Origin of the sequence: Actinomycetospora rhizophila (assembly GCF_042657905.1) — a bacterium.
GTDB lineage: Bacteria > Actinomycetota > Actinomycetes > Mycobacteriales > Pseudonocardiaceae > Actinomycetospora > Actinomycetospora rhizophila.
The window spans coordinates 113,935-168,288 of sequence record NZ_JBHSKG010000015.1 but is presented as its reverse complement, the minus strand read 5'-3'; the positions used below and the strand labels follow the sequence as shown (position 1 = coordinate 168,288).

The following is a 54,354-nucleotide window of genomic DNA, read 5'->3' as shown; positions in this document are numbered from 1 at the left end:
CTGGGCCTCTGAGTTCTCCGGAACGGCCACCACCGCGGTGCGCCGGCTGCCACGCTCGCCGCGTGGGCCCATCGGAAGCCGCGGAGACGGTGCGGCGCAACCGCGAGCTGCAGCGCCGGTTCTACGGCGAGCCCCTGGGCGACCGGCTGCGGCGCCTCCTGGGCGCCCTCGACATCTCGCAGGCGGCGCTGGCGGCGGCGCTGGGCATCAGCTCGCCGATGCTCTCGCAGCTCATGAGCGGGCGGCGGGTGAAGATCGGGACCCCGGCGGTGCTCGGCCGGCTCGTGCTGCTCGAGCAGGCGGTGACCGGGCCCGCCGCCGATCCCACCGCCGATCCCACCGCCGACCCCGCCGCCGTCGAGCGTCTCCTCGCCGACGTCCGGGCGGCCGAGCCGCGTGCCCCGACGAGCGCGACCGGCTCCTACGACCTGCTGCGCACGGTCGCCGGTCCCGACGAGCTGGCGCGTGCGGCCGACACCCTCGACCGCGGCTTCCCCTCCCTCGCGGGCCTGCTCCGGCAGGCGGCACGCAGCGAGGCACCCGAGCCGGGCCGCTGACGGGCCCGTCGCTACACTGGGAGTTGTTTCGCCTGGCTGCGGTCCGTGGTGGCCGGGCGGCGGGTGGACCGGCCCCGATCTCGACACCAGGTCCGGACCCCCGCGAGTGCGTCGTCCGCGATCAGCTCCTCGTCACGGCGGGGTGTGGTGGGCGCCGCCCATGCTCACGGCACCGACGACAGCAGACTGGAGCACCACCCCGTGGCACTGACCACCGAGCAGAAGAAGGCGACCCTCACCGAGTACGGCGTCCACGAGACGGACACCGGGTCGCCCGAGGCGCAGGTCGCGCTGCTCACGCAGCGCATCGTGCGGCTCACCGAGCACCTCAAGATGCACAAGCACGACCACCACTCCCGCCGCGGACTGCTGCTGCTGGTGGGGCGTCGTCGTCGCCTGCTGAAGTACGTCGCCTCCGTCGACGTGGCCCGCTACCGCTCGCTCATCGAGCGGCTGGGGCTGCGCCGCTGACGAGGCGACCCTGAACCCCGCGCACGCCCCGCGCCGGCCGGCCGAGTCGCCGGTCGGCGCGGTGGCGTGCGCAGAACCCGTATCCGGCCCCGCCGCCACCCGCCACGTCACCGGGATGCCCGCGCGTCGTCCGGTCCTCGGTAGTGGCCCTGGGACGCACCGGCGTCCCCGGGCTTCGATCGAAGACCGGCCGCGTGGCGTGACCGCCGTGGTCGGGGCGCGGTAGGGGCCCCGCAGAGGAGAACCCTTCATGACCGAGACAGACTCGGGTGTCCACGAGACCACCGCGGTCCTGGACAACGGTGCCTACGGCACCCGCACCGTCCGCTTCGAGACGGGCCGCCTGGCCCGCCAGGCGGCCGGCGCCGTCGTCGCCTACCTGGACGACGACACGATGCTGCTGTCCGCGACGACCGCGTCGAAGCGGCCGAAGGACAACTTCGACTTCTTCCCGCTGACGGTGGACGTCGAGGAGCGCATGTACGCCGCGGGCCGGATCCCCGGCTCGTTCTTCCGGCGTGAGGGCCGCCCGTCGACCGACGCGATCCTCACCTGCCGGCTCATCGACCGCCCGCTGCGCCCGACCTTCACCGGCGGCCTGCGCAACGAGGTCCAGGTCGTCATCACGGTCCAGAGCCTGGACCCGAAGGACCCCTACGACGTCCTCGCGATCAACGCGGCGTCGGCGTCCACCCAGATCTCGGGCCTGCCCTTCGACGGCCCGATCGGCGCGACGCGCGTCGCGCTGATCAACGGCCAGTGGGTGGCCTTCCCGACGTGGGAGCAGCTCGAGGGCGCCGTCTTCGACATGGTCATCGCCGGCTCGGTCACCTCGGACGGCTCCGACGTCGCCATCGCCATGGTCGAGGCCGAGGCCACCGACCACGCGTGGAAGCTCATCGGCGAGGGCGCCCAGGCGCCCACCGAGGACATCGTCGCGGCGGGCATGGAGGCGGCCAAGCCGTTCATCCGCACCCTCTGCGAGGCGCAGAAGGAGCTCTACACCGCGACCGGTGTGACGACGAAGGACTACCCGACCTTCCCGCCGTACCAGGACGACGTCTACTCGGCGGTCGAGAGCGCGGTCGGCTCCGACCTCGACGAGACCTTCTCGATCACCGGCAAGCAGGACCGCGACGAGGCCCAGGACGCCATCAAGGACCGCTTGGTCTCCGAGCTCTCCGGCAAGTTCGAGGGCCGCGAGAAGGAGATCGGCGAGGCGTTCCGCTCGCTGACCAAGAAGACGGTCCGCCAGCGGATCCTCTCCGACGGCTTCCGCATCGACGGCCGCGGCACCACGGACATCCGTCCGCTGGCCGCCGAGGTCGAGGTCATCCCGCGGGCGCACGGCTCGGCGCTGTTCGAGCGCGGCGAGACCCAGATCCTGGGCGTCACCACGCTGAACATGCTCCGGCTCGAGCAGACGATCGACTCGCTCGGCCCGGAGACGACCAAGCGGTACATGCACCACTACAACTTCCCGCCGTTCTCCACCGGCGAGACCGGCCGCGTGGGCTCGCCGAAGCGCCGCGAGATCGGCCACGGCGCGCTGGCCGAGCGGGCGCTCGTGCCCGTGCTGCCGACGCGCGAGGAGTTCCCCTACGCGATCCGCCAGGTCTCCGAGGCGCTGGGCTCCAACGGCTCGACGTCCATGGGCTCGGTCTGCGCCTCGACGATGTCGCTGCTCAACGCCGGTGTGCCGCTCAAGGCGCCGGTGGCCGGCATCGCCATGGGCCTCGTCTCGGGCGAGGTCGACGGCAAGGAGACCTTCGTCGCCCTCACCGACATCCTCGGCGCCGAGGACGCGTTCGGTGACATGGACTTCAAGGTCGCCGGCACCAAGGACTTCGTGACGGCGCTGCAGCTCGACACGAAGCTCGACGGCATCCCGTCCGAGGTGCTCGGCCGGGCGCTGACCCAGGCCCGCGGGGCCCGCCTCGCGATCCTCGACGTCATGGCCGAGGCCATCGACGCCCCCGACGAGATGAGCGAGTTCGCGCCGCGCATCACCACGGTGAAGGTGCCGGTCGACAAGATCGGCGAGGTCATCGGCCCGAAGGGCAAGATGATCAACTCGATCACCGAGGAGACCGGCGCCGACATCTCCATCGAGGACGACGGCACGATCTACGTCGGTGCCGCCGACGGGCCGAGCGCCCAGGCCGCGATCGACAGGATCAACGCCATCGCCAACCCGCAGCTGCCGAAGATCGGCGAGCGGTTCCTGGGCACGGTCGTCAAGACCGCCGCCTTCGGTGCCTTCGTCTCGCTGCTGCCGGGCCGCGACGGCCTCGTCCACATCTCGAAGCTGGGCGGCGGCAAGCGCATCGGCAAGGTCGAGGACGTCGTCAACGTCGGCGACAAGCTGCGCGTCGAGATCACCGACATCGACAACCGCGGCAAGATCAGCCTCATCCCGGTCAAGGAGGAGGACGCGGCCGAGGCCCCCGCCGACGCCCCGGCGGAGGCCGCCGGGTCGAACGGGTCGGCCGAGGCCGCTCCCGCCACCTCCGGCGCGGTCACCGGCGCCATCGGGGGCTCGTCGCAGGAGTGACGGCTCTCCCCAGCACCGACCTGACCGCGCCGACACAGCACCCGGCCCCCGGCGTGGCACGCACCGTGCTGCCCGGGGGCCTGCGGGTGGTGACCGAGCACGTCGCCGGGGCGCGCTCGGCGTCGGTGGGGCTGTGGGTCGAGGTCGGCTCGCGCGACGAGCCCGCCCTCGGCGCCGGCACGCACGGCGCCGCGCACTACCTCGAGCACCTGCTGTTCAAGGGCACGCGGCGCCGCTCGGCACGGGCGATCGCGGAGGAGATCGACGCCGTCGGCGGCGACCTCAACGCGTTCACCGGCAAGGAGCACACCTGCTTCTACGCCCACGTGCTCGACCGCGACATGCCGCTCGCGGTCGACGTGCTGGGCGACGTCGTGCTCGACGCCGTGATGGCGGCGGCCGACGTCGAGCTCGAGCGCGACGTCGTGCTCTCCGAGATCGCCGGGCGCGACGAGGATCCCGAGGACCTGCTCGCCGACGACTTCGACGCGCTGCTGTTCGGTGCGCACCCGCTCGGCCTGCCGGTCATCGGCACCGAGGAGTCGGTGACGGGCATGACCCGCGACCGGCTCGCCGACTTCCACGCGCGTCACTACGTCCCCGCCCGCTCGGTGCTCGCCGTCGCGGGCAACGTCGCGCACGCCGAGGTGCTGGCGGCGGTGGAGGCGGCCTACGGGTCGCGCCTCGACGGGTCGTCCGAGCCCTGGCACCGCCGGGCCGACGGGGACGCGCCCGGCGTGCCCGGCGAGCGCCTCTCGGTGCGCGACGAGGACACCGAGCAGGCCCACCTCATGCTCGGCGTGCCGTCGCTGCGCCGCGCCGACGAGCGCTGGCCCGCGCTGCAGGTGCTGTCCACCGTGCTCGGCGGCGGCATGAGCTCGCGGCTGTTCCAGCAGGTCCGCGAGCAGCGCGGGCTCGCCTACTCCGTCTACTCGTCGACCACGGGCTACACCGACGCGGGCGCGCTCGCGGTCTACGTGGGCTGCGCGCCCGAGCGTCTCGGGGCCGCGGCGGCGGTGGTGCGCGACGAGCTCGGCGACCTCGCCACCCACGGCATCAGCGAGGCCGAGCTGGTCCGCGCGCGCGGCCAGCTGCGCGGCGAGCTGGTGCTCGGCCTCGAGGACACGTCGTCGCGCATGACGCGCCTCGGGCGCCGCGAGCTCGACCACGGCGGCCTCGACCGGGCCACCGACCTCGCGACCACGCTCGAGCGCATCGACGCGGTCGGGGCGGGCGACGTGGCCGCGCTGGCGTCCTCGCTGCTCACCGGGCCCCGCACGGCCGCGGTCGTCGGCCCCTACGGTGACGTCGACGAACTGCCGGACGAGGTGCGGGAGATGGTGGAGAGTTGATCCGCGTCGGCGTGCTGGGCGCCCAGGGGCGCATGGGTTCCGAGGCGTGCGCCGCGGTCGAGGGGGCCGACGACCTCGAGCTGGTCGCCCGGGTGGACGTGGACGACGCGCGCGACCCGCTCCGGGAGGCCGACGTCGTCGTCGACTTCACCCACCCGTCGGCGGTGGCCGACAACTTGCGCTGGTGCGTCGACGCCGGCCTGCACGTCGTCGTCGGCACGAGCGGGGTCGGCCAGGACCTGCTCGACGACGTCCGCGGGCGCCTGCAGCCCGGGCAGGCCGTGCTCGTCGTCCCGAACTTCGGGATCGGCGCGGTGCTGATGATGCGCTTCGCGGCGCAGGCGGCGCGGTTCTTCGACTCGGTCGAGGTGATCGAGCTGCACCATCCGAAGAAGGCCGACGCCCCGTCGGGCACCGCCACGCGCACGGCGCAGATGATCGCCGCCGCCCGCGCCGAGGCGGGTCTCGGGCCCGGCCCGGACGCGACCACCCACGACCCCGACGGCGCGCGCGGCGCCCGGGTCGACGGCATCCCCGTGCACGCGGTGCGCATGGCGGGCCTGGTGGCGCACCAGGAGGTCCTGCTGGGCACCGAGGGTGAGACCTTCACCATCCGGCACGACTCCCTGCACCGCAGCTCGTTCATGCCGGGCGTGCTGCTCGCGTGCCGCGGGGTCGCCGGGCACCCCGGCGTGACCGTCGGCCTCGAGGCACTCCTGGATCTCGACTGAGCCCGATCCCCTAGGGCTGCTCGACCCACGGCCGCAGGTACTCGCGGTCGACCTCGACGCCGTCCGGGATCAGCGCGATCATCCGCCGCACGCGCTCCGCGGCGTCCCTGGTGAGGCGGAAGTCCTCGTCGCGCGACATCCGCTCCTCCGGGCTGAACGTGCGGGCCGCGGCCACGATCTGCGGGACGGCCGCGCGGATCTCGTCGACGTCGTCGGCGGCGAGGGCCCGGTCGCGTCCGGCGCCCTCGAGCAGGGCCCCGACGTCGTCGAGCTGCGCCGCGAGCCAGCCCCACGGGTCGGCGGTGAGCTCGGTCGACCAGACACGGTCGGAGGGCTCGTCGCCGTCGAAGTACGGGTGGAAGTGGGCGGCGGACCACGAGTCGGCGGGCCGGTCGAGCCGGGTGAACAGGTCGGCGCGCCAGAACGCCTCGTCGACGACCGTGGGCTGGGCGGCCGACTCGCTGCCCCGGTGCTCCTGCGGGGTGAGCAGGCGCAGCTCCACGCGGGCGCCGTGCTCCATCACCGCCTCGGGGGAGATCTCGAACCAGCGGCGCACCACCACGGCGACGCGGGTGAAGCCGTAGACGATCAGCACGGGCGCTCCTTCGCGGGCGGACGGTCAGGTCAGCAGGGGGAGATCGAGATCGTCGAGCGAGGGCTCGGGGCGGAACTCGAGGTCCAGCGGGCCGGCCACCCGGATCTCGCGCAGCGGGCGCCCGCCGGCGTCGAGGGTGCGCACGGTGCCGTCGGGGTCCCAGCCCGCGCGCTCGTAGAAGCGCCGCGAGGCGGTGTCGCGCTCGGGCACCCAGGCGATGGCGCGCGTCGCCCCCGCCGCCCGCAGGCCCGTCGCCGCCTCGACCAGTAGGCGACCGCCGTGCCCGCGCCGTCCCCACCGTGGCTCGACGAGCAGGGCCGCGACCGCCGCCACCGAGGACACGTCGTCGGGGACGGCGCCCGCGGCGTCGGCGAGGTCGTCGGGCGCGGCAGGGCCCGCCGCGCAGAAGCCGACCAGCGCGTCGCCCTCGGTCGCGACCCACACCGCCCCCGCCGCGATCGGGCCCGCCCACCCCGCCGCGACCGCGGCGTCGTCGAAGCCCGCCACCGCGCCAGCCGGCAGCAGCTCGGCGTAGGCCGAGGTCCACACCGTGCGCTGGACGTGCGCGACGGCCGCGGCGTCCTCGGCGGTGGCGAGGCGTACGGAGGCGAGCGCCATGCCCCCAGCCTAGGGATCCGGATCACCCCGCGATGCGCGGCGGGAGGGGTCTCGCCAGGATCGGGGGCATGACGGCGACCGACGAGATGCTGGCGGCCAACGAGAGCTTCGCGGCGGGCTTCGACAAGCCCGGCCTGCCCGGACCGCCCTCGCGCGGCGTGGCCGTCGTGGCCTGCATGGACGCGCGCCTCGACGTCTACCGCGTGCTGGGGCTCGGGGACGGCGAGGCGCACGTCATCCGCAACGCGGGCGGCGTGGTGACCGACGACGTGCTGCGCTCGCTCGCGGTGAGCCAGCGCAAGCTTGCGACCCGCGAGGTGGTGCTGCTGCACCACACGAAGTGCGGCATGGCCACGTTCACCGACGAGGACTTCGTCGCCGAGCTCGAGTCGGAGACCGGCCGGCGGCCCACCTGGGCGCCGGGCACGTTCCGCGACACCGAGCAGGACGTCCGCGACTCGCTCGCCGCGGTGCGCTCCAGCCCGTTCCTCGTGCACACCGACGCCGTGCGCGGGTTCGTCTACGACGTCGACAGCGGAGCCCTGACCGAGGTCTCGTGACCGCCCTGGACATCACCGCCGAGCTCGACGTCCCGCATCGCCCGGACCTCGGGCCCGTCCACCGCCAGCTCGACGCGCTCGCGCCGGTCGCCGCGCGGTTCCTCGTGCCCGACAACGCGACCGCGCGGGCCGCGGTGGCCGGGCTCGTCGTCGCGGGCGAGGTGCGCCGGCGCGGCCACGAGGCGGTCGCGGTGCTCAACGCCCGCGACCGGAACACCCTGGGCCTGCGCCGCGACCTGCTCGGCCTGCTCGCCCTCGGTGTGCACGAGGTCCTGCTGCTGCGCGGCGACCGCCCGGACGAGGACGCCGAGGACGGGCCCCTGACCGTCGGCGCCATGCTCCGCGAGGCCCGCGCCCTGGCCGACGAGCACGGGGTCACCCTGCGGGTCGGCGTGGTCGCGGCGCCGGGCCGGGACCTGCCGGCGTGGAAGCGCGACGCGGACGTGGTCTGGCTCGCGCCGACGTTCTCGGTGCCCGCGGTGGCCGACTGGCGCGAGCGGCACACCGACCTGGGCCGCCCGGTCCGCGCGGGCGTGCTCGTGCCGACCGGGCCGCGCATGGCCCGGGGCGTCGCCGAGGGCATGGACCTCGCGCTGCCCGACCACCTCGTCGACGCGCTGGAGGCCGACGAGACCGCCGGCGTCGACCCCGCGGTCGAGCACGCCCTCGCCCTGCGCGACGCCGGGGTCGACGGCATCCACCTGGTGGCCGTGAGCCGCTACCGGGAGGTCGCCGCCCGGCTGGCCGGGCTGGTCTGAGCGGCCGTCACGAGCAGCTCGGCCTCGGCGCGCAGGCCGTCGGCGAGGACGTCGACGCCGGGCACGAGACCCGGGTCGACGGTGATCCCGAACGACAGCACGTCGACCATCGACGCCGCGGTGACCCGCAGCGCGTGGTGGAACCCGATCTCGGCGAGCGGCCAGGTCGCGCGCACCCGGCGGCCGAGCACCGCGACCGGCGTCCGCGGCCCGGGCACGTTCGAGACGCTGACGGTGAACGCGCGGGCGGTGGCCCGCAGCCGGTCGCAGACGCGGCGCAGCGGCGGGGAGACCTCGGCCAGGCGGTGCAGCAGGTCGTCGAGCCGGGCGGCGTCGCGGGCGTCCTTGCGGGCGGTGGTCAGCTCGTGGACGGCGCGCAGGCGCTCGAGCGGGTCGACGACGTGCACCGGCAGCGGCAGGTCGAACGCCGAGTCGCGGTTGGCCTGCGACGGGTCCTCGCGGGGCAGGCTGACGGGGACCCGGACCCGCAGGTCGGTCACCGTGCCCGCGTGGTGGTCGACCCAGCGGCGCAGCCCGCCCGCCAGCACCGCGAGGAAGGCGTCGTTGACCGTCGCCCCGGCCGAGCGGGCGGCGGCGTGCAGGGCGGCGAGGTCGGTGTCGACGAACGCGACGTCGCGGCGGGTCGAGAGCTCGCCGTCGAACGGCGAGTGCGCGGGGCCGACCGTGAACTCGCGCTCGATGACGCCCATGAGGTGGGCCCGGCGGCGCTCGTGGTCGGCCCGGACGGTCGCGGGCGGGGAGACCGCCGTCCCCGTGGCGGGGTCGGTCGGCGCCTCGTCGTAGAGCACCGTGTGCGACAGCCGCGTCATCGTCGCCCCGTCGGCGAGGGCGTGGTGGACGCGCCAGAGCAGCGCCGTGCCCCCGCCCGCCAGCGGAGCCACGTCGAGCGACCACAGGGGGCGGGACCGGTCGAGGTGCTGGGCGAACCGGCGGGCCACCAGCGCGCGCAGGGCGCCCTCGTCGTACGGCCCGTCGGGGGCGTCGACGACGTGGCGGGCGAGGTCGAGCTCGGCGTCGGGCACCCAGACGGGCGCGCCGTCGCGCTCGTCGAGGCGGTAGCGCAGCTCGGGCGCCGCGGGCAGGCGGGTGGCGATGTGCGCGCGCAGCGCGGCGGCCGTCACCCACGGACCCTCGAGCATCGCCATGTGCAGGACGTGGCCGACGACGGTGGCGCACTCGAGGTCGAGGATCGCGCGGTCCTCGGCGGAGAGCGGCACGCAGGCCGGTTCGGAGGTCCCGGGGCCGCTCACAGGTACCCCAGCGTCCGGGCCTGCGCGGTGAGCTCGTCGCGGAAGTGCGGGTGCGCGATCGCGATGAGGCGCGTGGTGCGCTCCGCGATCGAGGCGCCGCGCAGCTCGGCGACCCCGTACTCGGTGACGACGTGGTCGACGATGTTCTTGAACGTCGTGACCGCGGCGCCGGGCTGCAGCTGGGGGACGATGCGGGACACGGTGTCGTCGTGGGTCGCCGAGTGCAGGACGATGAACGCGGCGCCGTGCTCGGACATGATCGCGCCGCGGGCGAAGTCGGGCTGACCGCCCGAGGACGAGAAGTACTGGCTGCCCAGCGACTCCGAGGCGCACTGCCCGAGGAAGTCCACCTCGAGGGTGGCGTTCACCGAGCGGATCAGCGGTTCGCGGGCGATGTTCCACGGGTCGTTGGTGTGGTCGACGGGGTGGTACTCGACGCCGGCGTTGTCGGCGACGAAGTCGTAGAGCCGCCGGGTGCCCAGTGACGCCGTCGTGACGATCTTGCTGCGGTGGGTGGCCTTGCGGGTCCCGGTGACGGCGCCGGCCTCGACGAGGTCCACGAAGCCGGTGCCGAAGATCTCGGAGTGCACGCCCAGCTCGCGGTGGTCGCGCAGGCTGGCCAGCACCATGTCCGGCACCGCGCCGATGCCGATCTGCAGCGTCGCCCCGTCCGGGATGCGCTCGGCGACGAGGGCGGCGATCGCCCGGTCCCGGTCCGTCACGGCCGGCGGCGGGAGCTCCACCATCGGCCGGTCCGCCTCGCACCAGCCGACGACGTCGGTGATGTGGAGCTGGTTGCCGCCGAAGGTGCGCGGCATCTGCGCGTTGACCTCGACGAAGAACGGCACCTCGCCGATGAACGCCGCCGTGTACCCGGCGTCGGTGCCCAGCGAGAACCAGCCGTGCCGGTCCGGCGGTGACACCGAGGCGATGACGAGGTCGGGCCGGACGGTGCGGCGCATCAGGCGTGGCACGTCGCTGAAGTTGTTGGGCACCAGGTCGCAGTGCCCGGCGCGGAACGCCTCGCGCGTCGCGGGCGACAGGAACCACGACACGTGCCGCAGGCCCGGGACCTTGCCCTCGATCGACGCCCGCGGCCGGGCCGCGAGCATCTGGTGCAGCCGCACCCCGTCCAGGCGGTCGCCGCCGGCCTCGAGGGCGTCGAGCACGGTCGCCGGCTCGCCGTTGGACGAGTTCACGACGATCTGGCTGCCCGACCCGACGTGGTCGAGGACGGCGTCGGGGGGCCGCCGCGCGGCAGCGATCATGTCCGTGATCGAGGGGGCCACGGGTCCGGATCCTGCGGCAGGGATCTCGCGCTGACCAGCACGATCGCCGCCCGTGCCCGCCCGGTCACGGGGTGTCCCGCGGGACCGGGCTCAGGCCGGTCGCGGCAGCGGCAGCGCCGGCGGCTCGTCGTCGGCGAGCCGGGCCTGCCCGGCCGGGTGCTCGACGAGCGCGAGCACCCGCGAGGACATGAACCTCGCGGTGCGCACCGGCGTCCCGCCGCGCGTCACCTCGCTGACCTCCACCACGCCGCGGCCGTGCGCGATGTCCACGCGCCGCCCGGCCTTCGTGGCCTCGACCTCCCACGTCCGCGTCGCGCCACCGGCGTCGACGACGATCTCCACACGGTCCCCGACCATGGGTCCTCCTCATCTCCTTTTTCCTGGTCAACGCCGGTGTGGGGCGGTTTCTTCCGCGTGCTCGGGGGCGTGGCCGGCGCCGGCAGCGCGGAGATCAGGAGCGCCCGGTGCACCCCGGCGGCCACCACGACGTGGACGGCGTGCCCCTGATCTCCACGAGCGAGCGCGTCCCGGCTCGCTGTCGGACCCCTCGGGCAGGATCGGGTGCGTGGAGACGATGTCGGCGGCGCAGGCCCGGCGTGCGGCGGTGGCCGCGCAGGGGTTCGGCGGGACGGCGCGGCGCGGGCGGCCGTCGCGGCGCACGATCGCGGCGGAGGTCGAGCGGCTCGGGCTGCTCCAGCTCGACTCGGTCAACGTCGCCGTGCGGGCGCACTACGCGCCGCTGTTCGCCCGCCTGGGCCCCTACGACCGCGACGCCCTCGACGCGCTCGCCTGGCCGCAGACGCCCGCCCAGGCGCGGCGCCGCACCATGGTCGAGTTCTGGGTGCACGAGGCGAGCCTGCTGCCGATGGCGGACTGGCCGCTGTTCCGCTGGCGGATGCGCGACAACGAGGCGAAGCACGCCCGCTGGCTCGCCGGCGCGCTCGAGCACCATCCCGACGTCCTCGACGTGGTGCTCGGGGTGATCGCCGAGCACGGTCCGCTCGAGGCCGGCGAGGTCGAGAAGGTGCTGGGCAGCGGGGGAGACCGGCGGGCCCGGGCCTACGGCGGCTGGTGGCAGCGCTCCGACGTCAAGGTGGCCTGCGAGCACCTCTTCGCGATCGGCGAGCTGACCACCGGCACGCGGCGGGGCTTCCGGCGCGTCTACGAGCTCAGCGAGCGCGTGCTCCCGCCCGAGGTCCACGCCCGCCGTCCCGCGCGCGACGAGTCGATGCGCGAGCTGATCCGCCGCGCCGCCGCGGTGCTGGGCGTCGCCACCGAGCCCGACCTGCGCGACCACCACCGCCTCCCGCCGGCCGAGAGCCGGGCGGCGGTCGCCGAGCTCGTCGACGCCGGCGAGCTGGTGCCCGTCGCGGTGGAGGGCTGGTCCGCGCCGGCCTACCGCACGCCCGATCTCCGGGTCCCGCGCCGGATCAGCGGGCGCGCGCTGCTGGCCCCGTTCGACCCGCTCATCTGGTTCCGGGCGCGCACGCTGCGCCTGTTCGGCTTCCACTACCGCATCGGCATCTACACGCCGGCCGAGAAGCGCACGCACGGGTACTACGTCTTCCCGTTCCTGCTCGACGGCCGGCTGGTGGCCCGCGTCGACCTCAAGGCGGACCGGGCCATGGGGCTCCTCCGGGTGCCCGGCGCGTTCCTCGAGGACGGCGCGGACCTCCCCGACGAGGGCCGGGTGGCCGCCGAGCTCGCCGCCGAGCTGGCCACCATGGCCGCGTGGCTCGACCTCGAGGGCGTGCTCGTCGACGGCGGCGGCGACCTCGCGGCCGCCCTGGGCCAGGCCGTCAAGGCTCAGGCCGACAACGTCGGGGGATGGACGTAGCGCACGCCCGGGGGCAGGTGCCCGGTGCGCGAGGTGCGGGCGAGCACGGCGAGGAGGTCCTCGCGGAAGGCCTGGGCGGCGCGGGTCGGGGCGACGTCGGTGCGGTGCGCCAGCGAGATGGTCCGGTGGCTCCAGGCCCCGCCGTCGAGGCGGGTGGCGCGCAGCGACGGGTGCCCGGCCAGCACGAGGCTCGGCACGATGGCCACGCCCAGCCCGCGCTCCACCATGCGCAGCACGGCGTCCATCTCGCCGCCCTCGACGGCGATCCGCGGGGTGACGCCGGCGGCCGCGCAGGCCGCGAGGGTGACCTCGCGCAGCTCGTAGCCGGGCCGGGGGACGACGAGCGGGTGCGCGGCGAGGTCGGCGATGCCGATGTGCTCGCCGAGGTCCGGCCCGCTACGCGCGGTGACCACGACGAGCTCCTCGCGCAGCACGGGGGTCAGCGCCAGGTCGCCGCCCGGGTCGGTGCGGTCGATGACGAGGGCGACGTCGAGCTGGCCGCGCTGGAGGTCGGCGACGAGGTCCTGCGAGCCGCCCTCGGAGATCTGGATGGCGATGCCGGGGTAGCGGCCGTGGAACACCTCGAGCACGTCGGCGACCACGCTGACGCACAGGCTCGGCGTCGCCCCGAGGCGCAGCCGCCCCCGGCGCAGCCCGGCCAGCTCGGCGATCTCCATCCGGGCCGTCTCGGAGTCCGCGACGATGCGCCGGGCGAGCGGCAGCAGCGCCTCGCCCGCCGCCGTCGGTGTGACGTTGTCGTGACCGCGCGTGAGCAACGTCTCGCCGAGGTCCTCCTCCAGGCTGCGGATCTGCTTGCTGAGCGTCGGCTGCGCGACACGGCACAGCGCCGCTGCCTGCGTGAATCGGCCGGTGTCCACCACAGCGAGGAAGTAGCTGAGCTGTTTGATGGTCATCGCCATAGCTCCAAGCTATGGCATGACCGTCTTGCATGCATTAGCGCTTCGTGATGTGGCGACTTACCGTCTTCACGTGGTCATCACCCCGCAGCGCAACATCGTCTCGAGGACGTGGGGCACCTCGGTCGGCAAGAAGACGGTCATCGCCACCACCGGCGCCGTCTTCCTGCTGTACGTCATCGCCCACATGCTCGGGAACCTCAAGGTCTTCTTCGGCATCGAGTCGTTCGACGCCTACGCGCAGCACCTGCGCGAGATCGGCGAGGCGATCTTCGGGTACGAGGGCGTCCTCTGGATCCTGCGCGTCGTCCTGCTCGCGAGCCTGGTGCTGCACATGTGGGCCGCGTTCTCGCTCTGGTACAAGGCGAAGAAGGCCCGCCCGATCGGGTACCAGCACCGGCAGCGCTGGGAGGGCAGCTACGCCGCCCGCACGATGCGGTGGGGCGGGGTGATCATCTTCCTGTTCCTCGTCTGGCACATCCTCGACCTGACCACCGGCACGGTGAACCCGCTCGGTGGTGACGAGAGCGCCTACATGAAGCTCGTCGCGAGCTTCGACCGCTGGTACGTGTCCCTGTTCTACGTCCTCGCGGTGGTGGCCCTGGGCTTCCACATCCGGCACGGCCTCTGGTCGGCCATCCAGACCTTCGGCGCGAACAGCGCGCTGAAGCAGAACGCGCTCAAGACCTTTGCCTTCGTCGTGGCAGCGGTGATCACGATCGGCTTCGCGATCGTCCCGCTGTCCGTGATGTTCGGTCTGGTGAGGTGACCATGTCTGAACTGCATCAGGAACCGACGGCCGTCCAGGGCGAGGGCCGCTACGTGCTCGGCGACCCCATCGCCGACACCCGCGCCCCCGACAGCCCCATCGCCGACCGGTGGAGCGACCGCAAGTTCTCCGCGCGCCTGGTCAACCCGGCCAACCGCCGCAAGATGAGCGTCATCGTCGTGGGCACCGGCCTCGCCGGCGCCGCGGCCGCCGCGACGCTCGGCGAGGCCGGCTACCACGTGAAGTCGTTCTGCTACCAGGACAGCCCGCGGCGCGCGCACTCGATCGCCGCCCAGGGCGGGATCAACGCCGCCAAGAACTACCGCTACGACGGCGACTCGATCCACCGGCTGTTCTACGACACGGTCAAGGGCGGCGACTTCCGCTCGCGCGAGTCGAACGTGCACCGCCTGGCCGAGGTCAGCCTCAACATCATCGACCAGTGCGTCGCCCAGGGCGTCCCGTTCGCCCGCGAGTACTCGGGTCTGCTCGACACGCGCTCGTTCGGCGGCACGCAGGTGTCCCGCACCTTCTACGCGCGCGGCCAGACGGGCCAGCAGCTGCTGCTCGGCGCGTACCAGGCCCTCGAGCGCCAGGTGCACGCCGGCACCGTCGAGGTGCACCCGCGCACCGAGATGCTCGACCTGATCGTCGTCGACGGGAAGGCGCGCGGCATCGTCACGCGCAACCTGTTCACCGGCGAGCTCGACACGCACCTCGCCGACGTCGTCATCCTGTGCTCGGGCGGCTACGGCAACGTCTACTACCTGTCGACGAACGCCAAGGGCTCGAACGTCACCGCGGCGTGGCGGGCGCACAAGCGGGGCGCGCTGTTCGCGAACCCCTGCTACACGCAGATCCACCCGACCTGCATCCCGGTCTCCGGCGAGTACCAGTCGAAGCTGACCCTGATGTCGGAGTCGCTGCGCAACGACGGCCGCGTGTGGGTGCCCAAGGAGCGCGGCGACGACCGTGACCCCAACGACATCCCCGAGGACGAGCGCGACTACTACCTCGAGCGCCAGTACCCGGCGTTCGGCAACCTCGTCCCGCGCGACATCGCGTCGCGCGCCGCGAAGAACATGTGCGACGCGGAGCACGGGGTCGGCCCCAGCGGGCTCGGCGTGTACCTGGACTTCAAGGACGCCATCGAGCGTCTCGGGCGGCCGGCCGTCGAGGCCAAGTACGGCAACCTCTTCGAGATGTACGAGCGCATCACCGGGGACGACCCCTACGAGACGCCGATGCGCATCTACCCGGCGATCCACTACACGATGGGAGGGCTCTGGGTCGACTACGACCTGCGCTCCACCATCCCGGGCCTGTTCGTGGGCGGCGAGGCCAACTTCTCCGACCACGGCGCCAACCGCCTCGGCGCCTCGGCGCTGATGCAGGGCCTGTCCGACGGGTACTTCGTGCTCCCGACGACGGTGGCCGACTACCTCGCCGACGCCCCGTTCGACGAGGTCCCGCAGGACCACCCGGCCGTGCAGGAGGCCGTCGACGCCGCCCGTGGGCGCATCGACAAGCTGCTCTCGGCCAACGGTCACCGCACCGTCGACTCGTTCCACCGCGAGCTGGGTCAGCTCGTGTGGGACCAGTGCGGCATGGCCCGCAGCAAGGAGGGCCTGGAGAAGGCGCTCGACCGCCTGCCCTCGCTGCGCGAGGAGTTCTGGCGCGACGTCAAGATCGTCGGCACCGGCGACGGGTTCAACCAGTCCCTGGAGAAGGCCAACCGCGTCGCCGACTTCATGGAGCTCGCCGAGCTCATGTGCATCGACGCGCTGCACCGCGAGGAGTCCTGCGGCGGCCACTTCCGCGTCGAGTCCCAGACCGAGGACGGCGAGGCCCAGCGCGACGACGAGAACTTCTCGTACGTCGCGGCGTGGGAGTACGCCGGCGACAACCAGCGGCCGGTGCTGCACAAGGAGGACCTCGAGTTCTCCTACGTGCACCCGACCCAGCGCAGCTACAAGTAGCTGCTTCGACTACGGAGTACCGACTGTGAAGCTCACCCTGCGCATCTGGCGGCAGGCCTCGCCCGAGGCCAAGGGCAAGATGCAGAAGTACGTGCTCGACGACGTCGAGCCGGACATGTCGTTCCTCGAGATGCTCGACGTGCTCAACGAGAAGCTCGTGATCGACGGCAAGGACCCGGTGTCGTTCGACCACGACTGCCGCGAGGGCATCTGCGGCTCGTGCGGCATGGTCATCAACGGCAACGCGCACGGCCCGCAGCAGTACACGACGACGTGCCAGCTCCACATGCGGCACTTCGCCGACGGCGACACCATCGACATCGAGCCGTGGCGGGCCCGGGCGTTCCCCGTGGTCAAGGACCTCGTGGTGGACCGCAGCGCCTTCGACGAGATCATCAAGTCGGGCGGCTACATCTCGGTCAACACCGGCTCGGCGCCCGAGGCGCACGCGATCCCGGTGGACAAGGTGTCGGCGGACGACGCGTTCGACGCGGCCACCTGCATCGGCTGCGGCGCGTGCGTCGCGGCCTGCCCGAACGGCAGCTCGATGCTGTTCACCGCCGCCAAGGTCACCCACCTCGGGCTGCTGCCGCAGGGCCAGCCCGAGCGCCAGACCCGCGCGATCAACATGCTCGCCCGCCAGGACGAGCTGGACTTCGGCGGCTGCACGAACGTGGGCGCCTGCCACGAGGTGTGCCCCAAGGGCATCCCGCTGGCCTCGATCGCGCAGCTCAACCACGACGTCCTCGGCGCCACCCTGGCCGGGGCACGCTCGGACTAGGTGTCGTGACAACGAGGCGGCGCGGCACCACGACGTGAGCGAAGGGCCCCTCCGGTCGAACTGGTCGACCGAAGGGGCCCTTCGCTCAGTTCCGGCTCAGTACCGGCTCAGTACCGGCCCGGCACCGCGTGCGGCTCAGGACGACGCCAGCGCCGGGCGCGGTTCCGCGGTGGCGACGGTGACGTCGCCGGCCCCGGTGCGGGCGCGGACGGACAGCGTGCCCGCCGTCCCGCCCGACGCCGACCCGTCCGGCCGGTCGGCGCGCACCGGCAGCTCGCTGCGCACGCGCCCGACGGCGGCGTGCAGCGTCACCTTCGCGTCGACCCCGGCGTGCACGCCCACCCACAGCGAGCCCACCCCGGTGCCGAGCTCGAGCTCGCCGGCCACCGCGTCGGCGACCCGGACGTCGCCGGCCGCGGCGCGGACCGCCACGTCGGCGTGCACCTCGCCGAGGCGGATCCGCCCCGCCCCGGTGCGGATCTCCGCGGGCGCCAGGACGTGGTCGACGCGCACGCCGCCCGCCCCGCCGTGCATGCGCAGCGGGCCCTCGAGCCGGCCGATGCGCACCTCGCCCGCCCCGCAGCGCAGCTCGGTGCGCCCCGCGACATCGTCGAGGTGGATCTCGCCGGTGCCGTGCACGGACACCTCGTCGGCACGACCCTCGACGCGGAGGCGGGCGGCGCCGGCCCGCAGGCGCAGCGTGGTGCCGCGTGGCGCCCGCACCGTCACGGCGAGCGGGACCCCGCGCAGCGCCAGGTCGCCGGGACCGCGCACCGTGAGGCGGCGGGGCTCGGCGTCCCACTCGAGCGTGGTGGCGTCGACGGCCGCGGCCGCGCGCTCCTCGGGCGAGGTGGGCGCGCGGTCGGCGCCGAGGAGGCCCAGCAGCCCCGAGAGCCCCCGCAGCCACCCGGGAGGGGCGTCGGGATCGGGCTCCACGCGCACCCCGACCGTGGTCGCCGTGGCGTCCGGGTCCAGGTGCACGCGCACGGTGCCCGCGTCGATCGCGAGGTCCAGGGTCACCGGCTCGGCCCCGGTGCCGGTGACCTCGCGGGCCGGGGCGCTCATCCCCGCACCCAGCCCGACACGTCACCGCCGCCGTCGTCGTCGCGGCGGTCGTCGCCCTTCGCGGAGGGGTCGCCGTCGGTCGGCGTGTCCTTCGGCGGCGCCTCGTCGGCCGGCCCGCCCGGCGAGCCGCCCGGCTCCGGGCGGCCCTGGTCCCAGCCCTTGCGCCAGTTCTCGTCCCACGACCGGTCGCCGCTCGGGCCCCACGGCCCCCCGCGCTGGCCGCCGTACTGGCCCTTGAGGGCGCCCTGGACGGCCTGGCCGATCCAGGAGTTCAGCGACATCCCCTGCGAGGCGGCGGCCTTCTCGGCCTGGCCCTTGATCTGGTCGACCAGGCGCAGGGTCATCCGCGAGATGTCGCCGACATCCGGGCCGCCCTGCCCCCCGAAGCCCTGCCCGCCGAAGCCCTGGCCGCCGCCGAAGCCGGGGAAGCCGGGCGGGGGCGGCGGGGTGTGGCGGTGCGACCCGGCGCCGCCGCCCGCCGCGCCGGCGAACGGCGACGAGGACGGGCCGGCGAAGAAGCCGTCGGCGGGGGAGTCGCCGGGGTCGCCGGCGGGGTCGCGGTCGACGACGACGTCGACCTCGCGCCCGGAGAGGCGCAGCGAGACCGTGCGGTCGCCGAGCTTCTCGGAGACCTCGCCGGCGAGGTCGGACAGGGCGTTCATGAGCGCCAGCCGGACGGCCGGCTCGAGGGCGGCGGCGAGCGAGGAGCCCGCCCGGGTCGTGGCCTCGTCGCCGACCGCGGCGGCCGCGGCGAGGTCGTCGCGCAGGGAGGCGACGTACGGTGTCAGGTCCATGACACCACTGTGACACCACACCTCGCTGATCGCCACCATCGTGGTGTCATCATGCTGTCAGCGAACATCGTCGGAGGCGGCTTGTACCGTGGGCCCGTGCCTCCCGAGACCGTGACCCCTCAGGTGACGCTGATCGCGAAGACCGAGTTCTTCGCACCGCCCGGGGTCCCGTGGGAGACCGACGTCGACGGCGGGCAGGCGCTCGCCGAGTTCGCCGGGCGCGCCTGCTACCAGTCGTGGAGCAAGCCGAACCCCGCGACGGCGACCAACGCCGGCTACCTGCGGCACATCCTCGAGGTCGGGCACCTCTCGGTGCTCGAGCACGGCACGGTCAGCTTCTACCTGACCGGCATCTCGCGCAGCCTCACCCACGAGCTGATCCGCCACCGGCACTTCTCGTACTCGCAGCTCTCGCAGCGCTACGTGCCCGAGAAGGACGCGGCGATGGTCGAGCCGGACGTCATCGCCGACGACCCCGAGCTGCACCAGATGTTCGCCGAGGCGAGCGCCGCGGCCCTCGCCTCCTACGAGAAGCTCCTCGCGGGCCTCGAGGAGCGCTTCGCCGACGAGCCCAACCGCACGCTGCGCCGCAAGCAGGCCCGCCAGGCCGCGCGCGCGGTGCTGCCCAACGCCACCGAGACCCGCATCGTCGTCACCGGCAACTACCGGGCCTGGCGCCACTTCATCGCGATGCGCGCGAGCGAGCACGCGGACGTCGAGATCCGCGACCTCGCGATCGCGTGCCTGAAGGTGCTCCAGGCCGAGGTGCCCAACGTGTTCGCCGACTTCGAGATCCGCCGCCTGCCCAGCGGGTCCGAGGTCGCCGCCAGCCCGTTCGTCACCGAGGGCTGAGCCGGGTGGCGTCCGGGTAGGAGAGACCCATGAGTGCCGCCCAGATCGCCGACGCCGAGCGTCGCGATCTCGCCGACCTGCTCCTGCGGCTCGGCCCCGACGAGCCCACGCTCTGCGGGGGCTGGACCACGCGCGACCTGCTCGCGCACCTGATCACCCGGGAGCGCCGTCCCGACGCCGCGCCGGGCATCCTGCTCCCGCCGCTCGCGGGCTGGACCGGGCACGTGCAGGCGTCGGTGGCCCGCGGCGACTTCGGCGAGCTCGTGGCGACGCTGCGGTCCGGTCCGCCGTTCTGGAGCCCGATGGCGCTGCCGCCGCTGCGCGCCGTCGACGTCCAGGAGTTCTTCATCCACCACGAGGACGTGCGCCGGGCCCAGGCCGGGTGGTCGCCGCGTCCGCCGGACGAGGCGCGCGACCGCACGATCTGGCGGATGGTCGGCCTGCTGGGCCGCCTGACCTACCGCTCGAGCCCGGTGGCCGTCACCCTGCGCCGCCCCGACGGCGAGGAGCACGCCGTGCGCTCCGGCCCCCGCACCGTCATCCTCACCGGGGAGCCCGGCGAGCTGCTGCTGCACGCCGCCGGCCGCGACGAGTGCGTCGTGCACCCCGAGGGCGAGCCGGCCGACGTCGCCACCGTGATGGCGCTCGACCGCGGCCTGTAGCCGCACCCGATCCTTCGACCCACCCGCCCTCGCACCAGGAGGCCCCGATCACCACCCCCGTCCCCGGTTCCACCCGATGAGCCGTTCCACCGCCCGCCGCCCCGACGGCGGCCAGCAGACCCAGCAGCACGACCACGCGAGCCACGACTGCGCGCAGGGCTCCGGTGTGCCGACCCAGTCGGTCCCGGGCTCGGAGGGCACCCCGCCGCCGACGCCGGACGGCGCGCTGCGCGTCGTCGCCCTCGGGGGCATCGGCGAGATCGGCCGCAACATGACCGTGCTGGAGTACGGCGGCCGGCTGCTGATCGTCGACTGCGGCGTGCTGTTCCCGTCCGAGGACTCGCCCGGCGTCGACCTGATCCTGCCCGACTTCCGCGCCGTCGAGGACCGCCTCGACGACGTGGACGCGCTGATCCTCACCCACGGGCACGAGGACCACATCGGCGCCGTGCCGTTCCTGCTGCGCCAGCGCCCCGACCTGCTCGTGGTGGGCTCGCGGTTCACGCTCGCGCTGGTCGAGGCCAAGTGCCGCGAGCACCGGCTCACCCCGCACCTGCTCGAGGTCCGCGAGGGCGAGCGCAACCACCACGGCTCGTTCGACTGCGAGTTCTTCGCGGTCAACCACTCGATCCCCGACGCGCTGGCCGTCGCCGTCCGCACGCCCGGCGGCACCGTCCTGCACACCGGCGACATCAAGCTCGACCAGCTGCCCCTCGACGGGCGCCTCACCGACCTCGCGGGCTTCTCGCGCCTGGGCGACGAGGGCGTCGACCTGCTGCTCGTCGACTCGACGAACGCCGAGGTCCCGGGCTTCGTCACCCCCGAGCGCGACATCGCCCCGGTGATCGACGACGTGTTCCGCCGGGCGCCGAGCCGCCTCATCGTCGCCTGCTTCGCGAGCCACGTGCACCGCGTCCAGCAGATCCTCGACGCCGCCGCGCAGCACGGCCGCAAGGTCTGCTTCACGGGCCGCTCGATGGTGCGCAACATGGGCATCGCCAACGACCTCGGCCTGCTGCGCGTGCCCGAGGGGCTGCTCGTCGACCTCGACGACGCCCTCGCGATGCCCGAGCGCGACGTCGTGCTGGTGTCGACGGGCTCGCAGGGCGAGCCGCTGTCGGCGCTCGGGCGCATGGCCCGCGGCGACCACCGCCAGATCACGATCGTGCCCGGCGACACGGTGGTGCTGCTCTCGAGCCTCATCCCCGGCAACGAGACGGCCGTGTTCGCCGTCATCAACGGCCTGACCCGCCTCGGCGCCGAGGTCGTGCACTCCGGCGTCGCCCGCGTCCACGTCTCCGGCCACGCGTCGGCCGGCGAGCTGCTGTTCCTCTACAACGCGCTGCGCCCGCGCAACGTCATGCCGGTGCACGGCGAGTGGCGCCATCTGCGGGCCAACGCCGAGATCGCCCGGCGCACCGGGGTGGAGAACGTCGTCATCGCCGAGGACGGCGTCGTCGTCGACCTCGTCGACGGCCGCGCCGCGATCAGCGGGCGGGTCGAGGTCGGCCACGTCTACGTCGACGGCAACCAGGTCGGCGACGTCGGCGAGTCGACGCTGTCGGACCGCATGGTGCTCGGCGAGGGCGGGTTCATCGCCATCACGGTCGCGGTCGAGGCCGCCACCGGGCGGGCGGTGGCCCCGCCGCGCATCTCCGGGCGCGGGTTCTCCGACGACCCCAAGGCGCTCGAGGACGTCGTCTCGCTCGTCGAGATGGAGCTCTCGCGCACCGAGGCCGAGGGGATCACCGACACCCACCGCATCGCGCAGTCGGTCCGGCGGGTGGTCGGGAAGTGGGTGGGGGAGACCTACCGGCGCCGGCCCATGATCGTGCCCACGGTCCTGCCCGTCTGAGTCCGGCGTCGGCGGAATCCATCAAACGAGCTTGATGCATCGGTGGCGGCAGGCGCATACTCCCCGCCATGTCGCCCACGGGTCGAGGAGGGCTCCCGCCCTTCGTGCGGCTGGCCGCGCACCCGCTGCGGTGGCGGCTGCTGACCGAGCTCGCCGCCAGCGACCGCCGGGTCCGCGAGCTCGCCGCGCGCACCGGAGAACCGCAGAACCTGGTCTCGTACCACCTGCGGCTGCTGCGCGACGGCGGGCTGGTCCGCAGCGCGCGCAGCAGCCTCGACGGCCGGGACACCTACTATCGCCTCGACCTGGACCGATGCGCTGACGGCCTGCGCGACACCGGTGCCGCGCTCCACCCCGCGCTCCACCCCGCCGCGCCGGCCGGCCCGGCCCCGGGACGCATCGAGGTGCTCTTCGTGTGCACCGGCAACAGCGCCCGGTCACCGCTCGCGGAGGCCCTGCTGGACCACCACTCCGCCGGGCGGGTGGCGGCGACCAGTGCCGGCACGCGGCCCCAGGACGAGCTGCACCCCGACGCCGTCCGCGCGCTGCGCGAGGGGTTCGGGATCGACGTGTCCGGCCGGCGCCCCCGCGGCCTGGACGCCCTCGCCGACCGGCGGTTCGACGTCGTGGTGACCCTGTGCGACAAGGCCCGGGAGATCTGTCCGTCGTTCCCCGGGCAGCGCCGGACGATCCACTGGAGCGTCCGCGATCCCGCCGCCCCCGGGACCCCCGAGGGCGGCGACGGGGCGTTCCACCGCGCCGCGGCCGACATCGACACCCGCGTGCGCCACCTGCTCCCCGTCCTCGCCGCGACAGGACCGACTGCGACAGGACCATCGGAGGATCCGCGATGACCACGACCGACGCCGGCACCGCCGTCCGCTACCTCGTCGACGACGTCGACGCCGCGGTCGCCTTCTACACCGACCACCTCGGCTTCACGCTCGCCATGACGGCCGCCTCGGCCTTCGCCGACGTGCGGCGCGGCCCGCTGCGGCTCCTGCTCTCCGGCCCGGCCAGCTCGGGCGCCCGGGCCACCCCCGACGACGCCGCGACGCCGGGCCACAACCGCATCCACCTCGTCGTCGACGACCTCGACCGCGAGATCGCCCGGCTCCGTGCCGCCGGCCTGGACTTCCGCAGCGAGCTGGTCGCCGGGCCCGGCGGGCGCCAGGTCCTCGTCGCCGACCCGGCCGGCAACCTGGTCGAGCTGTTCCAGCCCGCCGGAGCCGCTGCCGCGCGGTGAGCTCAGCGGCGCCGGATCGTGTTCTCCAGGTGGTGGCGCACCGGCGCCCAGAGGTCCGGCAGCACCATGTCGACCTGGTCGTGGAGGTACCAGCCGGCGCGCACGCTGTCGGGGATCTCCTCGGGATCGACGTCGTGCACGGGGCTCGCGGCGACGTAGATCGTGACGATGCCGTCGTGGTTGAAGCGCCCGAGCTGGCGGCCGGGGCGGATCTCCACCCCGGTCTCCTCGAGGCACCCGCGGGCCGCGGTCGCGCCCGGCGACTCCTTGTCCTGGGGGCGCCCGCCGGGCAGCACCGCGGGCGGCACCTCCCCGGGGCGGTGGACGAGCAGGAGCCGGCCGGGCGGCGCCGTCACCACGGCCAGCACGAGGTGCACCTGCCGACTCACGCGAACCCTCCCTCGGTAGGCCGCCTAGGCTACGGCGGGTGACCACCTCCGACGCCGCCGAGGTGACCACGCCCGCGCAGCGCGTCGCCGCCCGCGTCACGACCGCGACGTCGCCGACGCTGCTGCTCGCCGTCCTCTACCCGGTGGTCGGGGCGCTGGCGGCGGGCCCGGCCGGCGTGGCGTGGTCGCTGGTCGGGATGCTGTTCACCGTGGCGATCCCGGCGCTCATCGTCGACCGCGGCGTGCGGTCCGGCCGCTACACCGACCACCACCTGCGCGAACGCGAGCAGCGGGCGGTGCCGCTGGGCCTGGCCGCGGCGTCGGTCGCGGTGGGCGTCGTCGTCCTGGTCGTCGCCGGCGCACCTCGCCCGATCACCGCCCTGCAGATCGCCGTGCTCGTCACCGTCGCCGTCGCCACCGCGATCACGCTGGTCTGGAAGGTCAGCTTCCACGTCGCCGTCGTGGCGGCCGCGGCGGCCGTGCTGACGCTGCTCGGCGGGGGCTGGTGGGCGCTGGCCTGGCTCGCCGTCCCCCTCGTCGGCTGGGCCCGCCTGGTGCTCCGCGCGCACACCCTCGCGCAGGTCGTGGCCGGGCTGGTCGTGGGTGCCGGGGTGACGACGGCGGTGCTCGTGCTGGCCGGGGTGCCGTGAGGGCGGGCACCGGGGGGCTGCGCCGCGAGGCGCGGCCCGGCGGCGCGGCCCACGTGGCGCGCCGGCGCTGGCGTGCCCCGCGCGAGGTGGCGCTCACCGGGCACGCGGTGGAGATCGCGGCCCGGCGCACGCGGCTGGTGATCCCGTGGGAGCAGGTGACGGCCGTCCGCCCGCACGGGCCCGACCGCGCCGACGGCCGCCCGCGGCGCATCGCGCTCGACGTCGACGGCCCGCTGCCGGGGGGCCCGCTGCTCGACCGCCTGACCGCCCCGCGGGCGGGACGTCCGGGCGAGCGCCGGACGCTCGTGCTGCGCACCGCCGGCCTGGACGCCGACCCGGCGCTGCTCCTCGCAGCCCTCGACCACTACCTCGAGCTGCCCGCGGAACGACGCCGTCTCGCCGAGCACGACTGGGCCTCGCGTCCGACCCACTGACGACGGGGCCGGGGAGGGGGATCCACTCCTGCGACCGCGCGAGTGACGTCGATCACCAGTCGTCGCAGAATCGAGGCGTATGAAGGCTGTCGCGTACATCGAACCGATGAAGGTCGAGATCCAGGACATCGAGTACCCGGGACTGGAGCTCAAGGACGGGCCGGGGGTCAACCCGGCCAACGTGGGCCGCCAGGTGCCCCACGGCGTGATCCTCAAGCTGATCGCCACCAACATCTGCGGCTCCGACCAGCACATGGTCCGCGGACGCACCACCGCCCCGCCCGGCCTGATCCTCGGTCACGAGATCACCGGCGAGGTCGTGGAGGTCGGCCGCGACGTCGAGTTCATCAAGGAGGGCGACCTCGTCTCCGCGCCCTTCAACATCGCCTGCGGGCGCTGCCGGATGTGCAAGGAGGGGCACACCGGCGTCTGCCTCAACGTCAACCCCGACCGCCCGGGCTCCGCCTACGGCTACGTCGACATGGGCGGCTGGCAGGGCGGCCAGGCGGAGTACGTCATGGTCCCCTACGCCGACTGGAACCTGCTGAAGTTCCCCGACCGCGACCAGGCGATGGAGAAGATCCTCGACCTGACGATGCTGTCGGACATCTTCCCCACCGGCTACCACGGCTGCGTGACCGCCGGCGTGACCACCGGCTCGACGGTCTACATCGCGGGCGCCGGGCCCGTCGGGCTCGCCGCCGCGGCGTCGGCGAAGCTGCTCGGCGCGGCCGCGGTGATCGTCGGGGACATGAACGAGGAGCGCCTCCGGCACGCCCGCGACGTGATCGGCGCCGAGACCGTGGACCTCACCGAGGAGGGCTCGCTCCCGGACAAGATCGAGCAGATCGTCGGGGAGCCCGTGGTGGACGCCTCGGTCGACGCGGTCGGCTTCGAGGCCCGCGGGCACGGCAAGGACTCCGACCACGAGCAGCCGGCGACGGTCCTCAACTCGATCATGGAGATCACGCGCGCGGCCGGGAAGCTCGGCATCCCGGGCCTCTACGTCACGGGCGACCCGGGTGCCGCGGACGACGCCGCCAAGGAGGGCAGCCTCTCGATCCGCATCGGCCTGGGCTGGGCGAAGTCGCACTCCTTCACCACCGGCCAGTGCCCGGTGATGCGCTACCACCGGCAGCTGATGAACGCGATCCTGCGCGACCGGGTGGAGATCGGGAAGGCGGTCAACGCGACCGTCATCTCTCTCGACGACGCGCCGCAGGGCTACGCGCAGTTCGACTCGGGCGTGGCGAAGAAGTTCGTCATCGACCCGCACGGCTCGATCGCGGCCTGACCCCCCTCGGCGACCCGGTCGGCACTCAGGTGTCGACCGGGACCCCGCCGAAGAACACCAGGCTGACGGCGAAGTACGCCGCGTAGGCGGCGAGCAGGACGACGCCGTGGCGCCGGCGCAGGCGCCCGGTCGCGAGGAAGACGGCCGAGGTCGCCGTGACGAGGACGAGCACCGGCAGGTGCCAGCGCACGACGTCGGGCGTCACGGCGAGCGCGCCGCCGGCGAGCAGGAGGATCCCGAGCTTGCCGGTCACCGAGAACACGACGCTGCCGACGACGTTCGCCACACCGATCTCGGGGGCGCCGCGGCGGGCCGGCTCGACGGTGAGCAGGAGGTCCTCGAGCGAGAGGGCGAGCGTCGCGATCGTGACCCCGAAGACCGTGCCCTCGACGGCGAACTCCTCGAGGATGCCCTCGGTCCCTGCGCCGGCGACCGCCGCGCCCACGACGAGCCCGGCGAGCGCGAGGACGGCGAGCACGACGGTCCCGGCGGGGGAGTGCCGGCGGGCGCGCAGGAAGCCCTCGTCGACGCGGCGGCCGGGCGGGGGATCGGCACGGGGGCCCCGGCGCCCCTCACCGGGCCCGTCCCCACGGCCCCGCCGCGACGCGATCCCGCCGCCGAGGGTCACGCGGTCGATCTGCTCGTAGAGCGCCGCGTCGCGCCAGACGGGACGGCGCGCGGCGTACTCGCGCAGCGCGATCCAGCCGACGAACGCGGCGAACAGCACCAGGAGCACGACGCCGGCCGCGGCCGTGAGGGTCCCGGTGAGCGCGAGCGCGTACATCACCAGCGGCGCGCCCGCGTAGAGGCCGAGGTAGTCCCGGGGCACCTCGACGGCGGTCGGCGCGACGATCGCCGCGACGGCCAGCACGAGGCCCGGCATCGCGATCGTCGTCCCGATGACCGTGCCGAGGGCGACCTCGTGCAGGTCCTCGAGGCCGAGGGCCAGGCCGAACGCGAGGTCGTCGAACTCGATGCCGGTGAACACCACCGCCACGAGGAAGAGCGAGATCGCCCACCGGCTGGCCACCCCGACGAGGTGGCCGATGAGCTTCTCGGCGCACCAGACGAGGACGGCGACGCCGAGGACGAACTCGACGACGGGGATCACGGGTGGGTCATCCCCGGATCGCCTCGACCGCGCTGATCACGGCGAGCACCACCATGATCGCGGCCGCGACCACGGCCACCCACTTCACCGGGACGACCCGGCGCAACCGATTGCCGCCGTAGACCGCGAGGGCCGACACGGCCCAGAGACCGAGGAGCGCCCCGATGCCGACGAGCAGCGGGTCGCCGTACTGCGCGGTCAGCGTCGCGGTGAGGATCTGCGACGGGTCCGCGAGCTCGGACAGCGCGGTGATGCCGAACGCCGTCGCCACCACCGCCCAGCGCGTCCGCGGCGCCTCCCGCTCCTCGTCGTCGTCATCGTCATCGTCGTCGTCCTCCAGCCCCTCGCGGAGCGTGAGGGCCGCACCGATGAGGAACATGACGGCGAGGATCGCCTCGAGGGGACGCTCCGGGAGCAGGCCGACGAGGCTGCCCGCCGCCACGGCGATGCCGACGTGCACCAGCATCCCGGCGCAGACGCCGAGGAGCACCCAGCGCGCCGGGAAGCGGGTGGCGAGCACGAGGGTGACCAGACCGCTGGTGTCCGCCACCTCCGCCAGCGCGATGACGACGAAGGTGATCGCGACCACGGACACGGGACCTGAGTACTGGACGCGGCCCCCGCCCGCAAGGACGGGGCGCCGCGCGGCGGCTCAGCGCAGGGGCTGCGGGGCGGCGACCGACGTCCGCGGCCGGTCCGAGGACGGCTCGCTGTTCGAGTTCGGCCAGACGAGCTCGAACTCGAGCTCGATCTTCTCGCCGTAGGGCTCGAGCTCCAGCTCGACCTCGAACTCCTCGGGCAGGTTCAGCGCGACGGTCGGCCCCACCAGCGCGACGTCTGCCGTGCCGCCGTTCTCCAGGGCCGTCGCCAGCTGGTGGAGCCAGCGCGCGGCCTCCTGCCGGGTCAGGACGACACGCTGCTCGATCTTTCCTCCGCCACCGGACATCGCGGCCTCCTCCTCGGGTGTCCCCCGCTGCTGCAGGACCCGAGGAGGGTAGCCGCTGTGATCACGACCGGGGAGGTCTCAGTCGGCGCGGTGGGGGCGGACGGCCGGCATCGGGACCAGGACCGGCTCCGCCGTGGAGCCTCCGGCGGGCGCCGCCGCCGGGTCGTTGGCCGCCGCGACCGCCTCGTCGATCAGGTGGCGGTCGGGGGAGAGCACGCAGACCGGGTCGGTGCGGTACATGTCGCCGGTGAGCTGGAACGCCTGGCAGCGGCACCCGCCGAGGTCGACCTCGCGGCGGTCGCAGCTGCGGCAGGGGTCGGGCATCCAGTCGGTGCCGCGGAACGCCGAGAACAGCGGCGACTCGCGCCAGATCCAGGGCAGGTCGTGCTCGCGGACGTTGGCGTGCGGCAGCGGCAGCTCGTGGGCCGAGAGGCAGGGCCAGGCGTTGCCCTCGGGGCCGACGACGAGCTGGCGCGACCCCCAGCCGCCCATGCACGGCTTGGGGTACTCGGCGTAGTAGTCCGGGATGACGTAGATGACGTCGGTGCGCCCGCGCAGGCGCTCGCGGGCCGCGCGGGTCACCTCCCGGGCGTGCTCGAGCTGCTCGCGGCTGGGCAGCAGGGCCTCGCGGTTGGCCAGCGCCCAGCCGTAGTACTGGGTGTTGGCCAGCTCGACCCGGTCGGCATCCAGCTCCTCGACCCAGTCGAGGATCGCGGCGATCCGGTCGATGTTCTGCCGGTGCAGCACGACGTTGAGCGTCAGCGGCCAGCCCAGCTCCTTGACCAGCCGGGCCGCCTCGATCTTCTTCTCGAACGAGGAGATGCCGGCGAGGCGGTCGGAGAGCACCGGCTCGTCGGCCTGGATGCTGACCTGGACGTGGTCGAGGCCGGCGTCGCGCAGTGCCTCCGCGCGGGGCCGCGACAGACCGATCGCGCTGGTGACGAGGTTGGTGTACATCCCGAGCCCGCTCGCGTGGGCCACGAGGTCGACGAGGTCGCGCCGCAGCAGCGGCTCGCCGCCGGAGAAGTGGCTCTGCAGGACGCCGAGGTCGGCGGCCTCGTCGAGCACGCGGCGCCACTCGTCGGTCGAGAGCTCCGCGGAGCGCTTGGTGAGCTCCAGCGGGTTCGAGCAGTAGGAGCACGACAGCGGGCACGCGTGGGTCAGCTCGGCCAGCACGCCCAGGGGGCCGTCGAGGACCTGGTCACTCATCGGTGATCACCACCCAGCGCCGGGACGCGAGGCGCGACAGGAACGCGATCACCTCGTCGTCCACGACGCGGTCGTACCGGCGGCCGAGCTCGTCGACGATGTCGCCGACGGTGCGCTGCCCGTCGCAGAGGGCGAGGATGTCGGCGCCGGTGGGGTTGAGCGCGACGACCGTCTCCGGCCCGAGCAGCACCTGCCGCTCGCGCGCCTTGTCGTAGCGGGTCTTCACGAACCGGGCGAGCGCGGGCCGCCCGGTGCGGGGGACGGTGCTGGTCACGACGGGGAGGGCCGATCTGCCGGATACGCGATGTCGATGGCGTCCATCATGCTCCAGAGCACGTCGTTCTTGAACGCGAGCGCGGCGACCGCGGCGTCCTGCGACTCGGCGGTGCGGCAGTGCTCCTGGACGATCTCCAGCGCGTGCTCGGAGTCGCGCGGCGCCTGGTGCAGCCGGTTGCGGAAGTAGTCGAGCCCGTCCTTGTCGATCCACGTGTAGTGCTTCTCGAACGCGGCGAGGCGCTCGGCCATGAGACCCGGCGCGAAGAGCTCGGTGAGCGAGGACGCGACGGCCTCGACCCAGGGCCGGGTGCGCGCGAAGGTCACGTAGGCGTCGACCGCGAAACGAACGCCGGGGACGATGTGGCGCCCGTCCTCCATCTCCTCGCGCGGCACCCCGCAGGCCTCGCCGAGCCGCAGCCACGCCTCGATGCCGCCCTCGGTGGTGTCGGTGCCGTCGTGGTCGGTGATCCGGCGGATCCAGCGCTTGCGGATCTCGCGGTCGGGGCAGTTGCCGAGGATCGCGGCGTCCTTGCGCGGGATCGCCTCCTGGTAGCAGAAGCGGTTGGCCACCCAGCCCCGGATCTGCTCCGGCGATAGCTCGCCGGCGTTCATGCGCACGTGGAAGTCGTGCTCGCTGTGGTAGCGCGTGGCCTGGGAGCGCAGCCGCTCCACCAGGGCCTCCGGGCCGACCGCCGTGCCGGGCCCTGCCCCGGCGCCTGCGTCGGTGCCGGTGCCGTTGGTCGCGTGGGTGACCGTCATGCCGCTCCTCAGACCTCCACCTCGAGCCCGTCGAGGGCGATCTCCACCCCGCGGGCGGCGACCGTCGCGTACTCGGGGGAGTCCTCGAGCAGCATCGGGTTCGTGTTGTTGATGTGCACGTAGATCTTGCGCTCGGCCGGGAGCCCGGCGAGGACCGCGAGGCTCCCGGCCGGCCCGTCGACGGCCAGGTGGCCCATGTCGCGGGCGGTCTTCGACGCGAGGCCCAGGCGGATCATCTCGTCGTCGGTCCACGTCGTGCCGTCGACCAGCACCACGTCGGCGCGGGACAGCTCGTCGTGCACGGCGGGCGTGACCTCCTGGACCCCGGGCAGGTACACCGCGGTCCGGCCGGTCGCGGTGTCGGTGAAGCGGTAGCCCACCACGCGGCCGACGTCCTCGGTGCCCCCGAACCGGGCCTTCTTGACGGTGGGGACGTCGAAGGCGGTGTAGGCGAGGCCCTCGCCGAGCCCGACCGTCTCGCCGGGGACGACGCGGCGCGGCGTGACCTGCGTGTAGCGCTCCAGCGTCGGCAGGAAGCCGGTGCCGCCCCGCAGGGTCTCGAACGACGCCTCGGTGGCGTGCAGCTCCACGCCCGGACCCTCGCGCAGGAGCAGCAGGCCCATCGTGTGGTCGAGCTCGGCGTCGGTGAGCAGGACCGCGGCGATCGGGCTGTCGCGCTTCGAGCGGGGCCTAAGGACGCGGGACGCCTCGATCTGTGCGCGCAGGTCGGGGGAGGCGTTGACGAGGTACCACGTGGCGCGGTCGGCGCTCACGGCGATCGAGGACTGCGTGCGGGGCGTGGCCGGCCGGGAGCCGTCACGGACCGCGCGACAGCCCGGGCAGCCGCAGTTCCACTGGGGGAAACCGCCGCCCGCACCGGCGCCGAGCACCCGCAGCCACATCGCCGTTCGTCCTCCCTGGTGGAACCCGGTCGTGCGACAACGGCGACAGGGGCGCCGGAAGAACTACATTCCGACGCCCCTGTCGCGTTCGTCGTCAGTCGTCGAGCTGTGCGACGTACATCGTCACCTCGGGGGCGACACCGAACTCCTCGAAATCCGGGGTCTCCCAGATGGAGAGCGACTCCATGATTGCTGCCACCTCCTCTCGATCTCTGACTGATCAACCGTACCTGCCGCGCGCCGCCGGGGCAGCGCGCGAGATCACCAGAACTTGATGCCGACGGACTTCAGGCGACGCTGATGGAGGTGCTCGACCTTCGCGATGTCGTCGTGGGAGATCAGATCCCCCCATGCGGAGGCGGCCTTGACACCCTGCGTGAGCAGTTCTTCCATCTCGTCGTCGACGATGTCCGCACTCTGGATGACGCGGGACCCGAAGCCGATGTGCCAGCGCTCGTCGCGCAGCACGAGCTCCATTCCCTTGTGCGTGCCCGGCAGCTTCGCCGACAGCCCCGAGATCGTCTGGAGCAGCGCGTGCTGACCCGCCGTGAGCACCACGCCCTCGAGGATCATGTGGTAGAGCCCGACGGCCGCGGTGAGGTTCTCGTGGTCGTCGGCGACCGAGGCCGCGATGGCGGGGAGGCGCTCCTCGAACAGCTCGACCAGGGCGGGGCTGACCCGGTCGCGCAGGTGGTCCACCCGCTCGGTCATGTTCGCGCCCGGAACGCCCGCGACCTCGCGGACGACCCGGTCGAAGAAGCGGGCGTGGCGGGCCTCGTCACGGGCCTGGGCCTGGAACACCTCGGCCATCCGGTCGTCGGTGCTCGCGGCCGCGTGGAACGAGGTGAGGTGGGTGGCCACCGAGGTCTCACCGATGCAGAAGCCGGCGAGCAGGCCGAGTACCTGGTCGTACTCGTCCTGGTCGAGCTTCGGCCAGGCCTCGATGTCGGCGGTCAGGTCGATGCTGTTCTCGTCCCACTGCAGCGATTCCGCGAGCTGGGCGAAGTGGCCGTACCCGGTGATCATGTATGCCGCATCCTCACATCTCCGGGAACTCGCCCGGTTCCACTTCGCGGAAGTCCGCCTTCTCGGCGCCGCAGATCGGGCACATCCAGTCGTCGGGGATGTCCTCGAAGGGCGTCCCGGGTGGGATGCCGCTGTCGGGGTCTCCCTCCTCCGGATCATAGATGAAGCCACACATTTCGCAGAGCCAGCGCTTGGCCGCGGGCCGCGCCTCGGTCTGCTCGACGGTCATGGGAACTCTCCTGACGGTTCGCCGACGCCGGGGGCACCGAAACGCCGCGAAGGGGCGCCGGAACTGGTCCGGCGCCCCTTCGCGATCAGTTGTCGATCAGTCGTCCATCTGGGCGACGTACATCGTCACCTCGGGAGCGACCCCGATCTCCTCGAACTCCGGGGCCTCCCACACGTGGAGCTCCATGTCGTGTCTCCTTCCTGCCGGCGGGTGTCGATCCGTGCCGGCGTGACGTCCTGTCTGGGGTGGTCTAGCTCTCGGGCAGCGCGAAGCAGAACAGCGCGTCGCCCGCGGCGGCGCCGAGCAGGCCGGGCAGGAAGCCCTCGACCCAGCCGCCCCACCCGGTCGGGACGGCGATGTACTGGCGGCCGTCCACCTCGTACGGCGTGGGGCTCGAGTGGTGCCCGCTGCCGCACTGGAACGACCACAGCTTCTCGCCGGTGTCGGCGTCGAGCGCGACGAACTCACCGGTGGGCGTGCCCTGGAACACCAGGCCACCCGCGGTGGTCAGCGTCGAGGCGCACATGGGGTACTCGTTGTTCCAGCGCCACTTCTCCTCGCCCGTGACCGGGTCGATGGCCGCGACGTAGCCGTAGAAGTCGTCGAGGTCGACCGCGACCCCGGCGCCCCAGTACGGGATGCTCTCGCGGAACTCGCGGCGCCGGCGGGTCGCCGTCGCCCCCACCTCCTGGACCGGCACATAGATCAACCCCGTGCTGGGGTTGTAGGACATGTGCGTCCACTCCTTGCCGCCGGCCGGGCCGGGCCAGAAGTGGACGGGCACACCCTCCTCGTCCGGGTACACCTTCGGGGTGACCTTGCCGTCCGGCTCGATCTCGCCCCAGGTGATGCGGTCGACGAAGGGGAAGACGCGGACGAGCTCGCCGTTGGTGCGGTCGAGCACGAAGAAGTAGCCGTTCTTGTCCGCGTGGGCGAGCAGCTTGCGCCCGTCCGGAGCGTCGAAGAGCAGGTTCTCCATCGTCGAGTCGTAGTCCCACAGGTCGTGCGGGGTGAACTGGTAGTGCCACCGGATCTGCCCGGAGTTCACGTCCACCGCGACGACGCTGTCGGTGTAGAGGTTGTCGCCCGGACGGACGCCGCCGTCGAAGTCGGGCGCCGGGTTGCCGGTGCCGTGGTACAGCAGCTCCAGCTCCGGGTCGTAGGTGGGCGTGACCCAGCAGTTCGCGCCGCCGCGCTGCCAGGCCTCGGCGTTCTCGTCGCCCCAGGTCTCCGAGCCGGGCTCACCGGGCTTCGGGACCGTGTAGCAGCGCCACTGGCGCTCGCCGGTCTGGGCGTCGAAGGCGTCGATGTGGCCGCGGAGGCCGAACTCGCCGCCGGCGCTGCCGACGATGACCTTGTCCTTGACGATCAGCGGGGCGACCGAGCCGCTCTCACCGGCGCGCACGTCGCCGTTGACGGTGTCCCACACCAGGTCGCCGGTCTGGGCGTCGAGGGCGATGAGGTGGGCGTTGAGGGTGTAGAGGTACACCTTGCCGTGGCCCACCGCGACACCGCGGTTGACGTTGCCGCAGCACAGCGACACGTCGTACGGCGACGCCCACTTGTAGCGCCACAGCTCCTCGCCGGTGGCCGCGTCGATCGCCCAGACCTTGCCGTCGGGGCCCGAGACGTACATGACGCCCTCGACCACCAGCGGGGAGGCCTCGAACGAGTACGTCGAGGCGCCCGAGTGCAGGCCGTTCATGCCGGCCTGGAAGACCCACGCGGGCGTGAGCTTCTTGACGGTCTCCTTGTTGATCTGGTCCAGCGGGCTGTAGCGCTGGCCGTCGTAGCTGCCGTAGTAGGTCAGCCAGTTGGCCGGCTCCGACTTGGCGTTCTTGATGCGCTCGAAGTCGACGTTGCCGGTCGCCGGGGCGCTGCCCTTGGTGGCGCTGAGGGTCTTGTGCGGGACGGCCTCGCCGGCGTCCACGTAGTCGGTCATGTGACGTTCTTCCTCTCTACGGGCTCGACGGGGCTCTTACGGGCGCGGCTGCGGCGGACGGTCCTGCTTGGCGGAGTCGGGGACCTCGCCGCCGAACACCAGCGCACCGGTCAGGCCGCGGCCCTCGTCGTTGCCGGTCGTGGAGCCGTAGTAGTAGGTGCCCGGGCCGGACAGCGAGAGCCGGGCCGTGCCCTTCGAGTGGTTGACCAGCCAGATGATCTTGGGGTCACCGTTGTGCGGGAGCACCGCGCAGTGGGTGTTCTTGTCGTCGTTGATGAGCGTGAGCTCGACCTCGCCGCCCTCGGGGAACACGAGGATCGAGGGCTCCCAGATCAGCTCGTCCTCCGGGATCCGCACCGTGGCCCGCATGATGCCGTCGGACCCCTTCTCGGCGTGTCCGACGGAACCCGTGCCGAGCAGCCGTCCCAGAGCTGTCCTGTTCTGGCCGTCCAGGCCGGCCGCGGCCAGCTCGGCGTCTCGATCTGTGGACGTCATCCGACGTACCTCCTCATGGATGCCCTTGTCTTCTCCACCGACGGACCCGGGCGCGGGATCGGCCCCGGGGTCGCTGGGGTGTGGCTCATCGAACGGGGAGGGTCGAGCGGGAGGGCTCTAGCTGGCGCCACCGGTCACTCGACCGTCCGGCCGACGACGTCGACCACTGGGCGGCAGGACACGTCCGTCTCACGGCGGCCGGTTGATCTCGGGCGCCGAGCGGTGTGTGCTGAGCCACAGGCGACAGTAGGCAGCCGGTGCGACGTCGGCAAGAGGCATGCGAGGGGAATCAGATGTCGATCATGCTTGCCTCGCCATGATCACGCTTTCGGCCTGCGTTGATCACTCATCGTAATTTTCGGTGCCGTTCCGTTCTCCGGAAACGGGCGCGTGTCGGTCCGGGCACGGAGGGGACCTGTCCGACCGGTCGGGATCGGTCCGACGAGGTGTCGTGGATCACCGGGCTGCGGCTATGGTCGGTCGCAGGGCGGCGGCGCCGGCGGGGGCGGACGGCGCCGGACGGGAGGACCATCTGGTGGGCAGGTTCGGGTCGGCCGAGGCGCTCCGATGGCTGAGCACGCACGGGGCACACGCGGACAGCGTGGAGATGAAGACCCTGCTGGTGCCGCCGGCCGGAGCTGCGGCCGAAGCCCTCACCGGGCGCCTCGGCCCCGCGTGGAGCGTGCGTCAGAGCTACCTCCTCGACACCGCGGAGCTCGACCTCCTGCGCGTCGGTGTGGAGGTCCGCCTGCGCCGCCGGGCGCGCGGGAAGTTCGACCTCGCCGTGTCCGCGCGCCGCCGCGGCACCGAGCTCGGGTGCTACCGGCCGCGGGGGGCGCGCGTCGAGTACGACGTCGTGCCCGAGGGGGTCTGGAAGGACATCGAGGTCCGCCGGGACATCGACTCGGCGATCGCCGCGTCGGTCATCGCCGGCTCGGCCAAGGCGCGGGAACTGCTCTCGACGACCCAGAGCCAGTGGGCCCTGACCGGCGGGTACGAGACGCTCGACGACGCCCGCCTGTCCGAGCTGCGCGTCCACGGGCCGATGGTCGTGCGCCGGGTCAAGGTGGCGGCGACGGGGCTCGGGCTGCGTCGTGTCGATCTCGAGCACTTCCGGTTCCCGAGCGGCCGGGAGCTGGTGGAGCTGTCGACGCGCTGCTGCCCGCAGGAGGTGCGCGAGGCGGCGGCCGGGTTCGAGCAGCTGCTCGCCGAGCGGGACGTCGTGGTCGCGCCGGAGTACTGCACGAAGACCTCGGTGTGGCACGACGAGATCGTCGGCCGCCGGCAGCGGGAGTAGGGGCGGGTGACGCGGTCCTGAGCGCGGCCTCACCCACCGGGACGCGTGTGGCTACCGGGGCCCGTGGGATGCCGGGGATACCGTGTGGCCATGGCCGGGCGGACCGAGACACCTGACAAGCGCGGGTCCCGCAGCCGCCCGATCACGGGTGGACGGACCCCGCGCCCGAAGGGCGGCGGGCCCGACACCGCGACGAGGTCGCCGCAGCAGCGCCGCCCCGCGAAGGGGCGGAAGCCCGCCGCGCGCTCGACCGGGCGGGGGCGCGCGCCCGCCCGGCGCACCGGGCCCGGACCCGTCGTGCGCACGCTGCGTGGCGGGTGGGTGCTGACCGCCCGCGGGCTGGGCTCCCTCGTCCGCACGCTCGGGCGGGCCCGCGACGTCGACGCCGCCCACCGGCGCGACGGCGTCGCCCTCGGCCTCGTGGTGCTCGCGGTCCTCACCGCGGCGGGCGTGTGGTGGCGCGCCGGCGGGCCCGTCGGCGCCGGCCTCGACATCGGGCTGCGGACGGTCATCGGCGCCGCGGCCCTCGTGCTGCCCGTCGTGCTCCTCGGCGTCGCGGTGGTGCTGCTGCGCACCGACCCCGTGCCCGAGACCCGCCCGCGCACGGTCATCGGCGCGCTGCTGCTCGGCGCCGGCGTCCTCGCGGTCTGGCACCTCGTCGTCGGGGCGCCCCGCGACCTCACCGGCCGCCGCGACGCGGGCGGCGTCCTGGGCGCCGTGATCGCCGACCCGCTGGCGCGCGGCGTCACCGTCTGGATCGCCGGCATCGTCCTCGTCCTCGTCGGCCTCTACGGGCTGCTGGTGCTCACCGGCACGCCGGTGCGCGAGGTCGGCGAGCGTCTGCGCGCCCTGGTCACCGGCGAGCACCCCGACGACGAGTGGGGCGGCCCGGAGGACGTCGACGTCGACGCCGACGGCGTGCCCATCGACGACGACGGCACCGCGCCCACCACGGCCATCCCGCGCCGTCGGCGCCGCCGCGGCGAGGACGAGGCCACCGACGAGGACGACCCGGACGCCGCCGGCCACCCGGCGCGGCACCGCGAGCGCAACGCCGCGGCCGTGCCGGACCTGACGACGCCGCCCGAGGGAGTGCCGGCCCCCGAACCCGCGCCCGATCCCGCTCCCGCCGCGGGTGGGGGCCGGAGCCGGTCGTCCGGGGCGAAGCGCGCGGCACCGGCCGCGGCGGCGCCGGCGGCCGTCCCCGACGCGACCGCGCCGCCGGAGACCGAGACCGACCCGCAGGCGGCGACGTCGTTCAGCTCTCACCGCGAGGACGCCGACGGCGACTACCGCCTGCCGCCGCCGGACCTGCTCACGCCCGGCGAGCCGCCCAAGGCCCGCAGCGCCGCGAACGACGCGATGATCGAGGCGATCACCGGGGTCCTCGAGCAGTTCAAGGTCGACGCCGAGGTCACCGGCTTCACCCGCGGCCCGACCGTCACCCGATACGAGGTCGAGCTCGGGCACGGGGTGAAGGTCGAGAAGATCACCGCGCTGCACCGCAACCTGGCCTACGCCGCGGCGACCGACCGGGTGCTGCTGCTCGCGCCGATCCCGGGCAAGTCGGCGGTGGGCATCGAGGTGCCCAACTCCGACCGCGAGATGGTGCGCCTGGCCGACGTCCTGAACTCGCCGACGGCGCGCGCCGAGACCCACCCGATGGTCATCGGGCTCGGCAAGGACATCGAGGGCCGGATGGTCACGGCCAACCTGGCGAAGATGCCCCACCTGCTGGTCGCCGGCTCCACCGGCTCCGGCAAGTCGAGCTTCGTCAACTCGATGCTGGTCTCGCTGCTGACGCGGTCGACGCCGGACGAGGTCCGGATGATCCTCATCGACCCGAAGATGGTCGAGCTGACGCCCTACGAGGGCATCCCGCACCTCATCACCCCGATCATCACCTCGCCGAAGAAGGCGGCCACGGCGCTGCAGTGGCTGGTCGAGGAGATGGAGCAGCGCTACACGGACATGCAGGCCAACCGGGTGCGGCACATCGACACCTTCAACGAGAAGGTGCGCAGCGGGGCGATCCAGGCGCCGCCCGGCTCGGAGCGCGTCTACCGGCCGTACCCGTACATCATGTGCATCGTCGACGAGCTCGCCGACCTCATGATGACCGCGCCCCGCGACGTCGAGGACGCGATCGTCCGCATCACCCAGAAGGCCCGGGCCGCCGGCATCCACCTCGTGCTCGCGACGCAGCGCCCGTCCGTCGACGTCGTCACCGGTCTGATCAAGACGAACGTGCCGTCGCGGCTGGCGTTCGCGACGTCGTCGCTCACCGACTCGCGGGTCATCCTCGACCAGCCCGGCGCCGAGAAGCTCATCGGCATGGGTGACGCGCTCTTCCTGCCCATGGGCGCGGGCAAGACCAACCGCCTGCAGGGCGCGTTCATCGCCGACGACGAGATCGCCGCGGTGGTCGACCACTGCAAGGAGCAGGCCGACCCCGACTACGACGAGACGGTCACGACCGAGGCCGCCGGCGAGAAGAAGGAGATCGACCCGGACATCGGCGACGACCTCGAGCTGGTCGTCGCGGCCGCCGAGCTGATCGTCACGAGCCAGTTCGGGTCGACGTCGATGCTGCAGCGCAAGCTGCGGGTGGGGTTCGCGAAGGCCGGGCGGCTCATGGACCTGCTCGAGACCCGGGGCGTGGTCGGCCCGTCGGAGGGCTCCAAGGCCCGCGACGTGCTGTTCAAGCCCGACGAGCTGCCCGACCTCCTGGCGTCCCTGCGCGGCGAGCCGGCCCCGGCGCCCGCGGCCGACCCCGACTCGGACGCCCCGCCGCCGACGGAGGACGACCGGTAACCGCGTCGTCGGCCCCCAGACGTCCGCTCCTCGTCGTCCGGTCCTAGAAGGGCGGCGGGTCGTCGGGGTCGAGCGAGCGTGCCGCCGGTGTCGGATCGGCCGGCCGGGGTGGTCGCCGCGCGGCGAGCTTCGGCGCGATCCTGCGGAACCAATCGGGGTCGAGCTCCTCGCCGGGGTCGCGCCGGCCGTCGTCGGGCAGCGGGCGGGCCCCGGCCGCGTAGCGGGGGCCGGGCATGGGCGTGAGGACCTTCTCCGGGCGGGTGGTGTGGGTGACCCCGGCGCGGGTCCGGATCACGAACCACCCGGGCCGGGGCTGGGTGACCCGCCACCGGGCACGGTGCTTCGCGCGGTGGTGGTGGGAGCACCAGGCGCCGAGGTTGCCGGTGAGGGTGGGTCCGCCGAGCGCGTGCTCGCGGGTGTGGTCGATCTCGGTGCGGTGCGCGGGGCGGGGGCAGCCCGGGACGACGCAGTGGCGGTCGCGCGCACGGATCCAGCGCTCGGCCTCGGCGCCCGCGCGGCGACGCCGCCACTGGTCGGGGCCGGCGCCGGCGTCGGGTGGTCGCCCGAGGCCCCCCGTGTCCACAAGGTCCTGCAGGCGGTGCCGGAGCTCGGTGATCAACGGTGCCCAGGCGGGGTGATCATCTGTATCGAGGGCAGCGAGCACCGTCGTCGGAACCCGGAGTTCGACGATCGTCCCGGTGCGGACAGCACCGGCGGTACGCCCCCGCGTGCGGGGGCCGGGTTGTCGGTCGGGTCGGCGGCGGGCGAGCAGGACGTGCTGGAGGTGGCCGTCGGCGTCGGTGAGGACGACGCGCCATTCGCCGTGGTGGCGGCGGGCGAGCAGTTCGCGGACGATGGGTGCGGAGACCGCGCCGTGACCGGGGACCGTGGCGGGGTGCTGGTCCAGTCCGAGGGCGGTGGTGAGCCGCAGGCGCACCTCGAGGTTGCCCTGCCGCAGCCGCCCGGACCGGGGTTCGGGTGCCTCGAGAGGCGGTGACCCGTCGTCGGGGCCGCGGGCGTCGGTGCTGTGGCTGTCCTGCCCGTCGCGCGGCCCGGCGTCCTCCGGCGCGCTGTCGTCCGGGTCGCTGTCGTCCGGGTCGCTGTCGTCCGGGTCGCTGTCGTCCGGACCGCTGTCGTCCGGACCACCGTCGTCCGGACCACCGTCATCAGGCCCCACGCCGCGGTCATCGGTTCCGCCGGTGGCGGCGTGGTACTCGGTGGCGAGCAGCAGGGCGATGTCGCGGTCGTCCATGCCGGCGGTGGAGCCGTTGAGCAGCCGCATCCCGACCTGCAGCCGGAGCTGGTTGATCGGCGTTAGCACCCCGAGCCGGCGCACCGCCGCGGCCAGCGCCTCGACCCGCGCGGTGGAGTCCATCCCGTCCTCGCCCGGGGCGTCCACGAACGACAGCGTCGCGGTGCCCGACGGGCTCAACGTCAGCGTCATGTGCCCGCGGGCCTCGGCACGCTTGCGGCGACGCTCGGCCCAGTCCGGGTCGAGGTCGAGCACCACCTCGGTGAGCCGCTCGCGCAGCGCCATCACCGGCAGCCCCGCGGCCTCGGGCAGCACCACCTCGACGGCGTGGCGGGCGTGGTCGTCGCACAGGTCGATGGTCAGCTCGCTGATCGCCCGCACCTTGGGCTCGTCGATCCACCCCTGCCACAACGCCGCCCCCAGCGCCGGCAACCGGACGAAGAGGTCGTCGGCCAGGTCGAGGCGCCGCGAGGTCATGGTGCGCGACCACCCGAACAGCGCCGCGGCCTCGTCGCCGGAGAACTCGTCCGAGCTCCCCAACCGCCCGGTGTGCCCGTCCTGCGCCGTCCCCAGCTCGCGCAGGCCCGCGAGCAGGGCCGCCTCGGCGCGGTTGTGGACCCGCCACCGGCCCCGCACGTAGGCCGCGAGCTCCTCCCCGGTCAGCGCCGAGGGATCGATGGCGTCGAGCATCCCGGCCAGGTCCGCGTCCGGCTCGGCGTCGTCCAGCACGGCCGCCACCGCGGCCCCCAGGTGCTGCTCGACGCTCATGAGAACGACGTTAGATCGGACCCCCGACAACGCCGCCCCGGAAGCGGCCCCACCGAGCCCTGCGGCCGGTCACGAAACCGTCACGATGTCCGGCCGGCAGACTCGGCACGGGCGGTAGCCGGCGGCGCGGGCGGTCGCCGCGTCGGCGAAGAACACGCGGTGCCGCGCGTAATGGCCGCGCGCGAGCCACCGCGCTGCGCCGGGGCAGTCGAGCCGCCCGTAGAGGCGCAGGCGCCGGTGCCCGCCGAGGGCGCCGGGCGTCGCGGAGTCGTACGGGCGGCCGTCGACACCGACCAGCCGGTACATCAGGCGAGCCCCGACACCCGCAGCGTGATGTTGATCCGCTGCCCGGGCGCGGTCCCGACGGCCGGGACATCGCGGTCGGGCAGCAGCCTCGGCACGCCGTGGTAGGCGAGGCGGTGCTCGCCGCCGAACACGACGAGGTCGCCGGAGAGCAGCTCGACGTCCTGCCACGGGCCGCGGCGGTGGTGCGGGCTGCCGATCCGGAACACGCACGCCGCGCCGAGGCTCAGCGACACCACGGGGTCGGGCGCGCGCTCCTCGCGGTCCTGGTGCAGGCCGAGGCGGGCGTCGCCGCGGTAGGAGTTGACCAGCGCGACGTCGGGCCGGTAGTCGACGGGCCGCCCGTAGGCGTCGGCCACGGCCGCCGCGCCGAGCTCGGCCAACCACGCCGGGAACGGCGCCACCGGCGATCCGTCCTGGTCGTCGCGCGTGCGGCTGTAGCGGTAGGGCATCCAGTGCCAGCCCAGGCAGACGGTCTCGACGCTCATCCGCGCCCCGCTGGGCAAGGTCGCGTGGCGCGCACCGGGCCCCTCGCGCGCCCACTCCTGGGCCGCGACGACGAGCACGCGCTGCGCGTCCTCGGACAACCAGTCCGGGATGTGGACGACGCCGGGGGCGAGCGTGCGCCGCTCCCGCGGGATCAGTTCGAGCACGGGGCCTCCGTCACGTCCGGGAGAACACCGGGCGCCACCTCACCGTGGCACGGCGCGGTCCCGGGCCGGGGCGAGCAGGGCGGCGGCGCTGCCCGCGCGGACCTGCTCGGCGTCGGCGGGGCTCGAGCTCCCGGCGCACCCCGTCGGGCCGGTGACGTGGGTGCCGAGCTCCACGCCCGCAGCCCGCCGGCGACCGCCGTCCGCAGGACCTCGACGGCAGGACAGGGAGCTGCAGCGACGCCGTGCGTCCTGCCTGATCGCCCCCATGGGCGTGCCCTCCGCATCGCGAGTCGGTGTGGTCGCGACCACGAGGCGGGCGGCGAGCGCGACGCCGGAAGGTCGAACCGCTGATGCCGGGCATCCGCGAGGCTGATGCCCGTGCAGCTGACCCTCGACGAGATCCGCGCCGTCACCGCCTACGCGGTGGTCTGTGCGGAGCCCGCCCTGGAGCTGGCCCGCGACGACCCGCGGGCACGCGCCGCCGTCGACACGGCGCGGGTGTTCGCCACGGGGGCCGCGCGCACGAAGGCGCTGCGCGACGTCGCGTTCGCGGCGCACCGGGCGGCGCGCGAAGCTCCCGACGCCGCGGCGCGCGAGGCCGCGCGGGCCGCCGGCCACGCGGCCGGTGCGGCGTACCTGCACCCGCTGGCGACGGCCACCCAGGTCGGGCACGTGCTGGGCGCGGCGGCCCACGCGGCGCTCGCGTTCGAGCTGGCCGGGCACGACGGCGATCACCTGGAGCGCTGCCGGGACCTCGCGACGCCGCTGGTCGTCGACGTCCTGCGCCGCTACCCGCCGGCTCCCCCCGGATACGGACGCGCCGGGGAGCTGATGCGGGCCCTCGACGCGGCCCTGCGCGGTGGTATCCCTCCGTGATGGACGAGGGTGGGGCACCGTCGTCCGCGGCTGGCGGACCTCGAGCTCATCCTGCTGCTGTCGCTGCGCGCGTTTCTCACCGAGCGCACCCCACCCTGCTGACCTGGGCGCCGGCCGGCCTGTCCTTCGCCGAGCGCGGCCGCGGCACCGGTCTGTCCGCGGCCATCCTCGCGCTCGGTGTGCTGACGGCGGCGGTGGCGGCTCTGGCCCCGGTGATCGTGTCTCAGCGGTCGAGCCGCGCGGTGACCACGCCCGTCTCGTAGGCCAGGACGACCGCCTGCACGCGGTCGCGCAGGTCGAGCTTGGTGAGGATCCGCCCCACGTGGGTCTTCACCGTCTGCTCGGCCAGCACGAGGTGCCCGGCGATCTCGCCGTTGGACAGCCCGCGGGCGACGAGGACGAGCACCTCGCGCTCGCGGGCCGTCAGCGCGTCGAGGCGCGTCGAGGTGGCGCGGGCGGGCACCGCCCGCGACGCGAACTCCGCGACCAGCCGCCGGGTGATCGACGGGGCGAGCAGCGCGTCCCCGCCGGCGACCACGCGCACCGCCCGCACCAGCTCCTCGGCCGGCGCGTCCTTGAGCAGGAAGCCGCTCGCCCCGGCGCGCAGGGCCTCGTAGACGTACTCGTCGACGTCGAACGTGGTCAGGACGAGCACCCGGACCGTGTCGTGGCGCGCGAGGATCCGCCGGGTGGCGGCCAGCCCGTCGAGGCGCGGCATGCGGACGTCCATGAGCACGACGTCGGGGGCGTGGCGGTCGACCGCGGCCACGGCCTCCTCGCCGTCGGCGGCGTGCCCGACCACCTCGAGCCCCTCCTGCGCGGCCAGCAGCGCGCCGAACCCCTCGCGGACCATGGCCTGGTCGTCGACCACGAGCACACGGGTCACGCGTCGCTCCCGATCACGGGGTGCAGCGTGGCACGCCCCGCCGGGAGCCGGGCGTCCACCGTGAACCCGCCGTCGCCGGCGGGGCCGACGGTCAGCGCGCCGGCCACGGCGGCGGCCCGCTCGCGCATCCCGGGCAGCCCGAGCCCGGAGCCGGGACCCGCCGCGGAGCGCCCGGGCCCGTTGACCACCCGCAGCCGCACGGCGTCCGGGGTGTGGTCGATGCTCACCGCGACCGGCGCGTCGGCCGCGTGCCGCGAGGCGTTGGCCAGGGCCTCGGCCAGGATCCGGTACAGCGAGACCGACGCCGCCGGCCCGAGCCCCGCGGGGTCTCCGGTGGTGGTCACGGTCAGGTCGACTCCGGCCGCGGACGTCGCGGCGAGCAGCTCGTCGACGTCGGCGGCGCTCGGCTGGGGCGCCAGGTCGGCGTCGCCGTCGTCGGCGCGCAGCACGGTCAGGACCCCGCGCAGCTCGGTGAGCGCCGCCCGGGCGGCGCCCGAGATGGCCGTGAACTCCGCCGCCGACGCCGCGTCGACCCCGGGCAGCCGGTAGCGGGCGGTCTCGGCGCGCACCGCGACCATCGACATCGCGTGGGCGACGACGTCGTGCAGGTCGCGGGCCACGCGGGCGCGCTCCTGCAGCACCGCGCGCCGCGACGCCTCGCCGGCCCGCAGCTCCTCGGTCTCGGCGATCTGGCGGCGCTGGGTGCGCACGCGGCGCCCGAGCAGCCCCACGGCCAGCACGACCACCGTGAAGAAGATCCCGAGCCCGGTGCCCTCGCTCGACCCTGTCGCGAGGACGAACAGCGCTACCAGCCCGGCGGTGCCGGCCGCCGCCGCCCACGGCGCACACCGCGCGACGACCAGGGCCGTCAGCCCGCAGAGGACGACGAGGTGCACGGCCTGCAGGCCCAGCGCCGCGCCGGGCGCGGGCCCGACGAGCAGCGCGATCAGCACCCCGCCGAGCGCCGACGCGCCCCACGCCCGCCAGGGGTGCTCCGGCGCCGCGAGCACGGGCAGCGCGACGACGAGGGCGACCGGCAGCGCCGTCGCCGGGGTCACGGCGAGCTCCTGCAGCGAGGTGGGCCAGGCGATCGCCAGCAGGATCCCCGCCAGGACGATGCGGCCCGCCCACGACCAACGCGATCCCGGGGCCATGGACCGCAGGCTAGGAGGGCCGCGCGCGTCCTGTCGTCACCCCGAGGTCCTGCCCCCGGGGTATGACGTCGTGCCCGGCGCACCGCCCGCGTAGCGGCCCGGGGACGGCTCCGCGGGGCGACGCCCGGCGAGGCCCGCGGCGATGATCGTTCCGTGGCGTGACCAGGCTCCTCGCGGCGATCGCCGCCGCCGTCGCCGTGCTGCTGCTCGCCTCCGGGACCGGGCGGGCGACGGTGCCGCAGCAGGGCCCCGAGGACGCCGCCACCGCCCGGGCGGTCGCCGCGCTCACCGGGCCGGACCGGACCGCGGTGCCGCTCCCTCCGTCGTTCCCCGCCGATCCCCGCGCCGATCACCGCCCGGTCGTCGTCGCCGGGAAGCTCCTCGACCCCCGGGGCTCGTGCTCGTCGCCGGTCGCGCTGCCCGCGGCCTTCGACGACGCGTGCCGCGCCCACGACCTGGGCTACGACCTCCTGCGTCACGCCGCCGCCCGGGGCGGGCCGCTCGGGCCCTGGGCGCGGCGGGCGATCGACGCGCAGCTGGCGCGCGACCTCGCCGCGGCGTGCGGGGGCGAGGGCCCGCGCTGCCGCCTGCTCGCGGGGGTCGCCGACGTCGCCGTCGCCGTGAACTCCTGGCGCCAGGGCTGGAGCGTGCCGGTGGTCGAGCACGGCCCGTTCGTGCGGGACCCGCGGTGATCGCCGCGGTGCTGCTGGCCGTGTCGACGTTCCCGTCGATGCTGCCGCGCGGCGTGGTCACCCAGCTCGTCGAGTCGGCCGTGCTCACCGGCGCCGGGTGGCGGGTGGACCGGTGGGCGGGGGCTCGCGGGCCCGGCCCTCTCCTGGTCGCTCCCGTCGGCGCGTGGGTCGCGGTCACGCTCGGGATGCAGGACGCGCAGCGCCTCGACACGGGCCTCGCATCCGTCGGCTGGGCGCCGCTCGCGGTGGCGGGGACGGCGATCGTCCTCGCCGGGCGGCGGGGTCGGGAGCGGGGTCCGGCCGCGACCCGTGTCGCCGTCGCGCTGACCGCGGCGCTCGTCGTGTCCGCCGGCGGGTTCGCTGCCGGCGAGGCCGCCGCCGGCGGGCTCCCTGGCGGCGCCGTGACCCCGACCGCGGACGGCGGGCCGGGGGTCGTGCCGGTGCACGTCGCCGTGCCCCTCGGGCCCGGGTCGCCCGGCGAGCGGGCCGACGCGGCCGTGCGGGCCCTGCGCGAGGCCGGCGGTCTCGCGCGGCGGACCGTGGTGGTGGTCGTGCCGACGGGGTCGGGGTGGGCCGACCCGATCGCGCTCGCCACGCTCGAGGCGGCGACCGGCGGGGACGTCGCGACCGTGACCCTGGCCTACGACGACGCGCCGAGCTGGCTGTCGTACCTGACCGCCCGCGACGACGCCGTCGCCACCACGGGAGCGCTGCTCGCGGCGGTGGGGCGGACCCGTGTCCCGGGGACACGGGTCCTGCTCTACGGCCAGAGCCTCGGCGCCCTGGCCGGTGCCGAGGCGTGGGCGCGCCACCCGGCGGCCGCGGACGGCGCGCTGTGGGTCGGGCCGCCCGCCGACACCCGGACCGCGGGCGGCACGGTGCTCGCCCACGTCTCCGACCCCGCGGTGGTCTGGTCGCCCCGCCTGCTGGTCGCCCCGCCCGACCGGCCGACGGGGACGCCGTGGGTGCCGCTGGTGTCGTTCCTGCAGACCTCGGTCGACCTGCTCGGCGCCGTCGGCGCGCCCGCCGGTCACGGGCACCACTACGGCGCCGAGCAGCGCCCGGCGTGGGACCTGCTGCTCAGGACCGGATCGTGTCCCGCCACGCCCCGATGCCCGTGAAGCGGGGCCGCCAGCCCAGCTCCTCCTTGGCCCGGGTGGTGTCCATGACCGCCGGGTAGGAGGTGGCCGCGACCCACTGCATCGGCAGGGGCAGCGGGAGCGTCATGGTGGCCCGGGACGGCACCTCGGCCACCTCGGCGGGCAGCTCGAGCACGCTCGCCCCGAGCTCGCGGACGAGGTCGGCGAGGGTGACGGTGCCGTCGCCGGCGATGTTGTACGGCCCCGCCGGGCCCTCGCCGAGGGTGCACCGCGCGAGGGCGTGGCCGACGTCGTCGTGGTGGACCAGCTGCAGCGGGAACGCCGGGACCGCCAGCGGCAGCCCGAGGCGGGCGTACTGCCGCGCCGCGGCGAGCAGCCCCCGCCCGAGGGTCGCGAGCGGGCCGGGCAGCGGCAGCTTGGCGCCGGCGAGCTCGGGGCCGACGACCCCGCACGGGCGCAGGACGTGGACCTCGATCTCGGGGTGGTCCGCGGACTCGGCCGCGAGCAGCTGCTCGCTCCGGGCCTTGTCGCGGGCGTAGAAGAAGGCGTCGTCGACCGCGAGCCGGTGACTCTCGGGGATGTGCGGCGGGTGGTCGGGGGAGAAGCCGTACGCGGCCAGGGACGACGCGTACACGAAGCGCCGGGCCCCGGCGTCGACCGCGGCCCGGAAGGCGCTGCGCACGCCCTCGGAGTTGACCGTCTCCGTGGCGCCCGGGTTGGTCGCGCCGGTGATGTCGTAGGCGAGGTGCACCACGACGTCCGCGCCGCGGAAGGCCGAGGGGAGCGAGGCGGGGTCGGCGACGTCCCCGCGGCGGTACTCCGCGCGGCCGTGGAGCCCGGGGCCGCTGTCGGGGTGGCGCGACACCCCGACGACGTCGGCGACGCGGGCGTCCCCGGTGAGCAGCGGCAGCAGGCTGCTGCCGAAGGTGCCGGTCGCGCCGGTGACGGCGACGGTCAGGTCGCCGGTGCGGGGGGAGGGGCCGGTGGTGGCGGGTGAAGCGGACACCGGGGCGGTTACCCACGGGTCCTGGCACGATGCGGCCCGTGGGGATCCGGGTGCTGCTCGTCGACGACCAGCCCATCGTGCGCACCGGTTTCCGCACCGTGCTCACCGCCGCGGGCGGCATCGACGTCGTCGGCGAGGCGGGCGACGGGCCCGCCGCCGTCACCGCGGTGGCGTCCTACCGCCCCGACGTCGTCCTCATGGACGTCCGCATGCCCGGCGGCGACGGGCTGACCGCGACCGAGCAGATCACCGCGTCGCACCCGGACACCCGCGTGCTGGTGGTCACCACGTTCGACGTCGACGACTACGTCCGCCGCGCGCTGCGCGGGGGCGCCAGCGGCTTCGTGCTCAAGGACTCCGACCCCGAGGACCTCGTGCGGGCGGTCCGCACGGTGCACGCAGGCGAGTCGCTGCTCGCGCCGTCGGTGACCACCCGGCTCGTGCGCGACTGGGTCGCCCAGGAGCCGGCGCCACCCTCACCCGACGGCCCGCCCGAGGGCCTCACCGCCCGCGAGCACGACGTGCTCGTCCTCGTCGCCCGCGGGCTGTCGAACGCCGAGATCGCCGCCGAGATGGTGGTCGCCGAGTCGACGGTGAAGACCCACGTCGCCCACCTGCTGCGCAAGCTCGGCCGCCGCGACCGGGTGCAGCTCGTCGTGCACGCCTTCGAGCGCGGTCTGGTGCCCGCGCGCCCGGTGTGAGCCGCCGGTGGTCGGGCCTGCTGCCCGAGCTGCGCCCGGTGGACGGGCTCGTGGTGGGCGTGCTGCTGGTCATGGTGGCGCTGTCCGCGCTCTCGGTGGGGGCGTGGCGCCCGGAGGCCGGGGGCGGGCAGGTCGCCGCGGTGATCGTCGCGGGCGCCGTGCAGACGCTGCCGGTGCTGTGGCGCCGGGAGCGCCCGATCGCCGCGCTGGCGGTGTTCACGGCGAGCGTCCCGGTGGGGTGGGCGCTGGTCGAGGCCCTCCCGGTGTGGACGCTGGCGGTGCTCGTCTTCGCCGTCGCGCGGCGGTCGCGCCCGCTGCCCGGCGCGGTGGCCGTGGTGGTGGCGGCGCTGACCGCGCCGCTGCTCGCGGGGTTGGCGGCCTCCCCGCGCGAGCCGCGGGCGGCGCTCGCCGTCTGGGCCTCGCTCGAGATCACGCTGGTGCCGATCGTGCTCGCGGCCGGGGGGCTGGCGATCGTCGCTCGCGTCCGCGCCGCCGGGATCGCCGCCCGACGGCGCGAGGGGGAGCACGACCGTCTCCTCGAGGCCCTCGCCGCCCAGCGTGACCGGCTCGCCGGCGACCTGCGCGAGCTGGTCGCGGTGCGCGTCGAGCGGGTCGTGACCCGGACGCGCGCGCTCGGCGAGGCGGCCGACCCCGGGCCGGGTCTGTCGGCCATCGCCGCCGAGGCCCGCGCCGCGCTCGCCGGGATGCGCCGCGCCCTGGGCGTCCTGCGCGGGCCGGGCGACGAGCTCGACCCGCCGCCCGCCCCCGCGCCGGGCCCACCGGCACCGTCGCCGTGGCGGCCCTCGCGCGGCGGGCTCGCCCTCGCCGCGGTGGTCGCCGCGCTCGCCGGGCTGCTGGCGGCGTTGGCCGCGTTCGCCGCGCCCCACCTGCGCCCGGGGCCGCTGGCCGACACCATGGCGCTGTTCGACATCGACCCGACCCGCCCGCTGGGCCTGCTGCCGCTGGTCGTGCAGGTGCTGACGCTGGGCTGGTGGCGCCGGGCGCCGCTGCCCGCCCTCGTCGTCGCCACGCTGGCCTCGGTCGCGGCGACGAGCCTGGGCAGCACCCACCTGGTGCTCGAGGCGTCGTGGAGCGTGCTGGTGTTCGGGGCCGGGCTCGGCGCGGGGGTCGTGGCGTCGGGGATCACCGTCCTCGCGTGCACGGCGGTCATCGCGGCGGCGACGGTGACCCTCGGCCTGCCTGCGGCGCTCGCTCCGGACCGCGCGACCGTGGCGCTGTCGTACGTGATCGTCCCGGCGATCTGGGGCCTGGGCGTGCTGCAGCGCCGGGCCGCGCGGGCCGCCGCCGAGGTCGTCGACGCCCGCGCGGCCGCCGCCGCGACCCGCGCCGTGACCGCCCAGCGGCTCGGCCTGGCCCGCGAGCTGCACGACGTCCTGGCCCACGAGCTGTCCGCGCTGGTGGTCACCGTGCACGCCGCCCGCGTGGCTCCGGAGCCCGCGACCCTCGCGACGATCACCGAAGCCGGCGAGCGGATCGCCGCCGCCCTGCCGACCCTGCTCGAGGGCCTCGACCCCGGCGTGCCGTCCGGGGACGCGGCCGAGCACCTCGAGCTCGACACCGCGGCGGTCGAGGCGCTCGCGGCGCCGGTGCGCGACGCCGGGCTGCCCGTCGTCGTGGACGTCGTGGGCACCGCCCCCGCGGACCGCCCCGAGGCCGACGTCATCGCCGCCCGCATCGTCACCGAGGCGCTCACCAACACCCTGCGCCACGCCGGCCCCGCCCCGACCCGCGTGACCGTGCGCCACGAGCCCGACGCGGTCGCCGTCGAGGTCGTCGACGAGGGCGTGCGCGCCGGGCACCGCCGCGCCGCGGAGGGCTCCGGGCTGGGCATCGTCGGGATGCGGGAGCGCGCCGCGCTGGTCGGCGGGACCGTCGAGGCCGGGCCGGACGGCGGCGGCTGGCGGGTCGCCGCGCAGCTGCCGCGGCAGGAGGCGGGCCTGCTCCCCGAGATCCAGACCGTCTAGAGCTCGAGCAGCATGCGGCTGTTGCCCAGGGTGTTGGGCTTCACGTAGGCGAGGTCGAGGAACTCGGCGACGCCCTCGTCGGCCGACTGCATCATCTCGGCGTAGACGTCGGGGCTCACCGGCGAGCCCTCGATCTCGCGGAAGCCGTGCTGCTCGAAGAACGTCACCTCGAAGGTGAGCACGAACACGCTGCGCAGGCCCAGCGCCCGCGCCTGGGCCAGCAGCTCGTGCACGAGGCCGTGGCCGATGCCCGCGCCCTGCATGCACGGGTCGACGGCGATGGTGCGGATCTCCGCGAGGTCCTCCCACAGCACGTGCAGCGCCCCGCACCCCACGACGTGGCGGCCCCGGACCGCCACGCGGAACTCCTGGACGGTCTCGTAGAGGGTGACCAGCGGCTTGCGCAGCAGGATGTTGTCGTCGGCGAACGAGTCGACCAGCGTCTTGATGCCGCGGACGTCGGCGGTGCGGGCGCGTCGCAGGAGGACGGGCGCGGCCCGGTCGGCCGCGCTCTCGGTCGTCTCGGTCACCGGGCGCTCACACCAGCGGAGGGTAGGCGAGGGGGCGGGCCGATAGGCTGGGGAGGTGGTCGAGCGCTCCCCCCGTAGCCCAGAGCGCCCCCGTGTGGCGCTGGTGACCCTCGGGTGCGCCCGCAACGACGTCGACAGCGAGGAACTGGCCGGCCGGCTGGCCGCCGAGGGCTGGGACGTCGGGGCCGACGACGACGGCGCCGCCGACGTCGTCGTCGTCAACACCTGCACGTTCGTCGAGCAGGCCAAGAAGGACTCGGTCGACGCCGTGCTGGCCGCCGGCGGCGGTGACGCGAAGGTCGTCGCGGTCGGGTGCATGGCCGAGCGGTACGGGGCCGAGCTCGCCGAGGCCCTGCCCGAGGCCGCCGCGGTGCTCGGCTTCGACCACTACGGCGACCTGCCCGCCCGCCTCGACGACGTCCTCGCCGGGCGCCCGCTCGCCTCCCACACGCCCACCGACCGCCGCACGCTGCTGCCGATCAGCCCGGTGAAGCGGCCCGAGGCGGTGCGCGACACGAGCATCCCCGGGCACGAGTGGGTGCCGACGGTGCCGCGGCGGCGCCTGGACGACGCCCCCGTCGCCCCGCTCAAGCTGGCCTCGGGGTGCGACCGGCGCTGCACCTTCTGCGCGATCCCGTCGTTCCGCGGCGCGTTCGTCTCCCGCGACCCCGGCGACGTCCTCGCCGAGGCCGCGTGGCTGGCCGACCACGGCGTCGCCGAGGTGCTGCTGGTCAGCGAGAACTCCACGTCCTACGGCAAGGACATCGACGCCCGCGGCGCCGCCGGCGGGGCCCTCGAGCGCCTGCTCGGCGAGCTCGCCGGGGTGCCGGGGATGCGCCGGGTGCGCGTCTCGTACCTGCAGCCCGCCGAGGTGCGGCCCCCGCTGCTGCGCGCCATCGCCGAGACCCCGCGCGTGGCGTCGTACTACGACCTGTCCTTCCAGCACGCGAGCGCGACGGTGCTGCGCCGGATGCGGCGCTTCGGCTCCCGGGAGACGTTCCTCGCGCTCTGCCGCGAGATCCGCGCGCTCGACCCCGAGGCGGGCATCCGCTCCAACGTCATCGTCGGCTTCCCCGGCGAGACCTCCGACGAGCTCGCCGAGCTCGAGGCGTTCCTCGCCGAGGCCGAGCTGGACGCCGTCGGGGTGTTCGGCTACTCCGACGAGGACGGCACCGAGGCCCTCGACCTGCCCGGCAAGATCGATCCCACCGAGATCGCCGCGCGCGTCGAGCGGATCACCAGCCTCGCCGAGCACGTCGCCGAGGACCGGGCCGCCCGCCGCGTCGGGACCGGGGTCGAGGTCCTGGTCGAGCGCTTCGACGACGAGGAGGGCGCCTGGGTCGGCCGCGCGGCCCACCAGGGCCCCGACGTCGACGGCGAGTGCCGCCTCTCCGGTGACGAGGAGCTGCTCGACGCGCTCGTGCCCGGCGTCGTGGTCACCGGGCGGGTGGTCGACGCCGAGGGGATCGACCTGGTCGTCGAGGCGCTGGCCCTGACCGGTGAGCACCCGGAGCGGGCGTCCGTCGGGGCGGGGGCCCGGTGACGACGCGCGGGTCGGGCGGGCGGACCCCGTCCACCGCGTCCACCGCGGGCGTCGTCACGCCGGCGCCCGTGCCGCTGGTCAACATCGCGAACGCGCTGACCGTCGTGCGCCTCGTGCTGGTGCCGGTCTTCCTCGTCGTGCTCTTCGTCGACGACGGGCACAGCACGCCCTGGCGGTGGGCGGCGTTCGCGGTGTTCGCCGTCGCCTCGCTCACCGACACCTTCGACGGCGACCTCGCGCGCCGCTGGGGGCTCGTCACCGACTTCGGCAAGATCGCGGACCCGATCGCCGACAAGGCCCTCACCGGCGCCGCCCTCGTCGGGCTCTCGGTGCTGGGCGAGCTCGCGTGGTGGGTGACCATCACCATCGCGGTGCGCGAGCTGGGCGTCACCCTGCTGCGGTTCTGGGTGCTGCGCCACGGCGTCATCCCGGCCAGCCGCGGCGGCAAGATCAAGACGGTGCTGCAGACCCTCGCCCTGGGCCTCGCGATCATGCCGTTGCCGCCGGTGGTGGCGCCGGCGGTCGCCGTGCTCATGGTGGCCGCGGTCGTCGTCACCGTCGTCACCGGCGTCGACTACCTGGTCCGCGCGCTGCGGCTGCGCGCGCGGGCGCGGGCCGCCTGAGCTGTTCGCTCAGGACGAACAGCCCCGGGCCCGCTCCGGGGTGCCCCTCCCGGCGATCTCGGTACGGTGGACGGACACGGTCGTCGGCCCCCGCTCGGGGGGTCGTCACGGGGACACCCACGACCGGTGCTGGGAGGTGCGGCATGGCGCTGCTGTTGCGCGAGGCCATCGGCGGGAGCATCCGGCGGGCCCGGACCGGGCGACGCCGCACGCTGCGGGACGTCTCGCGGGAGGCGCGGGTCAGCCTGGGCTACCTCTCCGAGATCGAGCGGGGCCGCAAGGAGCCGTCGAGCGAGCTGCTCGCGGCCATCTGCGAGGCCCTGGACCTGCCGCTGTCGGAGCTGCTCGACGAGGTCGCCGACGTCATGCGTCCTTCGCCGCGGCGCGTGCCGGTGGGCGCCGGGGCCGGGGGCCGGGGCGGGTTCGACACCGCTGACGGCACGGTCGACCCGGAGCTGCGCTCGGCGGTCGAGGAGGCGTTCGAGCCGGACGCCGGGGAGGGCGCGAGCATGTCCGCGCGCATCCCCACGCCGCCGGAGCCCACGGAGCCGGCCGCGCCGCGCACGGTGGCGCTGCCCGAGCCCGAGGGCGCGCCGGTCGTCGACGACGGCGAGGAGGTCGTGGCGCCCGTGGAGGGAGCGACGACCGTGCGTCTCGTGGGCCTCGCGGGCGGCGTCGGCGGACCGCGCGCGACGACGGTGGTCTGCGTCGCGGCCTGAGCCGTGTGATCGGTGTGAGCGCTGTTCTCAGCGTGATCGTCGGGTTCGGCGGGTCGGTGGAAGCCTCCGCGGGGAGGTGAGACGATGGACCGTGAGACCAGGCGCGGATGTCGCCGCCTGAGCCGGATCGACATCATGAATTGGGCGGGAGCAGATGGCCAACCCCTTCGTCAAGGCCTGGCGGTACTTCCTGGCCGCGTTCTCTTCGAAGATCGATGAGCACGCGGACCCGAAGGTCCAGATCCAGCAGGCCATCGAGGACGCGCAGCGTCAGCAC

61 protein-coding genes (2 of these 61 cut by a window edge) are annotated in these 54,354 nt (G+C 74.6%); 31 read left to right on the top strand and 30 right to left on the bottom strand.

What is annotated here, in order from left to right; genetic code table 11:
- The 6 genes from ACFPK1_RS24410 to dapB all read left to right on the top strand — a co-directional run.
- Window positions 1–12, top strand: partial view of a bifunctional riboflavin kinase/FAD synthetase gene (locus ACFPK1_RS24410; protein WP_378023553.1) — the end only. The gene continues 939 nt to the left of window position 1, outside the view; only the last 12 of its 951 coding nucleotides appear in the window; the start codon falls outside the window, past its left edge; the stop codon is at window positions 10–12.
- Window positions 13–62: 50 nt separating this feature from the next.
- Window positions 63–557, top strand: coding sequence for a helix-turn-helix domain-containing protein (locus tag ACFPK1_RS24405; protein WP_378023552.1), 495 nt, complete (start codon window positions 63–65; stop codon window positions 555–557).
- 201 nt (window positions 558–758) lie between these two features.
- Window positions 759–1,028: a 30S ribosomal protein S15 gene (rpsO, locus tag ACFPK1_RS24400; RefSeq protein ID WP_133824989.1), complete on the top strand. Its 270-nt coding sequence runs from the start codon at window positions 759–761 to the stop codon at window positions 1,026–1,028.
- A 250-nt stretch (window positions 1,029–1,278) separates the two neighbouring features.
- Complete coding sequence (locus ACFPK1_RS24395) at window positions 1,279–3,582, top strand: polyribonucleotide nucleotidyltransferase (protein ID WP_378023551.1); 2,304 nt, start codon at window positions 1,279–1,281, stop codon at window positions 3,580–3,582.
- A 53-nt stretch (window positions 3,583–3,635) separates the two neighbouring features.
- The gene (locus ACFPK1_RS24390) at window positions 3,636–4,934 is read left to right on the top strand and encodes a M16 family metallopeptidase (RefSeq protein WP_378023550.1); all 1,299 of its coding nucleotides are present in this window, start codon (window positions 3,636–3,638) and stop codon (window positions 4,932–4,934) included.
- Complete coding sequence (dapB, locus tag ACFPK1_RS24385; protein WP_378023549.1) at window positions 4,931–5,665, top strand: 4-hydroxy-tetrahydrodipicolinate reductase; 735 nt, start codon at window positions 4,931–4,933, stop codon at window positions 5,663–5,665. Before ACFPK1_RS24390 ends, dapB begins: the two co-directional genes overlap by 4 nt.
- A 10-nt stretch (window positions 5,666–5,675) precedes the next feature.
- Here dapB and ACFPK1_RS24380 read toward each other — a convergent pair whose 3' ends face one another.
- The gene (locus ACFPK1_RS24380; RefSeq protein ID WP_378023548.1) at window positions 5,676–6,260 is read right to left on the bottom strand and encodes a hypothetical protein; all 585 of its coding nucleotides are present in this window, start codon (window positions 6,258–6,260) and stop codon (window positions 5,676–5,678) included.
- Between the two features lie 24 nt (window positions 6,261–6,284).
- Complete coding sequence (locus ACFPK1_RS24375; RefSeq protein WP_378023547.1) at window positions 6,285–6,878, bottom strand: GNAT family N-acetyltransferase; 594 nt, start codon at window positions 6,876–6,878, stop codon at window positions 6,285–6,287.
- Between the two features lie 68 nt (window positions 6,879–6,946).
- On the opposite strand from ACFPK1_RS24375, the gene ACFPK1_RS24370 reads away from it, so the two are divergent.
- Together ACFPK1_RS24370 and ACFPK1_RS24365 are read left to right on the top strand one after the other, a co-directional pair.
- Window positions 6,947–7,438 (top strand): beta-class carbonic anhydrase, encoded by a 492-nt coding sequence (locus ACFPK1_RS24370; protein ID WP_378023546.1) that lies wholly within the window; start codon window positions 6,947–6,949, stop codon window positions 7,436–7,438.
- Complete coding sequence (locus tag ACFPK1_RS24365; RefSeq protein ID WP_378023545.1) at window positions 7,435–8,196, top strand: hypothetical protein; 762 nt, start codon at window positions 7,435–7,437, stop codon at window positions 8,194–8,196. Before ACFPK1_RS24370 ends, ACFPK1_RS24365 begins: the two co-directional genes overlap by 4 nt.
- On the opposite strand, the gene ACFPK1_RS24360 is transcribed toward ACFPK1_RS24365, so the two are convergent.
- The 3 genes from ACFPK1_RS24360 to ACFPK1_RS24350 form a co-directional block, all read right to left on the bottom strand.
- Complete coding sequence (locus ACFPK1_RS24360) at window positions 8,157–9,467, bottom strand: wax ester/triacylglycerol synthase domain-containing protein (protein WP_378023544.1); 1,311 nt, start codon at window positions 9,465–9,467, stop codon at window positions 8,157–8,159. The two genes, ACFPK1_RS24365 and ACFPK1_RS24360, sit on opposite strands and share 40 nt — an antisense overlap.
- Window positions 9,464–10,756 carry an acetyl-CoA hydrolase/transferase family protein gene (locus tag ACFPK1_RS24355; RefSeq protein WP_378023543.1) on the bottom strand — a complete coding sequence of 431 codons (1,293 nt, stop codon included), beginning with the start codon at window positions 10,754–10,756 and terminating at the stop codon, window positions 9,464–9,466. The genes ACFPK1_RS24360 and ACFPK1_RS24355 overlap by 4 nt, the downstream gene beginning before the upstream one ends.
- 90 nt (window positions 10,757–10,846) lie before the next feature.
- Window positions 10,847–11,113, bottom strand: coding sequence for a hypothetical protein (locus ACFPK1_RS24350; protein ID WP_274230249.1), 267 nt, complete (start codon window positions 11,111–11,113; stop codon window positions 10,847–10,849).
- 217 nt (window positions 11,114–11,330) lie between these two features.
- Between ACFPK1_RS24350 and ACFPK1_RS24345 the strand changes: the two genes are divergently transcribed.
- Window positions 11,331–12,593 (top strand): winged helix-turn-helix domain-containing protein, encoded by a 1,263-nt coding sequence (locus ACFPK1_RS24345; protein WP_378023566.1) that lies wholly within the window; start codon window positions 11,331–11,333, stop codon window positions 12,591–12,593.
- Here ACFPK1_RS24345 and ACFPK1_RS24340 read toward each other — a convergent pair.
- The gene (locus ACFPK1_RS24340) at window positions 12,563–13,507 is read right to left on the bottom strand and encodes a LysR family transcriptional regulator (protein ID WP_378023542.1); all 945 of its coding nucleotides are present in this window, start codon (window positions 13,505–13,507) and stop codon (window positions 12,563–12,565) included. The genes ACFPK1_RS24345 and ACFPK1_RS24340 overlap by 31 nt on opposite strands.
- Before the next feature lie 76 nt (window positions 13,508–13,583).
- On the opposite strand from ACFPK1_RS24340, the gene ACFPK1_RS24335 reads away from it, so the two are divergent.
- The 3 genes from ACFPK1_RS24335 to ACFPK1_RS24325 are packed head-to-tail and all read left to right on the top strand — an operon-like array spanning window position 13,584 to window position 17,039.
- On the top strand, window positions 13,584–14,279 hold the full coding sequence (locus tag ACFPK1_RS24335) for a succinate dehydrogenase cytochrome b subunit (RefSeq protein ID WP_378023541.1): 696 nt from the start codon (window positions 13,584–13,586) through the stop codon (window positions 14,277–14,279).
- Between the two features lie 2 nt (window positions 14,280–14,281).
- On the top strand, window positions 14,282–16,258 hold the full coding sequence (locus ACFPK1_RS24330) for a fumarate reductase/succinate dehydrogenase flavoprotein subunit (protein WP_378023540.1): 1,977 nt from the start codon (window positions 14,282–14,284) through the stop codon (window positions 16,256–16,258).
- A gap of 25 nt (window positions 16,259–16,283) precedes the next feature.
- Window positions 16,284–17,039 (top strand): succinate dehydrogenase/fumarate reductase iron-sulfur subunit, encoded by a 756-nt coding sequence (locus ACFPK1_RS24325; protein WP_378023539.1) that lies wholly within the window; start codon window positions 16,284–16,286, stop codon window positions 17,037–17,039.
- 135 nt (window positions 17,040–17,174) lie between these two features.
- On the opposite strand, the gene ACFPK1_RS24320 is transcribed toward ACFPK1_RS24325, so the two are convergent.
- Window positions 17,175–18,104, bottom strand: coding sequence for a DUF4097 family beta strand repeat-containing protein (locus ACFPK1_RS24320; RefSeq protein WP_378023538.1), 930 nt, complete (start codon window positions 18,102–18,104; stop codon window positions 17,175–17,177).
- Window positions 18,101–18,898: a toxin-antitoxin system HicB family antitoxin gene (locus tag ACFPK1_RS24315; RefSeq protein ID WP_378023537.1), complete on the bottom strand. Its 798-nt coding sequence runs from the start codon at window positions 18,896–18,898 to the stop codon at window positions 18,101–18,103. The genes ACFPK1_RS24320 and ACFPK1_RS24315 overlap by 4 nt, the downstream gene beginning before the upstream one ends.
- A 96-nt stretch (window positions 18,899–18,994) precedes the next feature.
- Between ACFPK1_RS24315 and thyX the strand changes: the two genes are divergently transcribed.
- The 5 genes from thyX (at window position 18,995) to ACFPK1_RS24290 (ending at window position 23,513) form a co-directional block, all read left to right on the top strand.
- On the top strand, window positions 18,995–19,750 hold the full coding sequence (gene thyX / locus ACFPK1_RS24310) for an FAD-dependent thymidylate synthase (protein ID WP_378023536.1): 756 nt from the start codon (window positions 18,995–18,997) through the stop codon (window positions 19,748–19,750).
- 29 nt (window positions 19,751–19,779) lie between these two features.
- Window positions 19,780–20,412 (top strand): TIGR03085 family metal-binding protein, encoded by a 633-nt coding sequence (locus tag ACFPK1_RS24305; RefSeq protein ID WP_378023535.1) that lies wholly within the window; start codon window positions 19,780–19,782, stop codon window positions 20,410–20,412.
- A gap of 76 nt (window positions 20,413–20,488) precedes the next feature.
- The gene (locus ACFPK1_RS24300; RefSeq protein WP_378023534.1) at window positions 20,489–22,267 is read left to right on the top strand and encodes a ribonuclease J; all 1,779 of its coding nucleotides are present in this window, start codon (window positions 20,489–20,491) and stop codon (window positions 22,265–22,267) included.
- Between the two features lie 68 nt (window positions 22,268–22,335).
- A complete protein-coding gene (locus ACFPK1_RS24295) occupies window positions 22,336–23,121 on the top strand; it encodes an arsenate reductase/protein-tyrosine-phosphatase family protein (protein WP_378023533.1) in 786 nt (261 codons plus the stop codon).
- Entirely contained in the window at window positions 23,118–23,513 is a 396-nt protein-coding gene (locus tag ACFPK1_RS24290) for a VOC family protein (RefSeq protein ID WP_378023532.1), read from the top strand. The genes ACFPK1_RS24295 and ACFPK1_RS24290 overlap by 4 nt, the downstream gene beginning before the upstream one ends.
- 2 nt (window positions 23,514–23,515) lie before the next feature.
- On the opposite strand, the gene ACFPK1_RS24285 is transcribed toward ACFPK1_RS24290, so the two are convergent.
- Window positions 23,516–23,902 carry an NUDIX hydrolase gene (locus ACFPK1_RS24285; protein ID WP_378023531.1) on the bottom strand — a complete coding sequence of 129 codons (387 nt, stop codon included), beginning with the start codon at window positions 23,900–23,902 and terminating at the stop codon, window positions 23,516–23,518.
- 38 nt (window positions 23,903–23,940) lie between these two features.
- Here ACFPK1_RS24285 and ACFPK1_RS24280 point away from each other — a divergent pair, with 38 nt between their 5' ends.
- The 3 genes from ACFPK1_RS24280 (at window position 23,941) to fdhA (ending at window position 26,280) form a co-directional block, all read left to right on the top strand.
- Window positions 23,941–24,552: a phosphatase PAP2 family protein gene (locus tag ACFPK1_RS24280; protein WP_378023530.1), complete on the top strand. Its 612-nt coding sequence runs from the start codon at window positions 23,941–23,943 to the stop codon at window positions 24,550–24,552.
- Entirely contained in the window at window positions 24,549–24,986 is a 438-nt protein-coding gene (locus tag ACFPK1_RS24275; RefSeq protein ID WP_378023529.1) for a hypothetical protein, read from the top strand. Before ACFPK1_RS24280 ends, ACFPK1_RS24275 begins: the two co-directional genes overlap by 4 nt.
- Before the next feature lie 79 nt (window positions 24,987–25,065).
- Window positions 25,066–26,280, top strand: coding sequence for a formaldehyde dehydrogenase, glutathione-independent (fdhA, locus tag ACFPK1_RS24270; RefSeq protein ID WP_378023528.1), 1,215 nt, complete (start codon window positions 25,066–25,068; stop codon window positions 26,278–26,280).
- A 25-nt stretch (window positions 26,281–26,305) separates the two neighbouring features.
- Here fdhA and ACFPK1_RS24265 read toward each other — a convergent pair whose 3' ends face one another.
- The 13 genes from ACFPK1_RS24265 to ACFPK1_RS24205 form a co-directional block, all read right to left on the bottom strand.
- Window positions 26,306–27,391: a sodium:calcium antiporter gene (locus tag ACFPK1_RS24265; RefSeq protein ID WP_378023527.1), complete on the bottom strand. Its 1,086-nt coding sequence runs from the start codon at window positions 27,389–27,391 to the stop codon at window positions 26,306–26,308.
- Between the two features lie 7 nt (window positions 27,392–27,398).
- A complete protein-coding gene (locus tag ACFPK1_RS24260) occupies window positions 27,399–27,986 on the bottom strand; it encodes a TMEM165/GDT1 family protein (protein WP_378023526.1) in 588 nt (195 codons plus the stop codon).
- Between the two features lie 57 nt (window positions 27,987–28,043).
- Window positions 28,044–28,337, bottom strand: a complete 294-nt coding sequence (locus tag ACFPK1_RS24255) for an amphi-Trp domain-containing protein (protein WP_378023525.1) — start codon at window positions 28,335–28,337, stop codon at window positions 28,044–28,046.
- A 78-nt stretch (window positions 28,338–28,415) separates the two neighbouring features.
- Window positions 28,416–29,546, bottom strand: coding sequence for a pyrroloquinoline quinone biosynthesis protein PqqE (gene pqqE / locus ACFPK1_RS24250; protein WP_378023524.1), 1,131 nt, complete (start codon window positions 29,544–29,546; stop codon window positions 28,416–28,418).
- A complete protein-coding gene (gene pqqD, locus ACFPK1_RS24245; protein WP_378023523.1) occupies window positions 29,539–29,820 on the bottom strand; it encodes a pyrroloquinoline quinone biosynthesis peptide chaperone PqqD in 282 nt (93 codons plus the stop codon). The genes pqqE and pqqD overlap by 8 nt, the downstream gene beginning before the upstream one ends.
- A complete protein-coding gene (pqqC, locus tag ACFPK1_RS24240) occupies window positions 29,817–30,581 on the bottom strand; it encodes a pyrroloquinoline-quinone synthase PqqC (RefSeq protein ID WP_378023522.1) in 765 nt (254 codons plus the stop codon). Before pqqC ends, pqqD begins: the two co-directional genes overlap by 4 nt.
- An 8-nt stretch (window positions 30,582–30,589) precedes the next feature.
- Window positions 30,590–31,483, bottom strand: a complete 894-nt coding sequence (gene pqqB, locus ACFPK1_RS24235) for a pyrroloquinoline quinone biosynthesis protein PqqB (protein WP_378023521.1) — start codon at window positions 31,481–31,483, stop codon at window positions 30,590–30,592.
- Between the two features lie 94 nt (window positions 31,484–31,577).
- The gene (gene pqqA / locus ACFPK1_RS24230) at window positions 31,578–31,670 is read right to left on the bottom strand and encodes a pyrroloquinoline quinone precursor peptide PqqA (RefSeq protein WP_378023520.1); all 93 of its coding nucleotides are present in this window, start codon (window positions 31,668–31,670) and stop codon (window positions 31,578–31,580) included.
- A gap of 74 nt (window positions 31,671–31,744) precedes the next feature.
- Complete coding sequence (locus ACFPK1_RS24225; RefSeq protein WP_378023519.1) at window positions 31,745–32,509, bottom strand: ribonucleotide-diphosphate reductase subunit beta; 765 nt, start codon at window positions 32,507–32,509, stop codon at window positions 31,745–31,747.
- 13 nt (window positions 32,510–32,522) lie between these two features.
- On the bottom strand, window positions 32,523–32,738 hold the full coding sequence (rd, locus tag ACFPK1_RS24220; RefSeq protein WP_274281002.1) for a rubredoxin: 216 nt from the start codon (window positions 32,736–32,738) through the stop codon (window positions 32,523–32,525).
- Window positions 32,739–32,834: 96 nt separating this feature from the next.
- Window positions 32,835–32,924, bottom strand: a complete 90-nt coding sequence (gene pqqA / locus ACFPK1_RS24215) for a pyrroloquinoline quinone precursor peptide PqqA (protein ID WP_133825024.1) — start codon at window positions 32,922–32,924, stop codon at window positions 32,835–32,837.
- A gap of 64 nt (window positions 32,925–32,988) precedes the next feature.
- A complete protein-coding gene (locus tag ACFPK1_RS24210) occupies window positions 32,989–34,680 on the bottom strand; it encodes a PQQ-dependent dehydrogenase, methanol/ethanol family (protein WP_378023518.1) in 1,692 nt (563 codons plus the stop codon).
- A 36-nt stretch (window positions 34,681–34,716) separates the two neighbouring features.
- Window positions 34,717–35,175: an MSMEG_3727 family PQQ-associated protein gene (locus ACFPK1_RS24205; RefSeq protein ID WP_378023517.1), complete on the bottom strand. Its 459-nt coding sequence runs from the start codon at window positions 35,173–35,175 to the stop codon at window positions 34,717–34,719.
- A 607-nt stretch (window positions 35,176–35,782) separates the two neighbouring features.
- On the opposite strand from ACFPK1_RS24205, the gene ACFPK1_RS24200 reads away from it, so the two are divergent.
- Both ACFPK1_RS24200 and ACFPK1_RS24195 read left to right on the top strand, forming a co-directional pair.
- Window positions 35,783–36,472, top strand: coding sequence for a hypothetical protein (locus ACFPK1_RS24200; protein ID WP_378023516.1), 690 nt, complete (start codon window positions 35,783–35,785; stop codon window positions 36,470–36,472).
- Window positions 36,473–36,562: 90 nt separating this feature from the next.
- Entirely contained in the window at window positions 36,563–39,286 is a 2,724-nt protein-coding gene (locus ACFPK1_RS24195) for a DNA translocase FtsK (RefSeq protein ID WP_378023515.1), read from the top strand.
- Between the two features lie 43 nt (window positions 39,287–39,329).
- On the opposite strand, the gene ACFPK1_RS24190 is transcribed toward ACFPK1_RS24195, so the two are convergent.
- The 4 genes from ACFPK1_RS24190 to ACFPK1_RS24175 form a co-directional block, all read right to left on the bottom strand.
- Window positions 39,330–41,306, bottom strand: a complete 1,977-nt coding sequence (locus tag ACFPK1_RS24190) for an HNH endonuclease signature motif containing protein (RefSeq protein WP_378023514.1) — start codon at window positions 41,304–41,306, stop codon at window positions 39,330–39,332.
- A 69-nt stretch (window positions 41,307–41,375) separates the two neighbouring features.
- Window positions 41,376–41,612: an Ada metal-binding domain-containing protein gene (locus tag ACFPK1_RS24185; protein ID WP_378023513.1), complete on the bottom strand. Its 237-nt coding sequence runs from the start codon at window positions 41,610–41,612 to the stop codon at window positions 41,376–41,378.
- Window positions 41,612–42,262, bottom strand: a complete 651-nt coding sequence (locus ACFPK1_RS24180) for an alpha-ketoglutarate-dependent dioxygenase AlkB family protein (RefSeq protein ID WP_378023512.1) — start codon at window positions 42,260–42,262, stop codon at window positions 41,612–41,614. Before ACFPK1_RS24180 ends, ACFPK1_RS24185 begins: the two co-directional genes overlap by 1 nt.
- Window positions 42,263–42,301: 39 nt before the next feature.
- Window positions 42,302–42,436, bottom strand: a complete 135-nt coding sequence (locus ACFPK1_RS24175; protein ID WP_378023511.1) for a hypothetical protein — start codon at window positions 42,434–42,436, stop codon at window positions 42,302–42,304.
- A gap of 198 nt (window positions 42,437–42,634) precedes the next feature.
- Here ACFPK1_RS24175 and ACFPK1_RS24170 point away from each other — a divergent pair, with 198 nt between their 5' ends.
- Window positions 42,635–43,138, top strand: coding sequence for a putative immunity protein (locus ACFPK1_RS24170; protein WP_378023510.1), 504 nt, complete (start codon window positions 42,635–42,637; stop codon window positions 43,136–43,138).
- Window positions 43,139–43,361: 223 nt separating this feature from the next.
- Here ACFPK1_RS24170 and ACFPK1_RS24165 read toward each other — a convergent pair whose 3' ends face one another.
- Together ACFPK1_RS24165 and ACFPK1_RS24160 are read right to left on the bottom strand one after the other, a co-directional pair.
- Window positions 43,362–44,024, bottom strand: a complete 663-nt coding sequence (locus ACFPK1_RS24165; protein WP_378023509.1) for a response regulator — start codon at window positions 44,022–44,024, stop codon at window positions 43,362–43,364.
- Window positions 44,021–45,178: a sensor histidine kinase gene (locus ACFPK1_RS24160; protein ID WP_378023508.1), complete on the bottom strand. Its 1,158-nt coding sequence runs from the start codon at window positions 45,176–45,178 to the stop codon at window positions 44,021–44,023. Before ACFPK1_RS24160 ends, ACFPK1_RS24165 begins: the two co-directional genes overlap by 4 nt.
- Before the next feature lie 158 nt (window positions 45,179–45,336).
- On the opposite strand from ACFPK1_RS24160, the gene ACFPK1_RS24155 reads away from it, so the two are divergent.
- Together ACFPK1_RS24155 and ACFPK1_RS24150 are read left to right on the top strand one after the other, a co-directional pair.
- Window positions 45,337–45,870 (top strand): hypothetical protein, encoded by a 534-nt coding sequence (locus tag ACFPK1_RS24155; protein ID WP_378023507.1) that lies wholly within the window; start codon window positions 45,337–45,339, stop codon window positions 45,868–45,870.
- Window positions 45,867–46,991, top strand: a complete 1,125-nt coding sequence (locus tag ACFPK1_RS24150; protein ID WP_378023506.1) for an alpha/beta-hydrolase family protein — start codon at window positions 45,867–45,869, stop codon at window positions 46,989–46,991. Before ACFPK1_RS24155 ends, ACFPK1_RS24150 begins: the two co-directional genes overlap by 4 nt.
- Here the strand turns inward: ACFPK1_RS24150 and ACFPK1_RS24145 are convergent.
- On the bottom strand, window positions 46,951–47,976 hold the full coding sequence (locus ACFPK1_RS24145; RefSeq protein ID WP_378023505.1) for an NAD-dependent epimerase/dehydratase family protein: 1,026 nt from the start codon (window positions 47,974–47,976) through the stop codon (window positions 46,951–46,953). The genes ACFPK1_RS24150 and ACFPK1_RS24145 overlap by 41 nt on opposite strands.
- A gap of 29 nt (window positions 47,977–48,005) precedes the next feature.
- On the opposite strand from ACFPK1_RS24145, the gene ACFPK1_RS24140 reads away from it, so the two are divergent.
- A complete protein-coding gene (locus ACFPK1_RS24140; RefSeq protein WP_378023504.1) occupies window positions 48,006–48,677 on the top strand; it encodes a response regulator in 672 nt (223 codons plus the stop codon).
- Window positions 48,674–50,662, top strand: a complete 1,989-nt coding sequence (locus ACFPK1_RS24135; protein WP_378023503.1) for a sensor histidine kinase — start codon at window positions 48,674–48,676, stop codon at window positions 50,660–50,662. Before ACFPK1_RS24140 ends, ACFPK1_RS24135 begins: the two co-directional genes overlap by 4 nt.
- Here the strand turns inward: ACFPK1_RS24135 and ACFPK1_RS24130 are convergent.
- Window positions 50,659–51,192: an amino-acid N-acetyltransferase gene (locus tag ACFPK1_RS24130; RefSeq protein WP_378023502.1), complete on the bottom strand. Its 534-nt coding sequence runs from the start codon at window positions 51,190–51,192 to the stop codon at window positions 50,659–50,661. The two genes, ACFPK1_RS24135 and ACFPK1_RS24130, sit on opposite strands and share 4 nt — an antisense overlap.
- Before the next feature lie 94 nt (window positions 51,193–51,286).
- Here ACFPK1_RS24130 and rimO point away from each other — a divergent pair, with 94 nt between their 5' ends.
- From rimO to ACFPK1_RS24110, 4 genes are all read left to right on the top strand, one after another.
- On the top strand, window positions 51,287–52,735 hold the full coding sequence (gene rimO, locus ACFPK1_RS24125; protein WP_378023501.1) for a 30S ribosomal protein S12 methylthiotransferase RimO: 1,449 nt from the start codon (window positions 51,287–51,289) through the stop codon (window positions 52,733–52,735).
- Window positions 52,732–53,358 (top strand): CDP-diacylglycerol--glycerol-3-phosphate 3-phosphatidyltransferase, encoded by a 627-nt coding sequence (pgsA, locus tag ACFPK1_RS24120; protein WP_378023500.1) that lies wholly within the window; start codon window positions 52,732–52,734, stop codon window positions 53,356–53,358. Before rimO ends, pgsA begins: the two co-directional genes overlap by 4 nt.
- Window positions 53,359–53,501: 143 nt before the next feature.
- Complete coding sequence (locus tag ACFPK1_RS24115; protein ID WP_378023499.1) at window positions 53,502–54,077, top strand: helix-turn-helix domain-containing protein; 576 nt, start codon at window positions 53,502–53,504, stop codon at window positions 54,075–54,077.
- 154 nt (window positions 54,078–54,231) lie between these two features.
- Window positions 54,232–54,354, top strand: the 5' end (the start) of a protein-coding gene (locus tag ACFPK1_RS24110) for a PspA/IM30 family protein (RefSeq protein ID WP_378023498.1). It continues 708 nt past the right edge of the window; 123 of the gene's 831 nt are visible here — the first part of the coding sequence; it begins with the start codon at window positions 54,232–54,234; its stop codon lies off the right edge, out of view.

What these genes read in the sequence shown, in the direction of transcription:
- ACFPK1_RS24395 (WP_378023551.1), top strand. Translation starts at nt 1,279, where the DNA reads ATGACCGAGACAGACTCGGGTGTCCACGAGACCACCGCGGTCCTGGAC.
- ACFPK1_RS24375 (WP_378023547.1), bottom strand. Translation starts at nt 6,878, where the DNA reads ATGGCGCTCGCCTCCGTACGCCTCGCCACCGCCGAGGACGCCGCGGCC.
- ACFPK1_RS24370 (WP_378023546.1), top strand. Translation starts at nt 6,947, where the DNA reads ATGACGGCGACCGACGAGATGCTGGCGGCCAACGAGAGCTTCGCGGCG.
- ACFPK1_RS24350 (WP_274230249.1), bottom strand. Translation starts at nt 11,113, where the DNA reads ATGGTCGGGGACCGTGTGGAGATCGTCGTCGACGCCGGTGGCGCGACG.
- ACFPK1_RS24345 (WP_378023566.1), top strand. Translation starts at nt 11,331, where the DNA reads ATGTCGGCGGCGCAGGCCCGGCGTGCGGCGGTGGCCGCGCAGGGGTTC.
- ACFPK1_RS24340 (WP_378023542.1), bottom strand. Translation starts at nt 13,507, where the DNA reads ATGACCATCAAACAGCTCAGCTACTTCCTCGCTGTGGTGGACACCGGC.
- ACFPK1_RS24330 (WP_378023540.1), top strand. Translation starts at nt 14,282, where the DNA reads ATGTCTGAACTGCATCAGGAACCGACGGCCGTCCAGGGCGAGGGCCGC.
- ACFPK1_RS24320 (WP_378023538.1), bottom strand. Translation starts at nt 18,104, where the DNA reads ATGAGCGCCCCGGCCCGCGAGGTCACCGGCACCGGGGCCGAGCCGGTG.
- ACFPK1_RS24315 (WP_378023537.1), bottom strand. Translation starts at nt 18,898, where the DNA reads ATGGACCTGACACCGTACGTCGCCTCCCTGCGCGACGACCTCGCCGCG.
- ACFPK1_RS24305 (WP_378023535.1), top strand. Translation starts at nt 19,780, where the DNA reads ATGAGTGCCGCCCAGATCGCCGACGCCGAGCGTCGCGATCTCGCCGAC.
- ACFPK1_RS24300 (WP_378023534.1), top strand. Translation starts at nt 20,489, where the DNA reads ATGAGCCGTTCCACCGCCCGCCGCCCCGACGGCGGCCAGCAGACCCAG.
- ACFPK1_RS24295 (WP_378023533.1), top strand. Translation starts at nt 22,336, where the DNA reads ATGTCGCCCACGGGTCGAGGAGGGCTCCCGCCCTTCGTGCGGCTGGCC.
- ACFPK1_RS24290 (WP_378023532.1), top strand. Translation starts at nt 23,118, where the DNA reads ATGACCACGACCGACGCCGGCACCGCCGTCCGCTACCTCGTCGACGAC.
- fdhA (WP_378023528.1), top strand. Translation starts at nt 25,066, where the DNA reads ATGAAGGCTGTCGCGTACATCGAACCGATGAAGGTCGAGATCCAGGAC.
- ACFPK1_RS24255 (WP_378023525.1), bottom strand. Translation starts at nt 28,337, where the DNA reads ATGTCCGGTGGCGGAGGAAAGATCGAGCAGCGTGTCGTCCTGACCCGG.
- pqqE (WP_378023524.1), bottom strand. Translation starts at nt 29,546, where the DNA reads ATGAGTGACCAGGTCCTCGACGGCCCCCTGGGCGTGCTGGCCGAGCTG.
- pqqC (WP_378023522.1), bottom strand. Translation starts at nt 30,581, where the DNA reads ATGACGGTCACCCACGCGACCAACGGCACCGGCACCGACGCAGGCGCC.
- pqqB (WP_378023521.1), bottom strand. Translation starts at nt 31,483, where the DNA reads ATGTGGCTGCGGGTGCTCGGCGCCGGTGCGGGCGGCGGTTTCCCCCAG.
- pqqA (WP_378023520.1), bottom strand. Translation starts at nt 31,670, where the DNA reads ATGGAGTCGCTCTCCATCTGGGAGACCCCGGATTTCGAGGAGTTCGGT.
- ACFPK1_RS24225 (WP_378023519.1), bottom strand. Translation starts at nt 32,509, where the DNA reads ATGATCACCGGGTACGGCCACTTCGCCCAGCTCGCGGAATCGCTGCAG.
- rd (WP_274281002.1), bottom strand. Translation starts at nt 32,738, where the DNA reads ATGACCGTCGAGCAGACCGAGGCGCGGCCCGCGGCCAAGCGCTGGCTC.
- pqqA (WP_133825024.1), bottom strand. Translation starts at nt 32,924, where the DNA reads ATGGAGCTCCACGTGTGGGAGGCCCCGGAGTTCGAGGAGATCGGGGTC.
- ACFPK1_RS24210 (WP_378023518.1), bottom strand. Translation starts at nt 34,680, where the DNA reads ATGACCGACTACGTGGACGCCGGCGAGGCCGTCCCGCACAAGACCCTC.
- ACFPK1_RS24205 (WP_378023517.1), bottom strand. Translation starts at nt 35,175, where the DNA reads ATGACGTCCACAGATCGAGACGCCGAGCTGGCCGCGGCCGGCCTGGAC.
- ACFPK1_RS24200 (WP_378023516.1), top strand. Translation starts at nt 35,783, where the DNA reads ATGAAGACCCTGCTGGTGCCGCCGGCCGGAGCTGCGGCCGAAGCCCTC.
- ACFPK1_RS24195 (WP_378023515.1), top strand. Translation starts at nt 36,563, where the DNA reads ATGGCCGGGCGGACCGAGACACCTGACAAGCGCGGGTCCCGCAGCCGC.
- ACFPK1_RS24190 (WP_378023514.1), bottom strand. Translation starts at nt 41,306, where the DNA reads ATGAGCGTCGAGCAGCACCTGGGGGCCGCGGTGGCGGCCGTGCTGGAC.
- ACFPK1_RS24185 (WP_378023513.1), bottom strand. Translation starts at nt 41,612, where the DNA reads ATGTACCGGCTGGTCGGTGTCGACGGCCGCCCGTACGACTCCGCGACG.
- ACFPK1_RS24170 (WP_378023510.1), top strand. Translation starts at nt 42,635, where the DNA reads ATGCCCGTGCAGCTGACCCTCGACGAGATCCGCGCCGTCACCGCCTAC.
- ACFPK1_RS24160 (WP_378023508.1), bottom strand. Translation starts at nt 45,178, where the DNA reads ATGGCCCCGGGATCGCGTTGGTCGTGGGCGGGCCGCATCGTCCTGGCG.
- ACFPK1_RS24140 (WP_378023504.1), top strand. Translation starts at nt 48,006, where the DNA reads ATGCGGCCCGTGGGGATCCGGGTGCTGCTCGTCGACGACCAGCCCATC.
- ACFPK1_RS24115 (WP_378023499.1), top strand. Translation starts at nt 53,502, where the DNA reads ATGGCGCTGCTGTTGCGCGAGGCCATCGGCGGGAGCATCCGGCGGGCC.